Annotated in this window: 59 protein-coding genes and 1 tRNA gene (2 of these 60 cut by a window edge); 35 read left to right on the forward strand and 25 right to left on the reverse strand. The window is 63.1% G+C overall.

What is annotated here, in order from left to right; translation table 11 throughout:
- The 4 genes in view from AC1XDK_RS07605 to pabB are tightly spaced (at most 38 nt apart) and all read left to right on the forward strand, a layout consistent with a single transcriptional unit that may run on beyond the window.
- Positions 1-639 carry the 3' portion of a sodium:calcium antiporter gene (locus AC1XDK_RS07605; RefSeq protein ID WP_483349216.1) on the forward strand. 510 nt of this gene lie to the left of the window's left edge, so the window shows 639 of its 1149 coding nt (coding positions 511-1149); the start codon falls outside the window, past its left edge; the stop codon is at positions 637-639.
- 38 nt (positions 640-677) lie between these two features.
- Positions 678-1481, forward strand: a complete 804-nt coding sequence (locus AC1XDK_RS07610) for a shikimate dehydrogenase (RefSeq protein WP_483349217.1) — start codon at positions 678-680, stop codon at positions 1479-1481.
- Positions 1482-1507: 26 nt separating this feature from the next.
- Positions 1508-2224 carry a helix-hairpin-helix domain-containing protein gene (locus tag AC1XDK_RS07615; protein ID WP_483349218.1) on the forward strand — a complete coding sequence of 239 codons (717 nt, stop codon included), beginning with the start codon at positions 1508-1510 and terminating at the stop codon, positions 2222-2224.
- Complete coding sequence (pabB, locus tag AC1XDK_RS07620) at positions 2208-3668, forward strand: aminodeoxychorismate synthase, component I (RefSeq protein WP_483349219.1); 1461 nt, start codon at positions 2208-2210, stop codon at positions 3666-3668. Before AC1XDK_RS07615 ends, pabB begins: the two co-directional genes overlap by 17 nt.
- Positions 3669-3677: 9 nt before the next feature.
- Here the strand turns inward: pabB and msrA are convergent, their stop codons facing one another.
- Together msrA and AC1XDK_RS07630 are read right to left on the reverse strand one after the other, a co-directional pair.
- Positions 3678-4211 (reverse strand): peptide-methionine (S)-S-oxide reductase MsrA, encoded by a 534-nt coding sequence (gene msrA, locus AC1XDK_RS07625; RefSeq protein ID WP_483349221.1) that lies wholly within the window; start codon positions 4209-4211, stop codon positions 3678-3680.
- Positions 4212-4303: 92 nt separating this feature from the next.
- Positions 4304-5530: a polysaccharide deacetylase family protein gene (locus AC1XDK_RS07630; RefSeq protein ID WP_483349222.1), complete on the reverse strand. Its 1227-nt coding sequence runs from the start codon at positions 5528-5530 to the stop codon at positions 4304-4306.
- A 270-nt stretch (positions 5531-5800) separates the two neighbouring features.
- Between AC1XDK_RS07630 and AC1XDK_RS07635 the strand changes: the two genes are divergently transcribed.
- The gene (locus tag AC1XDK_RS07635) at positions 5801-6820 is read left to right on the forward strand and encodes a transcription initiation factor IIB (RefSeq protein WP_483349852.1); all 1020 of its coding nucleotides are present in this window, start codon (positions 5801-5803) and stop codon (positions 6818-6820) included.
- Positions 6821-6918: 98 nt separating this feature from the next.
- Positions 6919-7620, forward strand: coding sequence for a DUF4097 family beta strand repeat-containing protein (locus AC1XDK_RS07640; RefSeq protein WP_483349224.1), 702 nt, complete (start codon positions 6919-6921; stop codon positions 7618-7620).
- 12 nt (positions 7621-7632) lie between these two features.
- Here the strand turns inward: AC1XDK_RS07640 and AC1XDK_RS07645 are convergent, their stop codons facing one another.
- Together AC1XDK_RS07645 and AC1XDK_RS07650 are read right to left on the reverse strand one after the other, a co-directional pair.
- Positions 7633-9096 carry an Hvo_1808 family surface protein gene (locus AC1XDK_RS07645; protein ID WP_483349225.1) on the reverse strand — a complete coding sequence of 488 codons (1464 nt, stop codon included), beginning with the start codon at positions 9094-9096 and terminating at the stop codon, positions 7633-7635.
- A 114-nt stretch (positions 9097-9210) separates the two neighbouring features.
- Entirely contained in the window at positions 9211-10578 is a 1368-nt protein-coding gene (locus tag AC1XDK_RS07650; RefSeq protein WP_483349227.1) for a UDP-N-acetyl glucosamine 2-epimerase, read from the reverse strand.
- Between the two features lie 114 nt (positions 10579-10692).
- On the opposite strand from AC1XDK_RS07650, the gene AC1XDK_RS07655 reads away from it, so the two are divergent.
- The 4 genes from AC1XDK_RS07655 to AC1XDK_RS07670 are packed head-to-tail and all read left to right on the forward strand — an operon-like array spanning position 10693 to position 13983.
- Positions 10693-11631 (forward strand): DUF4129 domain-containing protein, encoded by a 939-nt coding sequence (locus tag AC1XDK_RS07655; RefSeq protein WP_483349228.1) that lies wholly within the window; start codon positions 10693-10695, stop codon positions 11629-11631.
- Positions 11628-12197 (forward strand): DUF7269 family protein, encoded by a 570-nt coding sequence (locus tag AC1XDK_RS07660; RefSeq protein WP_483349229.1) that lies wholly within the window; start codon positions 11628-11630, stop codon positions 12195-12197. Before AC1XDK_RS07655 ends, AC1XDK_RS07660 begins: the two co-directional genes overlap by 4 nt.
- Positions 12194-13468 (forward strand): DUF58 domain-containing protein, encoded by a 1275-nt coding sequence (locus AC1XDK_RS07665; RefSeq protein WP_483349230.1) that lies wholly within the window; start codon positions 12194-12196, stop codon positions 13466-13468. Before AC1XDK_RS07660 ends, AC1XDK_RS07665 begins: the two co-directional genes overlap by 4 nt.
- Positions 13465-13983, forward strand: coding sequence for a DUF7519 family protein (locus AC1XDK_RS07670; RefSeq protein WP_483349231.1), 519 nt, complete (start codon positions 13465-13467; stop codon positions 13981-13983). Before AC1XDK_RS07665 ends, AC1XDK_RS07670 begins: the two co-directional genes overlap by 4 nt.
- Positions 13984-14010: 27 nt before the next feature.
- Here AC1XDK_RS07670 and AC1XDK_RS07675 read toward each other — a convergent pair whose 3' ends face one another.
- Positions 14011-14961, reverse strand: coding sequence for an AAA family ATPase (locus AC1XDK_RS07675; RefSeq protein ID WP_483349232.1), 951 nt, complete (start codon positions 14959-14961; stop codon positions 14011-14013).
- A 102-nt stretch (positions 14962-15063) separates the two neighbouring features.
- On the opposite strand from AC1XDK_RS07675, the gene AC1XDK_RS07680 reads away from it, so the two are divergent.
- Positions 15064-15148, forward strand: a tRNA-Ser gene (locus tag AC1XDK_RS07680).
- Here AC1XDK_RS07680 and AC1XDK_RS07685 read toward each other — a convergent pair.
- Together AC1XDK_RS07685 and AC1XDK_RS07690 are read right to left on the reverse strand one after the other, a co-directional pair.
- Positions 15149-15340 carry a hypothetical protein gene (locus AC1XDK_RS07685; protein ID WP_483349233.1) on the reverse strand — a complete coding sequence of 64 codons (192 nt, stop codon included), beginning with the start codon at positions 15338-15340 and terminating at the stop codon, positions 15149-15151.
- A gap of 420 nt (positions 15341-15760) precedes the next feature.
- Positions 15761-16864, reverse strand: coding sequence for a glycosyltransferase family protein (locus AC1XDK_RS07690; RefSeq protein ID WP_483349234.1), 1104 nt, complete (start codon positions 16862-16864; stop codon positions 15761-15763).
- A 129-nt stretch (positions 16865-16993) separates the two neighbouring features.
- Here AC1XDK_RS07690 and AC1XDK_RS07695 point away from each other — a divergent pair, with 129 nt between their 5' ends.
- The gene (locus tag AC1XDK_RS07695; protein ID WP_483349235.1) at positions 16994-17320 is read left to right on the forward strand and encodes a DUF7522 family protein; all 327 of its coding nucleotides are present in this window, start codon (positions 16994-16996) and stop codon (positions 17318-17320) included.
- 6 nt (positions 17321-17326) lie between these two features.
- On the opposite strand, the gene AC1XDK_RS07700 is transcribed toward AC1XDK_RS07695, so the two are convergent.
- The gene (locus AC1XDK_RS07700; protein ID WP_483349853.1) at positions 17327-18469 is read right to left on the reverse strand and encodes an MFS transporter; all 1143 of its coding nucleotides are present in this window, start codon (positions 18467-18469) and stop codon (positions 17327-17329) included.
- 92 nt (positions 18470-18561) lie between these two features.
- Positions 18562-19914, reverse strand: a complete 1353-nt coding sequence (locus AC1XDK_RS07705; protein WP_483349236.1) for a polysaccharide deacetylase family protein — start codon at positions 19912-19914, stop codon at positions 18562-18564.
- Between the two features lie 162 nt (positions 19915-20076).
- On the opposite strand from AC1XDK_RS07705, the gene AC1XDK_RS07710 reads away from it, so the two are divergent.
- Positions 20077-20244 (forward strand): HVO_0758 family zinc finger protein, encoded by a 168-nt coding sequence (locus AC1XDK_RS07710; RefSeq protein ID WP_395291136.1) that lies wholly within the window; start codon positions 20077-20079, stop codon positions 20242-20244.
- Positions 20245-20260: 16 nt separating this feature from the next.
- On the opposite strand, the gene AC1XDK_RS07715 is transcribed toward AC1XDK_RS07710, so the two are convergent.
- Entirely contained in the window at positions 20261-21349 is a 1089-nt protein-coding gene (locus tag AC1XDK_RS07715; RefSeq protein WP_483349237.1) for an aldo/keto reductase, read from the reverse strand.
- Positions 21350-21449: 100 nt separating this feature from the next.
- Between AC1XDK_RS07715 and AC1XDK_RS07720 the strand changes: the two genes are divergently transcribed.
- Positions 21450-22436, forward strand: a complete 987-nt coding sequence (locus AC1XDK_RS07720) for an NAD-dependent epimerase/dehydratase family protein (protein WP_483349239.1) — start codon at positions 21450-21452, stop codon at positions 22434-22436.
- 8 nt (positions 22437-22444) lie between these two features.
- Here AC1XDK_RS07720 and sppA read toward each other — a convergent pair whose 3' ends face one another.
- Both sppA and AC1XDK_RS07730 read right to left on the reverse strand, forming a co-directional pair.
- Positions 22445-23470 (reverse strand): signal peptide peptidase SppA, encoded by a 1026-nt coding sequence (gene sppA, locus AC1XDK_RS07725; RefSeq protein WP_483349240.1) that lies wholly within the window; start codon positions 23468-23470, stop codon positions 22445-22447.
- A 55-nt stretch (positions 23471-23525) separates the two neighbouring features.
- The gene (locus AC1XDK_RS07730; RefSeq protein ID WP_231184096.1) at positions 23526-24389 is read right to left on the reverse strand and encodes a coiled-coil protein; all 864 of its coding nucleotides are present in this window, start codon (positions 24387-24389) and stop codon (positions 23526-23528) included.
- A 414-nt stretch (positions 24390-24803) separates the two neighbouring features.
- Between AC1XDK_RS07730 and AC1XDK_RS07735 the strand changes: the two genes are divergently transcribed.
- The 3 genes from AC1XDK_RS07735 to AC1XDK_RS07745 are packed head-to-tail and all read left to right on the forward strand — an operon-like array spanning position 24804 to position 26270.
- Complete coding sequence (locus AC1XDK_RS07735) at positions 24804-24956, forward strand: hypothetical protein (RefSeq protein ID WP_483349241.1); 153 nt, start codon at positions 24804-24806, stop codon at positions 24954-24956.
- 49 nt (positions 24957-25005) lie between these two features.
- The gene (locus AC1XDK_RS07740) at positions 25006-25419 is read left to right on the forward strand and encodes a DUF371 domain-containing protein (protein ID WP_483349242.1); all 414 of its coding nucleotides are present in this window, start codon (positions 25006-25008) and stop codon (positions 25417-25419) included.
- A 47-nt stretch (positions 25420-25466) separates the two neighbouring features.
- Positions 25467-26270 carry an endonuclease III domain-containing protein gene (locus AC1XDK_RS07745; protein WP_483349243.1) on the forward strand — a complete coding sequence of 268 codons (804 nt, stop codon included), beginning with the start codon at positions 25467-25469 and terminating at the stop codon, positions 26268-26270.
- Here the strand turns inward: AC1XDK_RS07745 and AC1XDK_RS07750 are convergent, their stop codons facing one another.
- On the reverse strand, positions 26271-27662 hold the full coding sequence (locus AC1XDK_RS07750) for an NAD-dependent succinate-semialdehyde dehydrogenase (protein ID WP_483349244.1): 1392 nt from the start codon (positions 27660-27662) through the stop codon (positions 26271-26273).
- Positions 27663-27898: 236 nt separating this feature from the next.
- Here AC1XDK_RS07750 and AC1XDK_RS07755 point away from each other — a divergent pair, with 236 nt between their 5' ends.
- Complete coding sequence (locus tag AC1XDK_RS07755) at positions 27899-29149, forward strand: cation:proton antiporter (protein WP_483349245.1); 1251 nt, start codon at positions 27899-27901, stop codon at positions 29147-29149.
- 43 nt (positions 29150-29192) lie between these two features.
- Here AC1XDK_RS07755 and AC1XDK_RS07760 read toward each other — a convergent pair whose 3' ends face one another.
- Positions 29193-29720: a DUF7097 family protein gene (locus AC1XDK_RS07760; RefSeq protein WP_483349246.1), complete on the reverse strand. Its 528-nt coding sequence runs from the start codon at positions 29718-29720 to the stop codon at positions 29193-29195.
- Between the two features lie 61 nt (positions 29721-29781).
- Here AC1XDK_RS07760 and AC1XDK_RS07765 point away from each other — a divergent pair, with 61 nt between their 5' ends.
- Positions 29782-30129: a DUF192 domain-containing protein gene (locus AC1XDK_RS07765; RefSeq protein ID WP_483349247.1), complete on the forward strand. Its 348-nt coding sequence runs from the start codon at positions 29782-29784 to the stop codon at positions 30127-30129.
- A 4-nt stretch (positions 30130-30133) separates the two neighbouring features.
- Here the strand turns inward: AC1XDK_RS07765 and AC1XDK_RS07770 are convergent, their stop codons facing one another.
- The gene (locus AC1XDK_RS07770) at positions 30134-30562 is read right to left on the reverse strand and encodes a CopG family ribbon-helix-helix protein (protein ID WP_483349248.1); all 429 of its coding nucleotides are present in this window, start codon (positions 30560-30562) and stop codon (positions 30134-30136) included.
- Between the two features lie 39 nt (positions 30563-30601).
- Positions 30602-31657 carry a S66 family peptidase gene (locus AC1XDK_RS07775; protein WP_483349250.1) on the reverse strand — a complete coding sequence of 352 codons (1056 nt, stop codon included), beginning with the start codon at positions 31655-31657 and terminating at the stop codon, positions 30602-30604.
- 150 nt (positions 31658-31807) lie between these two features.
- Here AC1XDK_RS07775 and AC1XDK_RS07780 point away from each other — a divergent pair, with 150 nt between their 5' ends.
- The 4 genes from AC1XDK_RS07780 to AC1XDK_RS07795 all read left to right on the forward strand — a co-directional run bounded on the left by AC1XDK_RS07780 (position 31808) and on the right by AC1XDK_RS07795 (position 34643).
- A complete protein-coding gene (locus AC1XDK_RS07780; protein WP_483349251.1) occupies positions 31808-32206 on the forward strand; it encodes a hypothetical protein in 399 nt (132 codons plus the stop codon).
- A gap of 88 nt (positions 32207-32294) precedes the next feature.
- On the forward strand, positions 32295-32759 hold the full coding sequence (locus AC1XDK_RS07785; protein ID WP_483349253.1) for a DUF7109 family protein: 465 nt from the start codon (positions 32295-32297) through the stop codon (positions 32757-32759).
- A gap of 24 nt (positions 32760-32783) precedes the next feature.
- Complete coding sequence (locus AC1XDK_RS07790) at positions 32784-33380, forward strand: NUDIX hydrolase (RefSeq protein WP_483349255.1); 597 nt, start codon at positions 32784-32786, stop codon at positions 33378-33380.
- Positions 33381-33512: 132 nt separating this feature from the next.
- The gene (locus tag AC1XDK_RS07795; RefSeq protein ID WP_483349256.1) at positions 33513-34643 is read left to right on the forward strand and encodes an NAD(P)/FAD-dependent oxidoreductase; all 1131 of its coding nucleotides are present in this window, start codon (positions 33513-33515) and stop codon (positions 34641-34643) included.
- 28 nt (positions 34644-34671) lie between these two features.
- Here AC1XDK_RS07795 and solA read toward each other — a convergent pair whose 3' ends face one another.
- Together solA and AC1XDK_RS07805 are read right to left on the reverse strand one after the other, a co-directional pair.
- On the reverse strand, positions 34672-35796 hold the full coding sequence (gene solA / locus AC1XDK_RS07800; protein WP_483349257.1) for an N-methyl-L-tryptophan oxidase: 1125 nt from the start codon (positions 35794-35796) through the stop codon (positions 34672-34674).
- Positions 35793-35951 carry a hypothetical protein gene (locus tag AC1XDK_RS07805; RefSeq protein ID WP_483349258.1) on the reverse strand — a complete coding sequence of 53 codons (159 nt, stop codon included), beginning with the start codon at positions 35949-35951 and terminating at the stop codon, positions 35793-35795. The genes solA and AC1XDK_RS07805 overlap by 4 nt, the downstream gene beginning before the upstream one ends.
- Before the next feature lie 16 nt (positions 35952-35967).
- On the opposite strand from AC1XDK_RS07805, the gene AC1XDK_RS07810 reads away from it, so the two are divergent.
- From AC1XDK_RS07810 to AC1XDK_RS07850, 9 genes are all read left to right on the forward strand, one after another.
- Positions 35968-36633, forward strand: a complete 666-nt coding sequence (locus AC1XDK_RS07810) for a hypothetical protein (protein ID WP_483349259.1) — start codon at positions 35968-35970, stop codon at positions 36631-36633.
- Between the two features lie 57 nt (positions 36634-36690).
- A complete protein-coding gene (locus tag AC1XDK_RS07815) occupies positions 36691-37062 on the forward strand; it encodes a DUF7344 domain-containing protein (protein ID WP_483349260.1) in 372 nt (123 codons plus the stop codon).
- A gap of 35 nt (positions 37063-37097) precedes the next feature.
- Positions 37098-37808: a DICT sensory domain-containing protein gene (locus tag AC1XDK_RS07820; protein ID WP_483349262.1), complete on the forward strand. Its 711-nt coding sequence runs from the start codon at positions 37098-37100 to the stop codon at positions 37806-37808.
- Positions 37809-37919: 111 nt separating this feature from the next.
- Positions 37920-38714, forward strand: coding sequence for a hypothetical protein (locus tag AC1XDK_RS07825; RefSeq protein WP_483349263.1), 795 nt, complete (start codon positions 37920-37922; stop codon positions 38712-38714).
- 331 nt (positions 38715-39045) lie between these two features.
- Positions 39046-40641 (forward strand): ABC transporter substrate-binding protein, encoded by a 1596-nt coding sequence (locus AC1XDK_RS07830; protein ID WP_483349264.1) that lies wholly within the window; start codon positions 39046-39048, stop codon positions 40639-40641.
- 39 nt (positions 40642-40680) lie between these two features.
- Positions 40681-41679 (forward strand): ABC transporter permease, encoded by a 999-nt coding sequence (locus AC1XDK_RS07835; protein ID WP_483349266.1) that lies wholly within the window; start codon positions 40681-40683, stop codon positions 41677-41679.
- A gap of 1 nt (position 41680) precedes the next feature.
- Positions 41681-42670 (forward strand): ABC transporter permease, encoded by a 990-nt coding sequence (locus tag AC1XDK_RS07840; RefSeq protein ID WP_483349268.1) that lies wholly within the window; start codon positions 41681-41683, stop codon positions 42668-42670.
- A 12-nt stretch (positions 42671-42682) separates the two neighbouring features.
- Positions 42683-43804, forward strand: a complete 1122-nt coding sequence (locus AC1XDK_RS07845; protein ID WP_483349269.1) for an ABC transporter ATP-binding protein — start codon at positions 42683-42685, stop codon at positions 43802-43804.
- Between the two features lie 14 nt (positions 43805-43818).
- Complete coding sequence (locus tag AC1XDK_RS07850) at positions 43819-45108, forward strand: ABC transporter ATP-binding protein (protein WP_483349854.1); 1290 nt, start codon at positions 43819-43821, stop codon at positions 45106-45108.
- A 1-nt stretch (position 45109) separates the two neighbouring features.
- Here AC1XDK_RS07850 and AC1XDK_RS07855 read toward each other — a convergent pair whose 3' ends face one another.
- Positions 45110-45583: a DUF7974 family protein gene (locus AC1XDK_RS07855; protein WP_483349270.1), complete on the reverse strand. Its 474-nt coding sequence runs from the start codon at positions 45581-45583 to the stop codon at positions 45110-45112.
- A 129-nt stretch (positions 45584-45712) separates the two neighbouring features.
- On the opposite strand from AC1XDK_RS07855, the gene AC1XDK_RS07860 reads away from it, so the two are divergent.
- Positions 45713-46345 carry a LysE family translocator gene (locus AC1XDK_RS07860; RefSeq protein ID WP_483349271.1) on the forward strand — a complete coding sequence of 211 codons (633 nt, stop codon included), beginning with the start codon at positions 45713-45715 and terminating at the stop codon, positions 46343-46345.
- A gap of 69 nt (positions 46346-46414) precedes the next feature.
- Positions 46415-47635, forward strand: a complete 1221-nt coding sequence (locus AC1XDK_RS07865) for an MFS transporter (RefSeq protein ID WP_483349272.1) — start codon at positions 46415-46417, stop codon at positions 47633-47635.
- Positions 47636-47785: 150 nt separating this feature from the next.
- Here the strand turns inward: AC1XDK_RS07865 and AC1XDK_RS07870 are convergent, their stop codons facing one another.
- Together AC1XDK_RS07870 and AC1XDK_RS07875 are read right to left on the reverse strand one after the other, a co-directional pair.
- Positions 47786-47983 (reverse strand): hypothetical protein, encoded by a 198-nt coding sequence (locus AC1XDK_RS07870; protein ID WP_483349273.1) that lies wholly within the window; start codon positions 47981-47983, stop codon positions 47786-47788.
- Positions 47940-49847, reverse strand: coding sequence for a hypothetical protein (locus tag AC1XDK_RS07875; protein WP_483349274.1), 1908 nt, complete (start codon positions 49845-49847; stop codon positions 47940-47942). Before AC1XDK_RS07875 ends, AC1XDK_RS07870 begins: the two co-directional genes overlap by 44 nt.
- Positions 49848-50239: 392 nt before the next feature.
- Here AC1XDK_RS07875 and AC1XDK_RS07880 point away from each other — a divergent pair, with 392 nt between their 5' ends.
- A complete protein-coding gene (locus AC1XDK_RS07880; RefSeq protein WP_483349275.1) occupies positions 50240-51283 on the forward strand; it encodes a nucleoside phosphorylase-I family protein in 1044 nt (347 codons plus the stop codon).
- A 15-nt stretch (positions 51284-51298) separates the two neighbouring features.
- Here the strand turns inward: AC1XDK_RS07880 and AC1XDK_RS07885 are convergent, their stop codons facing one another.
- The 4 genes from AC1XDK_RS07885 to AC1XDK_RS07900 all read right to left on the reverse strand — a co-directional run.
- Positions 51299-52528: an MgtC/SapB family protein gene (locus AC1XDK_RS07885; RefSeq protein ID WP_483349276.1), complete on the reverse strand. Its 1230-nt coding sequence runs from the start codon at positions 52526-52528 to the stop codon at positions 51299-51301.
- A 64-nt stretch (positions 52529-52592) separates the two neighbouring features.
- A complete protein-coding gene (locus tag AC1XDK_RS07890) occupies positions 52593-53024 on the reverse strand; it encodes a universal stress protein (RefSeq protein ID WP_483349277.1) in 432 nt (143 codons plus the stop codon).
- Between the two features lie 111 nt (positions 53025-53135).
- Complete coding sequence (locus AC1XDK_RS07895; protein ID WP_483349278.1) at positions 53136-54146, reverse strand: glycerophosphodiester phosphodiesterase; 1011 nt, start codon at positions 54144-54146, stop codon at positions 53136-53138.
- A 160-nt stretch (positions 54147-54306) separates the two neighbouring features.
- On the reverse strand, positions 54307-54699 hold the 3' end of the coding sequence (locus AC1XDK_RS07900; RefSeq protein ID WP_483349279.1) for an ABC transporter permease. 663 nt of this gene lie beyond the right edge of the window; 393 of the gene's 1056 nt are visible here — the last part of the coding sequence; its start codon lies off the right edge, out of view; it ends in the stop codon at positions 54307-54309.

Here is a 54699-nt window from a genome sequence, read left to right on the forward strand (position 1 = left end):
GTGGCCCTGTACGTCACGTATCTCTACCGGTCGCTCCGTGCGGGTGAACTGGCCGACAGCGACGACATGGACGACCTCCACATCGGAATCGCCGCCGAAGGGTTAGCCGAACGAATCGGCATCGACTCGAACGCGGACCACAGCTCCGACCCGCACCTCCTCCTCACGGCCCTTCAGACGTTCATCGCGCTCGGATTCATCGTGTACGGTGCCCACCTGTTCGTGGACCAAGTGGAGTGGGTTTCGAGGGACGTCGGCATCCCGTACGCCATCGTCGCGCTCGTCATCGCCCCCGTGGCGACCGAACTTCCCGAGGCGTTCAACAGCGTCATCTGGTTGGCGCGCGACAAGGACACCCTCGCGCTCAACAACATCACGGGCGCGATGGCGTTCCAAGGCACCCTTCCCGTCACCCTCGGAATCCTGTTCACGCCGTGGGACCTCAGCCTCGCGTGGGGAACCGCCGGCTTCCTGAACGCCATCTCCGTCCTCTTCGCCATCGTCGCCGGGTGCATCGTCCTCTTCCGCGCACGTCGCGTCGGCGAGGACGACTTCGACCCGACGCCGTTCCTCGGAAGCGGCCTGTTCTACGTTCTCTTCATCGGCCTCGCCGTCTACTTCGTCATGCTCGGTATCTGAGGCCCGTCGATTAAGTCCCCCCGCTCCCTTCTTCGGATATGGACGTATTCGGACTCCTCGGAAACCCGGTGGGTCACTCGCTCTCCCCGCCGATGCACGAGGCCGCCTACGAGGAACTGGACATGGACGCCCGCTACGTCACCTTCGAACCCGAAGCCATCGCCCCGGCAATCGAGGGAGCGAACGCGCTCGGCGTGAGCGGGTTGAACGTCACGATTCCGTTCAAGGAGGACTGTCTCTCGCACGTCGACTCCGACCCGCTCGCGGAACGCATCGGCGCGGTGAACACGGTCGATTTCTCCCACCCCGGCGATTCCGTCCCGACCGGCCACAACACGGACGCCGAGGGCGCACGTCGAGCGCTCGAACGACACGACGTTTCCCGCGACGGGACCAACGCCGTCGTCGTCGGCGCGGGCGGTGCGGCACGGGCAATCGCCTTCATGCTGGCCGACGACGGCGCGACGGTCGGGATAGCCAATCGAACCGTTTCGCGTGCAGAGTCCCTCGCAGCGGACGTGAGCGGTGCGACGGCACACGGCTTGGACGAACTCCCCGAACTCGTGTCGGCGGCCGACGTGCTAATCAACGCGACGAGCGTCGGAATGGAATCCGACGAATCGCCCGTTCCGGTCGACGCGCTCCACGGAGACCTCGCGGTGATGGACGCGGTGTATCGTCCGATCGAAACGCGACTGCTCCGCGAGGCGGCCGCGTGCGGGGCGACGACCATCGACGGCGCGTGGATGCTCCTGTTTCAAGGGGTCGCTGCATTTGAACTATGGACCGAAACGGATGCACCGGTCGAGCGGATGGACGCCGCCTTGCGAAGACGCCTTTAAGTGAAGGGACTTTGTACTATCCCCCAATGGGGCTTATCACACGGCTGAAATCGTTGCTCGGTCTTGGCGATGAGCGGTCGAAAACGCGAAATCGTGACAACGGAGTGACGATAGAGCGGGAACCGACCGAGACGAGAGCACAGCCCACGGTGGAATCGGATAAAGCAGTGAAAATGACCGAGGAGTCCTCGGAAACGGAAACCGAAATCGAAACCGAAACGGAGACGAGTATTTCGACGGAAGAACTCGTCGACGAGGGGGAGCCGACGGACCACATCGAGGAAGCGGAACCCGACACGGCGACGGAACCCGCCGAGGCGACGGGGCCGAGTGCCGAGGCGGGACAACCCGCACAGACGGAAGCGACCGAACCGGAAGCGGAACCCGACATGGGGTCGGAGGAAGTGGAGGAACCGGAAACTGACGTGGAAGCCGAAGAGCCGGAAGCGGAACCGGAGGACGAAGCCGAAGAGCCGGAACCGGAGGAAGAGACGTCGGAATCGGAGGAAGCAAATGAATCCGAGGCCGGAGCCGAAGCCGAAGCGTCGGAGGCCGCCGATACCGACGCCCGACCGCTCGAAGACGTGAAGGGAATCGGCCCGGCCTACGCCGAGCGCCTCCGGAACGCAGGCGTCGAAAACACGGTCGAGTTGGCCGAGGCCAACGCGGCGGAGATCGCCCGCGAGACCGACCTCTCGACGACGCGAATCGAAGGCTGGATGGACCGTGCGAAATCGATGTAACGAACCGGAAGTAGTCACCTCGCGGGCTTCGTTCCGCGAGACGGCACAGGACGCACCCCGAGGGTCGAGAATCCCCGTCGAAGTCCGCGTGCAGGTCGCGGACCCGTTTCTGGCGTATCGACGCGCGCGCGGCAGCCCCGACGGTTTCTATCTCGCGACGACTGGGGGTCAGTCGGGGTGGGGCTATTTTGGCGTCGAGCCGACGAGTTGGCTCCAGACGGATTCGACCACCGAATCGAGCCTCGACGTCCTTTCGGCGGCACTCGCCGACGAGAAACTCGTTCGCGGCGACTGCGACGTTCCGTACCCGTGTGGGTTGTTCGGATGGCTATCCTACGACCTCGTCCGCGAATTGGAAGCGCTTCCGGGGTCGGCGACCGACGACCGACACCTGCCGCGCCTCCAGTTCGGCCTGTACGACTGCGTCGCCGCGTGGGAGACGGGGTCGGAGGAAACGCTCCGTGTGACGGCCTGTCCACGATTGGACGGCCCCGACGAGACGTACGACGAGGCCCGTGAGATGGCGCTCTCGCTCGCCACGGCGGCTATCGAGGGTGACGAATCCATCGGCGACCCCCCGACCGACGAACGGGGTCCGTTCGTGAGCAGTTGCGGCAGGGACGCCTTCGCGGAGCGCGTCCGACGCGTCAAGGAGTACATCCGAGACGGCGATACGTTTCAGGCGAACATCTCACAGCGACTCGAAGCGCCTGCGAGCGTGCACCCGGTGGCGGCCTTCGACGCCCTGCGCCGGGTCAACCCCGCGCCCTACTCGGCGCTGTTGGAGTTCCCCGGCGTCGATTTGGTGAGCGCGAGCCCGGAACTGCTGCTCGACCTGAACGGGCACCGACTCAGAACGGAACCCATCGCCGGGACGCGGCCGCGCGGTTCGACGCCCGAGGAGGACGAAGCGCTCGCGGCCCAACTGCGGGACGACGACAAGGAGCGCGCGGAACACGCCATGCTGGTCGATTTGGAGCGAAACGACCTCGGCTATTTTGCCGAGTACGGAAGCGTCGAAGTGACGGATTACCGCCGAATCGACCGCTACTCCGAGGTGATGCACCTCGTCTCGGAGGTCACGGGACGGCGACGGTCCGACGTCTCCCCCACGGACGCTATCGCGGCAGTGTTCCCCGGCGGAACCATCACCGGCGCGCCGAAGCCCCGGACGATGGAAATCATCGACGAACTGGAATCGACGCGCCGCGGGCCGTACACCGGGAGTATCGGCGTTTTGGGCTTCGACGAACGTGGGACGTTGAACATCGTCATCCGAACGTTGGTCCGACACGGCGAGGAGTATCACTTGCGCGTCGGTGCCGGAATCGTCCACGATTCGGTCCCCGAGGCCGAGTACGAGGAGACGTTGGCGAAGGGGAAGGCGCTCGTCAACGCCATCGACGAGGCGCTCGAACGGGGCGACGGGTTCTCGGTGGAATAGTCTCGAAACTTACTGCTTCGCTTTCTCGGCGAACTTCTCGCGCACCTTGCGAATCTTCGGCTGGGCGTTCATCGTGCAGTAGGCGTCGTTGGGGTTCTTCTCGTAGTAGTCCTGATGGTACCCCTCGGCCTCGTAGAACTCCGAGAGCGGTTCGACTTCGGTGACGATTGGGTCCTCGAACGCGCCTTCCGACTCCAGACCGTCGATGTACGCCTCAGCGACGTCCCTCTGTTCGTCGTCGTGGTAGAAGACGGCGGAGCGGTACTGACTGCCCACGTCGGGACCCTGTCGGTTGAGCGTCGTCGGGTCGTGGATGGTGAAAAACACCTGCAGGAGTTCGTCGTAGCCGACCGTCTCGGGGTCGTACTCCAACTGGACGACTTCGGCGTGGCCTGTCTCGCCCGAACAGACGGCCTCGTAGGTCGGGTTCTCGACCGAGCCACCGGCGTAGCCCGACGTGACGGACTCCACGCCGTCGAGTTCCTCGTATGCCGCTTCTAAACACCAGAAACAACCGCCCGCGAGCGTCGCTTTCTCTGTCATGGCAGAGGGTTAGTCCGCGACGCGTTAAGACTCTGCGGTGGCGGACGGTTTTTCAGGGATTCCCGTCGCGGTGAACGAAACGAACGGTGCTCTCACCCGTCGAGGAGTTGGGAAGCGGTGATGACCGCTATGTCCTTCTTTTCGACGTACTGCAGCAGCGACTCGAAGTCGGACTCGCTGATTTCGCCGCCCGACCCCACCTCGTGAAAGAGCGGAACCGTGAGCTGGCCGTATTCGGCGGCGAAGTCGATGTATCGTTTCGTCATGTCGAGGTTCTTTCCGTTCACCCGAGCGACGATGGAGTCCTCAGTTTCGAACGGCATGGCGTTCGGCGACGCGCCGAAACTGAAAATCGTGTCGTAATACTCTCGCGCGAGGTCGAAGGTGTTCGGCCCGACCGCGTTTTTCGGGACGAGGAGGTGACGTGCGCCGTCCCCGAAGCCGTGGCTTTGGAGATACTCCTGTGTGCGTTTCAGCAGGTCCGCTTGCTCCTCTTCGGAGTAATCGGGGAAATAGTGGGCTTGCACGTCGGGGTGGGCGGAGATATCCCACCCGCCGTCGGCCATCTCCGATAGCTGGTCGGTCGTCAACCGGTCGTCGTGTCCGACGCTCTCGGGGATGACGGCCTCGACGCCCGCGAAGTCGTACTTTCGCATGAGTTCGAACGCGCGGTAGTGGGTCGCGTGGCTATCGTCGAAGGTGAACATCACCGCCCCCCTTTTCGGAGGGGAGACGGTCTGAAGGTCGTCGACGAGGAACTCGATGGGAGACGTCGCGTTGGTGTCGACGGGACGCCCGACGACACGGAGTTCCGAGACGGAAGCGAGGTCCGGGGAACCCGTGCTGGCCGTGACACCGAGGTTGAGCCGAACCCATCGGTCCTTCGGTCCGATGAGCGTCCGTTTCAGGTGAAGGACGTTCTTCCCGTCGGGGGCAACGAGTTGGATGGCGATTTTGGCGAAATCGTGACTCGTGACCTTGACGGCGAGGGAGAAGTTTGTTTCGCGGAGGTCGGCACCCGAAAGCGAGCGGGTGATGTGGCCCTCTTTCGTCTCGTCGCTACCGACTACCCTCGCACACTGTGAGCCTCGATACGCGTCGTCGGTCGATTCCGAGAGCGTTCCCTGTCTCGAAACGGCCTGCCACTCGTCGAGCGCCTCGAAATCGTCGGCCACCGGAACGCTGGCCGGCCCGCTCTTTCGCGTCCCGCGCTCGCTTTCGTCCGCCGGAAGCGGCGTCTTATCCGCAATCGAAGAACAGCCCGCAAAACCGACCGCACCGGCGGTCGCAATAAACGTTCGTCGCGTCTGTCGCGTCATATCGCCCTCGAAGAAACCCGGTCACATTCTTATGGACAATTTAATCGAACCGATAGCTGTTGCCAGAGAATACTGAATTTAGTACGTGAAGTTACGTTTCCGTTCGAAGGCTTGCCATATCAACCGGTATTCTTATATAGTTTTGGAACTAACTTATGGTTAGCGGAGCGCCCTTGGCTCTGACTCTATCGAAGGGCAACTCCGATTCATTCCATCATGAGTACGAAAGTTCACAAAGACGACCAGAAGGCCGTAGCGCACTCAGAACGCATGCGAACGGGAAAACGGAGGAACGAGAACGAGAAAACGGAGGAGCGGACGAGCGAACGCGAAGGAGAGCGGGAAGCGGAGCGAACGGACCAGACCTGCCCCGAATGCGGAAGCTCCCTCGTCAACGACTCGGAACACGCCGAGACCGTCTGTAGTCAGTGTGGCCTCGTCGTCGAAGCCGACGGCATCGACCACGGTCCCGAGTGGCGCGCCTTCGACGCGAGCGAACGCGATTCGAAGTCCCGCGTCGGGATGCCGACGACGAAGATGATGCACGACAAGGGCCTGTCGAGCAACATCGGCTGGCAGGACAAGGACGCCTACGGGCGGTCGTTGAGTTCCCGCCAGCGCCAGAAGATGCAACGGCTTCGAACGTGGGACGAGCGCTTCCGCACCCGCGACAGCAAGGAACGAAATCTGAAGCAAGCGTTGGGCGAAATCGACCGGATGGCGAGCGCGCTCGGCCTGCCGGACAACGTCCGCGAGATGGCCAGCGTCATCTACCGCCGTGCACTGAACGAGGACCTCCTGCCGGGTCGCTCCATCGAGGGCGTCGCGACCGCCTCGCTGTACGCAGCGGCGCGACAGAGCGGCGTCCCGCGTACGATGGACGAACTGACCACCGTCAGCCGAATCGACGGCATGGAGTTCAAACGCACCTACCGCTACATCGTGCGCGAACTCGGTCTCGGCGTCAAACCCGCCGACCCCGAGCAGTACCTCGCGCGGTTCGAGAGCGAACTCGACCTCACCGCCGCGACCAAGCGCCGCGCCCACGACCTGCTCAAGACGGCGAAGGAGTCGGGCATCACGAGCGGCAAATCGCCCGTCGGCCTCGCCGCCGCGGCGCTGTACGCCGCCGCCCTCCTCGAGGAGGAGAAACTCACGCAGGACGAGGTGAGCGAGGTATCGGACGTGAGCACCGTCACGATTCGGAACCGCTACCACGACCTGCTGACTGCGGCGGACGAAGCGGACGCGCTTCCGCCGACCGTCTCCACCGACGAGGCGACCGCGTAATCGGATTTTTTCCTTCGAGACAGCGACGACGAGAGACGTCTCTGCTCGAAACTCGTGTCACCATAAAATACAGTGCATTCGACATTGTTGTCCTCCTTATGAAGCGGCGAACGCTCACGGCCGGACTCGCAAGCGGATTCGCTATCGCCCTTTCCGGGTGTGTCTCTCGACTACAAAGAGACCGAAACCAGACGACGAAGCACCGGACGTTTCGGGCGAACGATGGAACTCGACTGAGCATAGAGAACGAAAACGGCTCGGTGGACGTTCGACGCTACGATGGCGACGACGTGGACGTGACGATGAAAATCCGTGGCTCGAAGAGCGAATCGCTCGACGCCACCACCCTTTCGAACTCCCGGTCGGGGAACGAACTCCGATTGGACGTCGACCCCAGTGCGGACGACGTGAGCGTGGCGCTGACGGTTCGCTATCCGAACTCGGTCTCGGTCGGGAAGGTTCGAAGTGAAAACGGGAGCATCGACGCGGAGATGAGTACCTCGGGGGACAGCGCGGTCGTTCGGACAGAGAACGGCAGTATCGACGTGGAATTGCTCGAAGTCGCACGCGACACCGACGTTCGAACTGAAAGCGGCGGTATCGATGCGACACTCGACCCCGACCTCGATGCGACGGTTCCGGCGAGGACGAAAAACGGGTCGATCAACGCGAGCGGTCTCGACTTCTCCTCGGAACAACTCTCCAAGACGGGGTTTTCGGGCGTCCTCGGTGACGGGTCGAAGGACCTCTCGTTCGAGACGGAGAACGGGTCGATTTCCATCGACCCGGTTTCGAAGTAGCCGTTCAACGAATCAGCGAATCCGTGACGGCCGCAGTTCTCGTTTCGATCGGGTGGACTTCGTCGGCCGAATGTCGTTCAAATCGCCGACGGTCGGGCCGTTGACGATGGTCACGGTCCGCCCGTGACGGTCGATTCGGAAGGCGTCAGCGAACGGCCCGTTCTCGATGCGCCACGTGTTCGGCCCGACGCGGGTCGCGTTCTGTCCGCGAAGCAAGTCGCGGTACGCCCGCTGGAACTCCGTCGCGTCCCGTTTCGTCTCCCATTTGGTCTGCCAGACGTAGCCGCGCTTTTGCCCCTCGTGGTACGGCCAGAGTCGGTCGTTCGCCCATCCGTCGGACGGTGTGCTGGTGTAGTTGAACAGGTCATACTTCCCTTCGTCGGGGTCCGTGAACGATTGCCAGCGGATGATGGGGTTGCCCTCGGCCCGACCCTGATACCAGAACATGGTGTATATGCCCGTCTCGCCGACCGTCTGTGACCCGTTTTCGCCGCGCTTGCCGTACAATTTCCAGCCGTTTCGCGCCTGTTCCCCGAGACGGAGCGAGGCCGGTGGGCCGGTTCCCTTTTCGGGATGGATGACCGTGGCGGACGACTCCGGCGGGTTTCGATACTGCTTCGTCACCGCGTTCCAACCGCCGGAATCGAACAGCGAGGCGACGTACGCTGGACCGTCGGAGTACGGTTGAATCAGCGCGACTTGCATGGCGAGGTTGTAGTCCGGAAGCGCGCCGCCGCCGTACGGGGACCCTCTTGGTCCGACACCGGGCTTCGGGACGCACTGCCACGACTTCCCACACCGCTTCGTGTATCGCTTTTCCACGTACATCGCCTCGCCTTCTGTCAGGCCGTCGTGGGCGCGTCGGGCGTCCATCGTCTTCGATTCGAGTTCCGACGACGACAGGTCGACGTGCTGGTCCTGCATCGCGTGCGTGAGTTCGTGAATCAGCGTCGCGTTATCGATCCTGCGCTCCCCGCCAGAGATGACGTAGATTTGGTCCTCGCCCGGCAGATAGAATCCGGCGACGCGCCGTTGATATAGCTTGGTCTGCTGTCGAGCGGCGTCCGCTCGCTCGCCGGTGACGAACAATCCCTCCCAGACCTGATTTTCCCACGCGCGCTGTGGCGGCGTGTACTCGTTCGCAAACTGTCGCCGAATGAGGTCCCGATACTCGCTCCGTGACAGCGACTCGACGTCCACCGAGCGGGTGAACTCCTCGTTTCGGATGAACTCGACGCGTGCCATCGCCCGTCCCACGTACGCCTTCAACTCCGCGTCAGACAGGCCGTCGTGCTGGTTCACGTCGATGCTCTCGTTGTACCAGTAGCCGTTCTCCCATCCGATAACGTCGGAACTCGGGTCCGGCGGATGGGTTTCGGCCGTACTCGAATTCCCGTGGCTTCCTCCGGGGGCCACCATCGCAACCACCGGCGCGGCACAAACGAGGAACACCACGACCGCCCCCACGAATCGCATACCGATGTCACGAGCGCCCGCGGCATAACGGTTGACCGTTGTATCACGCCGCGCTCCCGGTCGAATTTGACCGGTTCTCCGTGAACACTGGTGGAGGTGGGTCCCCGACCTCGGTTAGAGATAGTCGAACGCTCGTCGCCCGGCGTCGAACCCGGCGCGTTCGTGTGCCCACTCGAACGGTTCTTCGTCGCGGCGGTCCGAGAGAAACGAGACGATTCCGTCGGCGACGTTCTCGCCGTAGAGCGACGGTCCCGAGCGCATTCGCTCGCGGACCGAGTCGGTTTCGTGGATGTGTTCGACCATCCCCTGCATGAACGCGCCGGAAATCGGCGGCACGAGGAGGTTGGTGTTCGCCTCGAACACCGTCTCGGGACGGTCGGTGTTGAATCGCGCGGTCAGACAGACCGCCTCATCGATGTGGTTGAGTTCCTCCTGCATGCTCCCCGAGTCGGTCAGTTCCGCGAAACACTGCCCGGATTCGAGGAACTCGTAGACGTGCGCGTGGCGCTTCCAGAGGCCGCTGAAGAGGAAGTTGTCGTGGTCGTCGGCGAGTCGAAGCAGTTTCTCGCGCAAACCGTAGTTTTCGAGCGCCGCCTTGGTGGCGTTCAGTTCCACGAAGTTGACGTTGTGTCCCGCCTCGACGAGGCCGATGACCGCGTTCACGATGGCGCGAAAGCGGTCGGGAAGGAGGTTCGCTCGACGATGGATGTCGACGCGAATCCAATCGTCGCGACGTTCGAGAATCGGGTACACGTCGAAGACGCTCTCGCCGTCGCCGCTCTTTTTCATCTCGATGGCGTCCACGACGGAGTTGCCAACGACCGGAATCCGCTCCCGACCGCGTACTTCCTCGGGGTATCCCTCGCGGACGAGGTGGTCGCGGTTCAACGCCGTCGGTGCGAAGTGGTAGGTCGACGCGGCGGACCCGATGAACGTGTCGTACTGCTCCGGAAACGGTTCGGTTCGGTTCAGTTCCCAGTCGGCGTTCCACTGTTCCTCGACGAACTCGACGGGAGTCCCGTAGTTCTCGAACGGTGGGACCATACCGCGGAGACCGGCCTCGTTGTGGGCGACGCCGCTGTTGGTCGCGAAGAGCCACGCCTGTGGGACGATTCCGGCGGCGAGCGTGTCGCCGTGGACGACGGGAAGGACGGTGGTGTCCGGGTACGAAGCGGCGAGCGTGTCGGCGACCGACTCGATTCGGGTCATCAACTCGGCCGTCTTCCGCGAGAGGCCGCCACGAACGTTCAGGTCGACCGCGATGTGTTCCGCGAGGTCGTACTCCTCGAGACCGTGGCCGAGTAGGTCGTCGTAGTGCTGACCGGTGTGGAGGACGAAACACGGGACGTCCCGGTCGCGCGCCGCCGCGACGACGGGTGCCTGTTTGTAGAAGTCGGGTTTCGTTGCGGTGACGACGGCCAGTACGAAATCCTCCCCTTCCATCTGTCGTTCGAGACGGTCCTCGTGTATCTCGACATCCATCGGGTGAATCCCCTACCCCCACCTGTATATTTTTTGTCATCGCTGTGAACAACAGTCCCAAGGTTCCCGGAAGGAGACAGAAAACCTAAGTTATCAATCCCGCTACTCGGTACCGTGGAACGAGATACCGCCCGCACCATCGTAATCGCCCTCCTCTGTATTCTCGCCATCGCGTTCGCCGCCGCGACGTTGAACTCCGCCGTGAGCGACGGCGGGTCCGGAACCGGCTTGGGTGGCGGTTCCGGCGGCGTCGGAAGCGGCCAAACGGACCCGTCGACGCCGCAACTCGCCAGCGATGGGGGGCCGTCGGTTCCGATATCGCTTCCGTGCTATCCCGTTCTGGATACGACCCCCGCCATCCTGCTCATCCTCGCGGCGTTTTTGCTCCTCGTGGGGTTCGCCTACCGGAAGGCGGGCGGTCTCGGCGCGTTCGCGATAATCGGACCGGTCGGCATTCCGGTGTTGCTCCTTCACGCGCTACTGACGGCCTGTACGGCCTCGCCGCTTCAGGGCGACGGCGGTCTGATGGGCAAGCTGAACCGGAGCAACGTTTCGCTCCCGCCGGGCGGTACCGGCGGCCTCGGCGACGGGGCGAGAACCGTCTCGTCGCCCTCGATTCTGATGTTTCTCGTCCTCGGCATCGCGCTCGTCGGGGCAGTGGTCCTCCTCGTGCGAAGTTCGAGCGGAAGCGAGGAAGAAACCCCCGAGGCGGACGCACTCGAAGAGAGCGGGGAGGACATCGCCGCGGTCGGACGGGCGGCGGGTGAGGCGGCCGACCGAATCGAGTCCGAATCGAGCGTCGAGAACGAGGTGTACCGGGCGTGGCGCGAGATGACCCAATATCTGCACGTCCCCTCGCCGGAGTCGAGTACGCCGGGCGAGTTCGCGGCCGCCGCCGTGGACGCCGGAATGGACTCCGAGGACGTGGGCGAACTGACGGGCGTATTCGAGGAGGTTCGATACGGCGGCCACGACGCGAGCGACGAACACGAAGGGCGGGCGATAGCCGCGCTCCGCCGCATCGAGCGGACGTACGCGGAGGACGACGAATGAACGCCCGCTCGGCCATCACGGCGGTCGGCATCCTCGCCGTCGGATCGGGATTGGCGCTCGTGTTCGCGCCGGACTTGGCGACGCTCTTCCCGCTCCGGGAACTGTTCGTGAAGTTCGTGGGCCTGCTGGCGTTCGTACAGGGGCTTCGGGTCGTACAGGCGCGGCGACACACGGACGTCGAAGGGGCCGAAACGGGCGACCCGGAGACGAACGTGACGCTGCCGATACCCGGGCAGGACTTCGACGACCGACTTCGAACCGTCCATACGGGTCCGCGAAAACGGCGGTTTCGGTCGCGCAAGGCGGTCAGGGAACGACTCGAAGCGGCGCTGGTCGAGGCCATCGTCCAGCGTGAGGGGTGTTCCGACGACGGCGCACGGACGCGCATCGAGACGGGCGAATGGACGGACGACCCCGAGGCCGCCGCGTTCGTGGCCGGACGACCCGCCCCACGCCGGTCGTGGCGACAGTGGCTCCGTCAGTCGTTCGGCAGCGAGACGGCGTTCCAATACCGTGCCCGGAAGACGGCTGACGCCGTCACGCACTACATCGAGGAGGGACGATGAACGTCGTCCGTGAGACCAACCGATGGCACGGCGTGAGCGCCATGGCGCTCCTCGCGGCGGGTGTCGGCGTGTTCACCGCCAGTCCAGTGACGCTCCTCGTCGGCGTAATCGGCGTCGCCTTCGCGGCCTACGCGCGAACCGCCACGCCGCCAGCGACCGACTTCGAGTTGACGCGCGTCGTGAGCGACCCGGTTCCCGAACCGGGGGACGAAACGACCGTGGAGGTGACGGTAGAGAACGTCGGCGAGACGACCGCCCCGGACCTCAGAATCGTCGATGGCGTCCCCGACGGACTACGGGTGACGGGCGGGTCGCCGAGGCTCGGGACGGCGCTTCGTCCCGGCAAACGCGACACCTTCAGCTACACCCTCGAAGCCGTTCGCGGCGGCCACACCTTCGGCCCGGCGCAGGCCATCGTCCGCAACTTCAGCGGCGCGCTCGAACTCGCGTTCGAACTCGAAGACGAGACGACCGTCACTTGCACTCCCCAACTCCAATCGACGGCCGACGACGTTCCGCTCCGCGAGCAGACGATTCGTCACGTCGGGCGCGTGGCGACCCGTGAAGGCGGAACGGGGGTCGAATTCTTCGCCACCCGCGACTACCGACCGGGCGACCCGCTTTCCCGCATCGACTGGAAGCGGAAGGCCCGAACGGGCGAACTGACGACCGTCGAGTTCCGCGAGGAGCGAACCGCGACCGTCGTCCTCCTCGTGGACGCTCGGGAGCAGGCGTACCTGACGATAGACACGGAGGAACCCGGCGCGGTCGAACACTCGATTCGCGCCGCCGGGGACGCGTTCAGCGCCCTGCTCGACAACGGCGACCGGGTCGGCATCGCGGCGCTCGGCCCGGAGGAAGTCTGGCTCGCGCCCGGTACCGGCGAAACCCACCGCGCGAGAGCACGTCAACTCCTCTCGCACGCGAACGCGTTCGCCCAAAAACCGCCCGAGGAGATGTTTTACTCCACCGTGAAACTGCGCTGGCTTCGGCGACGGATTCCGAACGACGCGCAGGTGGTGTACTTCTCGCCGCTCTGTGACCGCTTCGCGCCGGACGTGGCACGCCGACTCGACGCCATGGGGCACGCCGTGACCGTCATCAGTCCGAACCCGACGACGGACGAGACCACCGGGAAACGACTCGCACGGGCGGAACGGGAACAGCGAATCGGGTCGCTCCGCGCCAGCGGGATTCGTGTCGTGGACTGGAACCCCGACGAACCCCTCGGCGTGACGCTGGCCAAGATGAACAGGAGGTGGGCGCGATGAGCGAAACGGGGATTCGAAACGGAACCATCGACCGCTCGCCGGCGCGGGTGAGCCAACTGCTCTCCATCATCGCCGCATCGGTTGCGGTCGGAGCGAGCGCGCTGTTCGGCGGCGTCGGCGCGCTCGGCGGCATCCTCGGACTGCTGTTCGTCGCCGTCGGGGTTGTCCGCGGCAGTCGCCGCCTCGTCACGGTCGGCAGTTTCGTCCTCCTGCTCGGAATTCTGGCCGGAAGCCTCGTCGCCGCACCTCCGGAACTCCTGATTCCCAGCGCGATAGCCACCGTCCTCGCGTGGGACTTCGGCGAACAGGCCATCAACGTCGGCGAGCAGTTGGGTCGGGAGGCGGACACCCAGACCCTCGAAGTCATGCACGCCGCATCGAGTACTGTCATCGGCATCACGGCGGGCGGCGTCGGATACGGCATGTATCTGGCCGGAAGCGGCGGCCAACCCGTGACCGCGCTGGTGCTCCTGTTGATTGCGGCGCTCGCGCTCACCTCCGCGTTGCGGGCGTGAAACGGAAACAGAAGAGACCCCTTTTCGCTATTCGACCGTCGGCACGGGGACGCTGTCCAGCACCGACTCGACGATTTCGTCCTTGCGAGCGTTGTTCACCTTGGCGTCCGGCGTGAGGACGACGCGGTGGGCCAGCACGGGGTAGGCGACGCGCTTTACGTCGTCGGGGGTGACGAAATCGCGGCCCTTCATGGCGGCGCGGGCGCGGGTCGCCTCGAACAGGCGCTGGGTCCCGCGCGGCGAGACGCCGACTTCGACGCGGCGGTCCTCGCGCGTTCCGCGAGCGATGGCGGCCATGTATTCGAGCAGGTCCTCTTCGACCCGAACCGTCTCGGGAACCGACTGGAGGTCGGAGACGAGTTGATTGTCGAGGACGGTTTCGACGGACGGACTCTGGCTGTCGCGGCCCGCACGCCGCCGGAGGAGTTCGATTTCGCCGTCGAGTTCCGGGTAACCGAGGCTCGTCTTCACCGCAAAGCGGTCCACCTGCGCCTCGGGCAGCGGGAAGGTCCCCTCCTGTTCGACCGGGTTCTGCGTGGCGATAACGAAGAACGGTTTCGGCAGTTCGCGGGTGTCGCCGTCCACCGTCACCTGTCCCTCTTCCATCGCTTCGAGGAGCGCGGCCTGCGTCTTCGGCGGCGCGCGGTTTATCTCGTCGGCGAGGACGACGTTGGCGAAGATGGGACCCTCGTTGAACTCGAACTGGCGGTCCTGTTCGTTGAACACGTGCGTTCCCGTCACGTCGGCCGGGAGGAGGTCCGGTGTGAACTGCACGCGGCTAAACGAGAGACCGAGTGCGGAAGCAAAGCTCCGCGCGGTGAGCGTCTTTCCGGTTCCGGGTACGTCCTCCAGCAGCACATGGCCTTGTGCCATGACGCCGAGGAGGACCGTTTCGAGGAATTCGCGGTCGGCGATGACGGCAGTTCCGATAGCATCGAGGACGGAATTTGCCTCGGTGTTCGCGTCTGTAACGTCCATGAAATATCACGCAACGGCCATCGATTTTAATGTGGTGGTCGTCTGGGTTTCCGTGACGGAAATCGAAACCCATAAACCGCAAAACGCGGTACTGGGAGATGAGCCGAGATAGCCTAGCCCGGCCAAGGCGGCAGATTCGAAATCTGCTGTCCTCACGGACACGGGAGTTCAAATCTCCCTCTCGGCGTCATTCTCCGAACGTTACCAGCCGAGAGGCGTAGCTCTCGGCCGCGTGTGAGGAGATGACGGTTGAGGAGATTTGAGCAGGCGAGCCGCATGCCCGCGGAGCGAGCAGGAACGTCTCGACGAGTTCAAATCTCCCTCTCGGCGTTTCTCTCACGAGCGAAACGGCGAGCATCGCGTAGCGTGTGCTCGCCACGCCGCGAGTGGGAAAACGTGTCGTGGGAATTTGAAGTAGACCGGACGCACGCCCGCGAACGAACGCCAGTGAGCGGGACCGTTCGGGCGTGGTTCAAATCTCCCTCTCGCTTTGCGGTTTTCCAACCACAACGTGACCAGTCGAAACTTTACGAACGGAGGTGAGCAAACGTCGAGACACGTCTCCGTGGTCAGAAGAGCGGCTCGGGTGATTTGAGCAAGCAAGACACAGCCCGCGCAGCGAACGACAGTGAGTGAGCAGGACTGTCTTGCTCGGTTCAAATCTCCCTCTCGCTGTGCGGTTTCTCCGAAACCTCGTTGTCCTCGTCGCCGCATCAGCGCGCCGAAGCGATTGTTTCGCTTCATACGTCGCTATTTCCGTAGGTCTCCCGGACCCACAAAATACGACATTTCTCGACTGTCAGTGTCGTTCGGGAAGAATCGGGCGGGCGGCTTCCCGAATTTCGATGGGGTCGATGTCGACGTCGTCCCACGCTGGGAGGACGGCGTGGCGTTCGTGGCCGTCCGGGGACCGAATGGCCTCGGCGTACGTCTCGACCTGCGACCGTTCGGCCGCCGAATCGTAGGCCAGTCCGTTGAAGTCGGCGTCGGCGGCGTACTGCCGAACGAACCGCCGGGCGGTGTCGCGGTAGCGTTCGGGAAGCGTCTCGTAGTCGGGCGTGACGACGTGGTTCTCGCAGACGCGGAAGAGGGCGGCGCCGACGCCCTCGCTCATCGAGGAGAGGCCGCCCGGTCCGGCCACGCCGCGGTGGTCGTGTTCGTAGCGCCCGAGGTCCACCTGCGCGCTGCCATCGAACCCGGCGTGTTCGAACGCGCCGCCGAGTGTGCCGACCTCCAAGCCCCAGTCGCGTTCGACGCGCATGCCCGTGGCGAGGTCCGCGGTCATGCCGAATTCGCCAGCCAGCGCGTAGCGGAACGCGCCGAGGTAGTCGAGGATTCTACCGTTGTCGGCGCGACGCAGGGTTCGGACCAGCGGCGCGTAGAACAGGCGGAACAGGCGACCGTAGAGGCGGTTCTCCTCGACGCGGGCGTAGTATCCCTTCGTGAACGAAAAACCGTCGTCGAGCGGTGCGAGAAGCCGCGGAACGATGGACGAATCGTAGGTCTTGGTGTCCGCGTCGTGACAGACGACGAACTCGGAGTCGGCCGCGGCGACGCCGAGCGCCAGCCACACGTCCCGTCCCTTGCCCGCCGGTCCCGTCAGACCGTAGTCGTCCAGCAGCGTCTCGATTCGGGGGTTGGTACACCAGAGGAGGGTGAGGGGAAGGTCGAATCCCGAAAGCCAGTCGTGAACCGCGCCGACGGAATCGGACGGTGCGCGAAGCGGGACGACGACGCGGTTCGGCGAGACGGTTTCCAGCGCCGACAGGACGTGTTCCGCCGTCCGTGACCCGAACTCCGCGTCGGTCATGGGGACGACGACCGCGGTGCGGTCGGTCGGCGCGTCGGGAACCCGCCCGGTCAGGTCGTGGAGCGTCGTCACCTGCTCCTGCACGTACTCCATTGAGAGGGGCTTAGGAGAGGGGGAAGAAAAGTGGCGTGAAGTCGGCAGAAACGGATGATTTAATGTCAAATCGCCCTCAGTAGTTGGACGATTAAAGTCGAAACACTTACCGACGCCCTCCAGGACGCCGTGGGGGATGGATTGCGGACGGTCGCGACGGGCGACACCGACGAGGAATCGTTCGAGATATGTTACATGCGCGAGAATATCGGAGCGCTCTATTCGGAGGAGGAACGCGAGGAGATACTCCACGACCACGTACTGGAAAACCTCGTCGAGGTCAGACAGGGGGGACTGTTCGCACCGTTGGGGCACCTCCGATTCACGAGTCGGATGTTCGAATACGGCATCACCGTCGTCGGATGGAACGAGAACGCCGGCGTATTCATCGGCCTCGACCCCGACGAAACGTTGATTCCGACGACGATACGCGCCTGCCGGTCGGTCTTCGACTGACCGGACTTAACTCGTCACCGCGCCGGTCGGGAGGCGGTCGGTTCGGTGCAGTGTGAGCAACACCACCAGAATGGCGAACAGGCCGACCGCGAGCGTTCTGAAGATGGTGTCGAACGCGAACTGGGCGTCCAGCAACGTGCCGACGAGCGAACTTCCTCCTGCCTGTCCTATCATGGCGAGTCCGCTGTACATGGCGTAGGCGCTGGCCCTGTTTTCGTCCGGGAGGGAATCGAGGAGGTACGTATCGAGCGCCGGAAACAGGCTGTGGATGACGTACCCGAGGACGAGAGAGATACCCACGATGGCCGCGAGCCCTTGGGCGAGCGTCAGCGAGACGAGACAGACGATGAAGCCGCCGAGGATGGACAGCATGAGCGGGACGTGCGGAAGCCTGTCGGCGAGTCGTCCGGTCAACCAGAACGCCGGGACGCCCGCCGCGAACAGGACCGCCAGCAGGGTACGCCCGGTTTCCAACGAGAGACCCTTGGTCTGGCTGATGTAGCTCGGATACCAGTTGAACAGGCCGTTCCAGACGAGGCCTGTCGCGCCGATGATGGCGACGCCGCTCAGGATGATGGGCCACTGACGGCGGAACGCCGTGAGGAAATCGCGGTCCGCGACGCCCGCCTCCGGCAGGGTGGTCCTGCGGGCGACGACGAAGAACACGACGGTCACGACGGCGGCAACGACCGCGAGCAGTTCGAGGACGGCCCGCCATCCGACCACCGTCAGCATCACGCCGACGAAGACGGGGGCGATGGCGGCCGCGAGTTGGCTCGCCGTGCCGTGGATACCGAGCGCCCGCCCGACACGGTTGGGGTACAGTTCGCTCACGAGCGGGTTCGCGGCGATGAAGTACACCGCGCTGGAGACCCCCATCGAGAACGCGCCGACTGCGAGGAGTGAAACGTTCGGCGCAAACGCGGTGAGTCCGGACGCGACGGTCAGTACGACGCCAGCACCGAGGACGACGTAGTGGCGTTCGATGCGGGTGAGGAGATACCCCGTCGGGATGCGGGGAAGCGCGCTCCCGAGCCAGACGAGCGAGGCGACCAGACCGATGGTGGCGTCGCTGACGAGAAACTCGTGTTTGAGCGGTTCGAGCAACGGCGCGAACACCACACGAGCGAAGTTGACCAGAAAGACCATCGAGCTGAGTGATGCAAAGAGTCGGCCCCGGGACACACGGAGTGGTTTATCGAGAGGGGAGTCAAACCTTCCGAAACGGGCAAAGAGGCGGCCTACGGTGCGGTATTCGTTCGCATTTCCCAGAGGTCCGAGAAGGTGATGACCTCGACGCCGGAGGTCCCGTCGATGTACGCGAGGAGCTTCTTGTAGTCCGAAACGGACATCGTGTTGCTGTTCTTGAAGTCGTGGAAGTTCAGGATACCGCAGTTTCGGTATTTGGCGACGTTATCGACCACCGTCTTCGAAATCTCCAGATCTTCGCCGATGGTTCGGGGGAGGACGAGCGGGTCGAACCCGTGGACGCCGGTCGTGTTGGGGCTTCCCGACTGGTTCATGCCACCCATGTAATGATACTTCGAGACGACCCCGAGTGCCTCCCGGTCGAAGTTGTTTCCGGGGTAAACGATGAAGTTCGCACCACCGAAGTCGTGGTCGATGAGCCACTGTTTGTGTTTCTCGATGACCTCATCGAGTTTCGAGGCCGAAGTCTCGGAGAAGGGGTACTGGGCGCTTCCGTGTGCGACCACCTCGTCGCCCTTCGACTCACGCTCCTTCAGATTTTCGAGGGACATGAACGCTTTCCGCTTCAACCCGGAAAGGTGCGGTGGGTGGGTGAGGACGGCGGGGAAGTCGTACTTGTCGTGGACCGGCGCAGCGTCGTCGTAGTAGCTTCGTTTGCCGTCGTCCCAACTGAGGATGACGTACCCCGTGTCGGGTTTCCGATGGAGGCGGACGTCGTCGACCCACACGTTCACGTCGTCTTCAGTCGCGTTGGTGGCTTGCAGCATGATGCGGCCGATGTTGCTCAGGTCCGGTTCCTCCCCGTCAACCTTGTACACGCCGGGGCAGGTGCGGAACCATCCGACGTCGGGCGCTCGGTAGGAGATGTTCCGGAGTTCCAACACGGCTCTGTTGCCGCTCATGTCTTCGAGATAGATGTAAAAGCCGATTTTCGAGGGCGTCGTCGTCCGAATCATGGCCGAGATGTCGCGGTCGGTGAAATCCATGGGGTCGGCCAGTGGTCGTTCGATGACGGCGTGGTGGCCGCTTTTTCCCTCCAATCGAAGGCTCTGTGACCCGGAGTATTTGACCTTCGTGTCGGGAGTCATCGACCCGCCGCGTGCTTCCCAGTTGGACGGGTCTTCGAACGTTTCGAAACTCTTCCCCGGCGAGGCGAACTTCTTCCTGCTGTTGTACTTCGTGTGAAGGGTCTGGGCCGGTTCGGCCGTCGTGGTTTCCGTGGTCGTGGTGTCCGTCGCAGTGTCGGTCGTCGTGCGACCGGACGAGGACGTTTTCGTTCCCGTCGTCGTGTTTCCTTCGGATTTACTGTCAGAACAACCTGCGAGGACCGCGGTGAGACTTGCACCCGTAAGATGGAGAAGGCGGCGTCGATGAATACTATCCATTTGGCGGTGGAATATTTGAATAACCGAGCTAAATGTCTATTGGCCCGGTGGTTGTAGGTCTTAAAAGGAAAGGAGACCGAGCAAAAGTAATTCTCCACCGTATCAATTACTAAACCTGTTGTGTCGGTGCGTATATGGTACAGTATGATATCTGTTCACTCGATGCAATCAGTTCGAAGCGGTCTACGAAAGGGTGAGGTCGAGAAAGACACGTACGGTCGTCTCTCGTGTTCGAACTGCGGAGAGTCACTGAAGACGCGAAACGACCCGTCGGAAGTCTACTCGATTCGGTCGTGTCCGGACTGTGGTAGTTCGTGGAAAGACATCTGAGTCTGCGTTCGGACACTCACTCGAAAACCGCGTCGAATGCGTTCGCTCCCATGGGTTCGTAGCGACCCGCATCGAGGTTCTCCCGGACGTGACTCGCGGTACTCGCACCGACGAGCGAACTCGTCACGCCGGGCGCGCTCCGCGCGAAGTTGATGGCACGTTGGGCCGTCGTCTCCCCGGCGAGTTGCTCCGCCACCTCCTCCGGCATCCCCGCCGCGAGGTCGCCCTGCGCGATGCTCGCGCTCGTGACGACGTTCAACCCCGCCTCGTGTGCGAACCGGAGCGCGCTCTGTTTCCCGTCGAGACCGTCCTGTGACTCGACGGTGAACGCGTCGGCCATGACGACGTTGAACGGGAGTTGAACCACACGGAAGTGAGTCATCGTGTTCTCGGCGGCTTTCGCGGCGCTCCGAGCGCGGGAGACGACTTCCCTGAGCGAGAGGTAGTCGTCGTGACCCTCCGGGACGCGGAAGGCGTTCCACGTCGCCACGCCGTAGTATCGGATGTCGCCTGCGGCGGCGCGTTCTTCGAGTCGGGTAAACGTCGCTTCCAGTCGGTCGTACACCTCCTCGGGCGAGTTGGAGTACAGTTGCGTCTCTGGGTTGTGAACGTAGTAGCAGTCGACCGTATCGAGTCCGAGGTTGTCGAGCGACCGGTCCAACTGGTCGTCGATGTAGTCCGGCGAGATGCAGTGGCTTCCGCGAACGAGGTCGTCCGAACCGACGAGGCCGGTGTCGACGAACTCCCGTTTGACGTACTTTCCGGGGTCATCGGGTCGTTCCCCGTCGAAGGGGACGAACCCGCCCTTGGTCGAGACGAAGACGGCATCGCGGTCGACGTCGGCGTCGGCGAGCACGCTCCCCACGACCCGTTCGCTCCGCTGGCACCGATAGTTGATGGCCGTATCGACCACGTTGATTCCCCCCTCGAGCGCCGTCGAGATCGCGTCGGAGTACTCCTCGTCCACCTCGTCGGTCGGGTCGCCGAGGTAGGTTCCTACTCCGATGGAAGAGACCGCGAAGTCGCCGAGTTGCCGGAAGTACGTCCGTCCGAAGTCGCCGCCGTGTTCGGTTCGATAGCCGTGTGTTCCCGATTCGGTCGCCATGCCTCGTGCTAGTCGGGAGAGCGATAAAAGGTCGTGGCATTCGTCCCTTCGGTATCGCTGGTTCCTGTAGATTTATCGGCCGCTCGCCCGCATCGACCGCATGGCTCGCGCACTGCTCGTCGGCGGTACACGGTTCATGGGACGACACACGGTCGAAGAACTGCTGGCGCACGACTACGAGGTGACGACGTTCACCCGCGGCGAATCCGGCAATCCGTTCGCCGACCGCGACGGCGTGACGCACTTCGAAGGAAACCGAAACGACCGCGAAACGCTCGAAGCGGCCCGCGACGAGGTCGAACCGGACATCGTCATCGACTTCTGCGTCATGCACCCGCGACAGATAACGGCCGCCACCGAAATCTTCGCCGACGTGGACGCCTACGTCTACGTGTCCAGCGGCAGTGCGTACGCGGAACACCCGATTCCGATGCGCGAGGACACCCCGCTCCACGACTGTTCTCCCGCACAGGCCGACGACGAATCGATGGAGAGCTACGGCCCGCGAAAGGCCGAATGCGACCGCGTCTGCTTTGCAGCGGCCGAGGATGAAGACGTAAACGCGATGGTCTTCCGACCCATGCTCATCTACGGCCCCTACGACTACACCGAGCGATACGACTACTGGCTTCACCGCGTGGCCGAATACGACCGCGTGCTCGTCCCGGGCGACGGCGGGAGTCTCCTGCACCGAGCCTACGCGCTCGACGGTGCCCGTGCCCTCAGAATCGTGGCCGAACGCGGGTCGCCCGGCGAGGCCTACAACTTCGCCGACCGCGAAACCGTGTCCCTCGACGACTCCCTCGAACTCGCGGCCGACGCGCTCGACACCGAGGTCGAACTCGTCCACGCGAGCGAGCGCGAATTAGAACGACACGGCGTGTCCCCCGCCGAGTTCCCGCTCTACACGCCTGCCCCGTTCCTCGTTTCGACCGAGAAACTCGCCGCGCTCGGGTGGGAATCGACGCCGCTATCAAAGACCGTCGCCCGAACCGTCGAAGAACACCTCGAATCCGGCCGTACGGGGGACGAACTCGGACCTGACCGCGAAACGGAAGCGACGGTCATCGCGGAATTAACCGACTGAGTTCCCGACTACCGAGCCCGAAACTCGAAGCCTTCCACGTCGCCCTTCTCGTCGCCGACCACGCTCGCGATACCCGCACCGAACGAGTAGGCGATACCCCGCGCCGCGAGATTTAACCGTTGGCGCAGTGGTGGGCTTGGTTCGAACTCACCCACCGACACCTCGGGTACACCTAACCGCTCGGCGAGTCGGGACTCCACGTCCTCGTGCGTGCCGAGTTCGTCCACGAGTCCGAGTCGGTGCGCCTCGTCGCCGAGGTACACCCGCGCCTCTGTTTCGCGGACCGTTTCGGGGTCGAGGTCGCGGCCCGCCGTCACGCGTTCGACGAAGTCGTCGTACATGCCGTCGATGATGCCCTGTAGGTAGTCGCGTTCGTCGCCGTCCAACTCCTTCAGCGGGACGCCCGCGTCCTTGTACTTCCCCGCCGCGAGCCGTTCGTAGGAGAGGCCGACCCGGTCGGCCAGTTCGGCGGCGTTCACCCGCGACCCGATGACGCCGATGCTGCCGACGAGGCTGGCCTCGCGGGCGAACAGTTCGTCACACCCGCTCGCAATCCAGTACCCGCCGCTCGCACACACATCGGTCGCGTACGCGATGGTCGGTCCGTCGAACCGCTCGGCGGCGAGACGGATATCTTCACTCGGGACGACTTCGCCGCCCGGCGTGTTCAACCGCAACAGCAGTCCCTTCGCGTTGTCGTCGTCGTTCGCGCGATCGATCTGTTCCACGATGTGGTCCGCGGGCGTTCCGCTCGCCGAGGGAAGTCCGCCACCGCTGTCCCGCCGTATCGGCCCTTCGACGGCGACTTCCGCCACGTCGTACGACGGAAACCGCTGTGTTGCCACGCGGGCGGCGAACCGCGCCCCCATCACACCCGCGAGCAATACGAGGAGCACCCCGAGCAGTTCCACGAGCGACGCGGGGAAGGCGAGAAACAGCCACCACGCGACCGCCACCGTTAGCACTGTTCCGACGAGAACGATTGCGAGCCGTTGCCCGCGGCCACTACCGTCGGCCGAGCGTCCGCTTGCCATACCCGTTATAGGGAGGGCGACGGCGTTAAAAGTTCGCTAGTAAAGGGTTCGCAGATTAGAGCAGACCGGTCTTCTGGAGCTTCATGAGGTCCTCGGTGTCGAGGGTCTCTCCTTCCTTGAACTGCTGGTAGATCTCCTCGGCCTCGGCCTTGGCCTCTTCTCGCTCCTTTGCCTTCTCGGACTTGCGCTCTTTCTCCTCTTTCTTGTCGAGTTCGCGGAGGCGCTTCTGGACGCGGACGAAATCCTCGTGGTGCTGGTCGGCGGCTTCCTGTGCTTCCACGAAGTTCTCGTGCATCTCGTCGGCGTCGTCACGGATGTCGTCGGCTTCGCGGTAGGCCTCGATCATCTTGTTGTGATGCTGCTGGGCCTGGTCCGCGAGTTCCGTCACTTTCTCGTGGTGGGTGCTCGCTTCGGCGCGAACCTCCTCTGCCTCCTCGACGAGTTCCTCGAGGTCATCGCTCTGGTCGAGCTTTTCCTTCCGACTCGTATACTCGTCGCGCTTGGCCTCGATCTTCTCGATGAGTTCGCGCTCGTCCTCGGTGGAGAGAACTTCCGTCTGCTGTTTGAACTCGAGCTCTTCGATTTCCTTCTTGAGCTGCTCCAAATCCTTTCCCTCGTCCAGTTCGAGGTCGGATTTGCGCTCTTCGACGCGGTCGAACAGTTCGTTCGCCTCGGCGTTGAGTTCGTTACGTTTCTTTTTGTGTTCCTGAACCTGCTCGTTCAGGTTGTCACGCTGTTCTCGGTGCTCCTGCGCTTCGTCCACCTTCTCACGCGTCTTCGCGTTCAGCTCGTCGCGTTTGGACGCGCGCTTGCTCGCTTGCTGGTTCAGCTCGTTTCGTCGGTCTCGGAGCTGTCCCGCGAGTTTAATGAGTTCACCTTTCGACTTGTTCTGAAGATCCTCTTCTGTTACGCTTACCATTCTTAGTTAAACCTCGGTTCCTTCCGCTCCGGCGGATAAGAGCATCGCTACTCTGTTATTGGTACCAACCAGCCGATGACAATATTCCCATATCATTGGTTGACGCGCGGTGCTACCGTGACGCCGGAAGCGTTCAGGTATTACGAAGTATTCGACATAGCTATTTAAATGTTGTGCCCTCGGATTCTGTGGAAACGCTTAGCACACGCCCCCTAAGCCGTGGAAACGGTTGACACACGTCTGCCCAGTGGTTTATAAATGGAAGGTGGCACATGCAAGCGACCGTGACGAGAGAACGAGTCCGTGTTCCGTCAGTATCGGTCAAAGAATGTCCGAGGAAGCCGCTACGGCCGATTTTCACTTTCACTCCGCCCACGGGTCGATTTAACGTAGGACGCGAACGGAAACCGGAGTATGATCGAAGCACTCCGATGTACGTGCGAAGCCACCGGATGCGACCGCGAACTTGGCGAGTCACAGCTCATGCTGACGATGGAGATGGACGCCGGAACCCGCCACGCGTACGAGTGTGAATGTGGTGCGGTGACGGTTACGGTCACGCGATGACGACATCGGAATGGCGACGCTGAAGTGTCCCCCACGGAAACCCGATACCATGAAGGAGACGATTCACGCGCGCGGCCACGAGAACGTGTCCGGCCGCCACGCGAGCACGTTCGAAATCACGACGGACGATTTCCTCACGCCCGCGGGCGACTGTATCCTCGCCATCGAAGCCGACCGCGCGCCCACGGACTTCGACCCTGACTTCGTGGACGCCTGCCGCGACGAGGAGGCCACCATCACCGTGACCGTCGAGTCGGGCGACCACAGCGAAACCGTCACCGGCCACGGCCATCCCGACCTCGAATTCGACAGCGACCGAAGCATGGTCGGGCGCACGAGCGACTACGTGGACGAGCGAACCGTCGTCGTCGGCTGTGAGTTCGCCGCCGAGGGCTTCAATCGCGACCTCGTGAACGCGCTGGCGGACGGCATGGAGGCCGTCGTCACAATCGAAGTCGAGTAGTTTCGCCGCCCGATGGTTTTTATCCGATAGCGGCCCGAGACCACCACATGAGCGACGACCGGGAACCCGTCGAGAACATCAGCGGCGGGGCGGACGGCGGCGGCATGGCGGCCGAGTTCACCCCCGCCGACGCCGAAACGCGGGCCGAAGAGGTCGTGGACCGACTCGGCGAACTGTACTGGCAGAAGAGCTACGGCGGACAGGACGCCTTCACCTGCCTCGTCCGAACGATCCTCAGTCAGAACACGAGCGACGTGGCGAGCCAACCCGCACACGACGGCCTCGTGGCGCGCTACGGCGTCGACGACCTCGCCGAAAGCCTCGCAAAAGCCGACCACGGCGAACTGGCCGATACGATTCACTCCGCCGGACTCTACAACCAGAAATCGACGGTGATAATCGAGTCGGCCGAGCGCGTCCTCGCCGACTTCGGAAGCGCGGCGGCGTTCGACGAGTTCGTCAGGGAGGGCGAACCGAGCGAGGTTCGAAACGAACTGTTAGAGATGAACGGTGTCGGGCCGAAGACGGCCGATTGCGTTCTGCTCTTCTCCGGCGGCCAGTCCGGCGTCTTCCCCGTGGACACGCACGTCCACCGAATCTATCGGAGGGTGGGTATCGCGCCGCCGGACGCGGACCACGAAGACGTTCGGGAAGTACTGGAGCGGGAGGTTCCGGCGGAGAAGTGTGGATTCGGACACACAGCGTCGATTCAGTTCGGGCGCGAGTACTGTTCTGCGCGAAAGCCCGCCTGTCTAGACGAGCCGGAGGCGTGTCCGATGTTCGATTTGTGCGACCGAGTTGGGGTGAACGTGGAGGACGGCAGCGTGGTTGACCCGTCCGACGCCGATTGATTACTCCACGCCGTACTCACCGCTCGACACGTCCGCGACCCACATCGTCTTCTTGTTGACGAACTCGTGAATCCCGTGTTCCGAGAGTTCGCGGCCGTAGCCCGAATCCTTCACGCCGCCGAAGGGGAGACGGGGGTCCGACTTGACGAGTTCGTTGACGAACACCATGCCCGACTCGATTTCGCGGGCGACTTCCTTCGCCTGTCGCTTGTCCTGCGTCCAGACGCTCGCACCGAGACCGTAGTGGGTGTCGTTCGCGCGCCGAATCGCTTCTTCGGTGTCCGAAACGCGAAACACGGATGCGACGGGGCCGAACAGTTCTTCGTCCGCCGCAGGGCTTCCCTCCGGAATGTCCGTGAGTATCGACGGCGGGTAGTACGGCCCGTCCCTGTCGAGGGGTTCGCCGCCGAGTTCGAGGGTCGCACCGGCGTCCACGCTCTCCTCGACTTGTTCGTGAAGGTCGTTCATCAGGTCTTCGCGGGCCTGCGGGCCGATGTCGGTGTCCTCGTCCATCGGGTCGCCGATGGTCAGCGACTCCATCTCGTTCGTGAACGTGTCCATGAACTCGTCGTACACGTCGTCGTGGACGACGAATCGTTTGGCCGCGATACAGGACTGGCCGTTGTTGATACAGCGGGCCTGCGCGCCCGTTTTCGCCGCGTCCTCGACGTCGGCGTCGGGAAGGACGACGAACGGGTCGCTGCCGCCGAGTTCGAGGACGGTCTTCTTGAGGTTGTTCCCGGCCGTCTCGGCGACTGCACGGCCCGCGGGTTCGCTCCCCGTGAGCGTCACCGCAGCGAGACGGTCATCCCCGAGGATGTCCTCCACGGTGTCCGACCCGACGAGTAGGCTGGTGAACGCGCCGTCAGGGAAGCCCGCCTCCTCGAACACCTCCTGAATCGCCATCGCACACCCCGGAACGTTCGAGGCGTGTTTGAGCAGGCCGACGTTTCCGGCGGTGAGGTTCGGCGCGGCGAAGCGGAACACCTGCCAGAACGGGAAGTTCCACGGCATCACCGCGAGTACCGGCCCGAGCGGTTCGTAGGAGACGTACGACTCCACCTCGGACTCCGTGCCGATGTGTTCGTCCTGCAGGAACTCGGCGGCGTGTTCGGCGTAGTAGTCACACACCCACGCGCACTTTTCGACTTCCGACACCGCAGCGTCGAGGGGTTTTCCCATCTCCGTCGTCATCGTCTCGGCGTACTCTTCCTTGTTGTCGCGGAGTACGTCCGCCGCGTTCGAGATGAGCCGTTGGCGCTCCTCGATGGGTTGCCGGTGCCACTCCTCGTAGGTGTCACTGGCGCGCTGAAGCTTGTCTTCGACCGCGCTCTCGTCGTGTTCGTCGAACGTCTCGACCACGTCCCCCGTCGCGGGATTGAGACTCTCCATACCTGTTCGTGACAGTCCCCACGTGCATGTACGCTGTGGCAAATCACGTGAACTGGACACATGCACGTGAGTCGGCACCGACCAGAGGGTTCAGCGGAGGAGCGATAACGAGCCGTTTCCCCGCATACGCGCCGCATACTTATGCGGGTCGCTACCGACCGTTTCCGTGACATGAATCGCCAGAGGTGCGAGGGGAGAAGGACGGAAGCGAGCGGTATCGCGGAGCGTCGAGGATAATGGCGTCGCTCGAAATCTTCCTCGTCATCGGGGTGAGCCTGTTGCTCTCGCTCGTCCTGAGCGAAGCCATCGAACGACTCGGGGAACCGGGCTTTCTCGGGGAAATCCTCGCGGGCGTCGTCCTCGGCCCGTCCGTCGCCATGCTCATCGCCAGTACGGCCGAGAACAGCCCCTTCATCCTCATCTCCACCATCGGCGGACTGTTGCTTTTCTTCGACGTCGGCTACCAGCAGATAGATTTGAGCGACCTGCTCGCGGCGTTTCGCCCGGTGTTGATAATCGGCCTCTCCGGCGTCTTCCTTCCCTTCGCAGTCGGCTACGTCATCGGGAGCTACTTCGGACAGGGATTGGAGTCGAGCCTCTATCTCGGCCTCATCCTCTCGGTAACGTCGGTGTCCATCGTCGTCCGAACCCTGCTGTCGCTCGACAAACTCGACACGGAGTACGGCCGCTGGATTCTCGGCGCGTCGGTGGTGGACGACGTGGTCGGACTGCTCGGTATCTCCATCCTCCCCCTGTTCTTCGTCAGCGGCGGCCTGATGGGAACCGTCTCGGCGCTCGGGTTGGCCGCGCTCTTCTTCGTCGCCGCGGCGATTTTCTACCGGTTCCTCCTCGACCCGGTGTCCGACCTGCTGTCGAAATCCGAAGTCGGGATGTCCGACTTTATCGGCATCCTCGGACTGCTGTTCATCTTCGGCTACGCCTCCGACGCGGTGGACCTCTCGTACTTCATCGGCGCGCTGACTATCGGACTCGTCATCTCGACGAACAAGCGACTGGAGGGCAAGAAACTCCAATCGAACGTGTACGGCATCGCCTACGGCGTGTTCATCCCGCTCTACTTCGTCGCCATCGGGGCCAGAATGAACCTCGCCGACCTGACGGTCAACAACTTCATCCTCGTCTTCGCCGTCTTCGGCCTCCTCTCGAACTTCATAGCCGGGTACGTCGGCAACATCATCGCGGGCGGACCTCGGGAACACTCGCTCATTCTGGGATTCGCCCTCCTTCCCCGCTCCGAATCGGGAATCGCCATCGTCTCGCTCGGCGTCGCACAGAATATCGTCGGCAACCAGATATTCGTGGCCTATCTGGTCGTCTTCGTCATCTCGGTGTTGCTCACGCCTTCGTTGTTGAAACGGGCGGTCGAACGCGCCGAGAGGAAGAAGGCGAAAAAGGGGAAAGGGAAGGAGGAAGGAACGGACGCGGGGAGTTCGGGAAGCTCGAAATCGACGGACGCGAGCGGATAATCCCGCATTCGCTACCCGTCGTCGCGGTTGCACCGCTCCGCTATCAGTCGTCCCGGTCGTACCGCTCCGCCGCGGTTTCGAAGGCGGTTTCGGCCTGCTCCGTACTCCGCCGTCCTTCCGCTTCCGCCATCGCCTCCGGGTCGGGACGCACGTCGTCGTCGATTCGCGCCCACGAGTTGTGGACTTTCGCGTGACACCAGCGACAGAGGTACACCGTGATTTCGTGTGAGAGCGTCTCGCCGCCTCCGGCGTAGGAGAGGTGGTGTTCTTCGAGGAGGGGTCGCTCGTCCGAGTGGGCCATCCGCCGCTCTTCGAGGCCGCAGCGGACGCACTGACGGTCGTGATTTCGACAGCGGAAGTGCGGGCAGTCGCGCCACGACCAGTCGCCGTCCGGGTCCGCGACCGGACAAGCGAAGTCGTCCTCGCGGCGCTCGCGGGCGAACTCCGGGTCGTGTTCCGGGTACTCGAAGGCGTAGCGGCAGTTCCCCTCGTCGGTGAGATGGTCGCAGAGTCCGACGTGCTCGTACGGGTCGTCCACGCCGACGGCGGTGCCCGTCGGTGTCTTCTCCATGCTGAAATCGTAGCGGCGCGCTCGCACAAACGTTTTGTCTTCTCCCTGAGGAGTCCCCGACATGCGCGTCGTACACGAATCGGACGGACGGTCTGAGACGTTAGCGAGCGATGTCGAGACGGCGGATTCGTTCCTCTCACAGGCCAAGGGACTCATGTTTCGACGGTCGGTTCCCGACGACTACGCCCTCGCGTTCCGGTTCGACGCCGTCGCCGCTCGCGACGTTCACATGGTGTTCGTCCCGTTTTCGCTCGACGCGGTATGGGCGGCCGACGGCGAGGTACAGCAGGTAAAACGGCTGTCGGCGTGGACCGGGTTGGGAAAGGCGAACGCGGACACGCTGTTCGAACTGCCCGCGGGAAGCGCGTCGGACGTCTCGGTCGGCGATACGGTTTGGTTAGCCGAATAGGGCCTTACTCGGCGTCGTGGAGCGGGCTGAACCCGTCTACGGGCGTCACGGAATAGTCGACGGTGAGCGTGTCTTTCGTGGCGCGAATCCGTCCGACGAAGGCGGATATCTCCTCCAACGTCCCTTCGAGGACGAACAGTTCCATGCAGTGGTGGTCGCCGATGTGGTTGTGGAAGTTCGAGGCGACGAGACCCTCGTGTTCGTGACGGAGGTGCATCATCCGCTCCTCGACGCTGGTCGTCTCGTAATCGAAGAGGACGGTGACGATGCTCATCAGTTTGCGGTCTTCGAGGCGGCGATCCTCGAACTCGCCGAGGAGGTTCCTGCTCGCCTCGCGGACGACTTCGCTCCGACCGGTGTACCCGTGTTCGTCCGCGAACTGGTCGATTCTGGAGAGCAACTCGTCGGGCATGGAGACGCTGACGACGGTCATATATTAATCCAGAACAGGAACGCTATTAGAACCTTGTTATCAGTATTCGAACGTTATTCGTTCGGCTTCGGGGTCGACGGTCACTTCGCCACCGACCGGAATCGGCGCGACGGGAGCGGTGTGGCCGAAATCGAGGTCGAAAACGACCGGTGCGTCCGGATTGTACTCGGCGACGAGGTCCGTGATGGCGTCGCGTTGGCGTTCGCGGTACGCTGTCCGTTCGTCCGGCGGTCGCTCCTCCTCGCGTGACCGCGCCTTCGCCCGTCCGACGAGGACCGCGGAAAACCGCGAGAGGAGGCCGCGTTCGCCCATCCCCATGAGCGTCCATCGAACGTCGAACTCGGTGGGCAGTTCCTCGGAGGTTTCGAGGAGCAAGACGGCACCGTCCAACTCCTCCGGGTCGGGCAGATAACGACTTACCGACAGCTGCTGGTCCACGACTTCCAGACATCCGCCCCACGTTCGGCCGGTGACGCGTTCGTCCGCACCCCGCCACTGCCACCCCGGATTCGGTTCCATCTCGCGGCGTTCGTCGAGGTTGTCCGGGTCTTCCCAGTCCAAATCCTCATCCGTGAACCCCTCTGCGGCCCGGAGTTCGCCGAACGACTCCTCGAACAGCGCCCGTTCCAGATACTCTACCGTGTAGTCGTGCATCGACCCCTGCATGGCGAACTCGATGAAGAGACAACCGCCGTAAAACGAGACGACGCCCTCGTTCCAGAGGACCGTCTGAAGGTTCGTGTTGTCGCTCGTGCCGTAGAACCGTGTCGGGTTTTCTCGGAGCACGTCGGTGTCGAGGTGCGGCAAGATTCGAATTTGGTCCGCACCGCCGATGACCGCGACGACGCCCGCGATATCCGGGTCCGAAAAGGCGTCCATCACGTCTCGTGCGCGTGCTTCCGGATGGTCGTACAACCACTCGGGCGATTTCGTCGCGGTCGGGAACTCGACGGGGTTCAATCCGAACTCCGATTCGAGACGGCCGAGTCCCAACTCGTAGACGTGCGGGAACAGGGACGCGTGACTCGTTCCGGGTGCGACGACGGCGACGGAATCGCCGGTTTCGAGGGCCGGTGGGAGGACGAACTCGTGCATGGAAAACCCGTCGATAAAACGGCTGATAGAGGTTTCGTCTCCGTTTCCCCGCCGCTAATGGTCCGTTACCGAGGAATTTTCCCGACAACGTTCACCTAATTCGAACTTAACCGTGTCATAACAAAGCCCCGTTCGGCCGTGGAGGAGTGTATGTCGAACAGTTCCGTGGGTTGGTTCGAGACGCGGGGAGAGTGGCCGGCACTCGCCCCGAACCGCGTTCAGTTGCTGGCCGTACTCGTCGCGGGGAAGATACTCGATGCGGTGAGTACCATCACCGTCCTTCACTTCCGGAGCGACGTGTTCGAATCGGTGTGGCTCACGCGAACGCTCATGGAGCAGTTCGGAACGGTCGCCGGGTCCCTCATCACCCTCGTGTTTGCGGTTATCGGCGTCGTCTTCCTCGCCGAGAGCGGACTGGTCATCGAGCGACTTCTCCCGGAGTCGTGGGCACCCGACGGCTATCCCGCCGCCTTCAGAACGACGACGTACCTCGCCGCGGGTGCGTGGTACGGGTTCCTCGGCGTCCACAACTTCCTCTTTCTCCTCTGATAACATTTGACGACGCGATTTTCCCCGATACTCTCCGTCGATGCCCGGAACACCAACACTAATATCGAGCGCCCGATGCTTCCCGGTAATGAGCGAGACGAAAGACGAACTCGCGGGCGTGGTCGATCTGTTCGGAGCGTTGACACGCGATGAACTGGCCGAGGCGCTCGCCGAACTGGCCTTCAAGCAGGGGAAATCGGTGGACGAGTCCGCGTTCGAGGCTGTCATCGAGGAGGGCGTCCGTGACTTCTATTTAGTCGAAGCGAACGCCGACGGCGAAATCGTCCTCGTCCCCGGTCCGGTGGCGTTCCCCGCGCTTCCCGAGAACGCGGAGGACTTGCCGCACATCATGGACGTCCCCGAGCGAACCACCGACCGTGAACGATTGGCCGAACGGGTACACGAGCGATTGGCGGACGAGGCACGGACGGCCGACGAGGAGCGCGCCCGGTACCTCGTGGACGTGAGTTACGACCTCGAAGCGTGGGCACCGGTCGAGGCGAACGACGTGCGCGAGCGACTGGACGAGTCGCTCGGCGACCGGGCAAATTAAGGCCGGAGGGAGCAACGAAAACACATGAACCTCGGTCGGGTGGCCGACCACGAACCACGGTTGGTCACGGACGAGAAGCGCGAGGCCGCCGTCCTCGTTCCGATTATCGCCCGCGACGACGGTCCCGCTATCCTCTTTACGAAGCGGGCGGACCATCTCGGCGAACACCCCGGACAGATGAGTTTTGCCGGCGGTGGACAGGAACCCGGCGACGATGGCTTATGGGAGACGGCGGTCCGTGAAGCCCACGAAGAGATCGGCCTTCGACCGGACGAGGTCGAAAGCATCGGCAGACTGGACGACATCCGAACGATAACGCACTACTCGATAAGCCCCTTCGTCGTTCGGATACCGGACCGGCAGTACGACCCCGACGAACGCGAGGTGGCGGAAATCGCCGTGCTCCCCGTCTCGGAACTGACCGACTTCGACAACTACGAGAACGAGTACCGAGAGCACCCGCGCTACGGCGAGGTCGTCATTCATTACTTCCACGTGGACGGCTACACCGTCTGGGGTGCGACGGGTCGGATTCTGGTCCAACTGCTCGAACTGACGACCGACTGGCGCGCGCCGGAGAAGATAGACCGGTTCGTCGATACCGACCCGGATTTGGGGTAGATAGGACAACGGCGGGCGGGATTCGAAGCCACGACAGTTATTTTACGACAACATTCGCGAGAAACGGTCCGGAACCGTGCGTAGATTGTCGGTATCCATACCACCGAGGAGATGGGGAGAGAACGGGTTTCCATGTACGATGCAATCGTCGTCGGGGGCGGAATCGTCGGTGCCTCCGTCGCGTACCATCTCGCACGGGAGGGCGTGGCGACGCTCCTCATCGACCGCCACGACACCGGACGGGCCACCGATGCCGGGGCCGGAATCATCTCGCCAGCGACCAGCAGTCGAACCGCGTCGGACCGGTGGTTCGAGTTCGCGCTCGACGCCGCGGCCTACTACCCCGAATTAGTCGAGCGCCTGACCGCCGAACAGGACGGCGAGACGGGGTACTCGCGGTGTGACCTCCTCTCGGTCGCGGTGGACGTGGACGAAGTGGGCGACTACGACGCCGCGTCGGAGCGAATCGCCGAACGACGGGAACGCTACGGACGGCCCGAACCGGGAACCACGGCGGAACTCACGCCGGAAGCGGCACGGTCACGATTCCCCCCGCTCGCGGAAACTCGACGGTGTCGGGCCTACGACGGGGCGGCGCGGGTGGACGCTCGGACGTTCACCGAGGCACTCCTCCGTGCCGCGGAGAGTCACGGACTGACCGTCCGCGAGGGGGACGTAACCGCTATCCACCACGGGGACGGAACGGTCACGGGCGTCGAAACCGCGGACGGTGACCGGCACGACGCGGAGGCGGTGGTCGTCGCGGGCGGTGCGTGGTCCCCGCGCTTCGAGGAGTCGCTCGGCGTGTCGATTCCGGTCGAACCCCAGCGCGGACAGATCATCCACCTCGACTTGGGCGATACCGATACCGCCTCGTGGCCCATTCTCGGCGCGTTCCACGGCCACTACATGGTCCCGTGGCCTGACAACCGCGTGGCGGTCGGGGCGAGCCGAGAGGTCGGGTCCGGGTTCGAACCGCACACGACGGCCGAGGGCGTTCACGAGGTGCTCGGCGAAGCGCTCCGCGTCGCTCCGGGCCTCGCCGACGCGGAAATCGGCGAGGTGCGCGTCGGCCTCCGCCCGCGCTCGGCCGACCAACTGCCCGTCTTGGGCCCGGTTCCGACCGTCGACGGCGTCCATCTGGCGACCGGCCACGGTGCGACGGGCCTACAACTCGGACCGTACAGCGGCAAACTGGTCGCGGACGGCGTTCGGGGCGAAGCCGCCGATATCGAGACGTTCAGCGTGACGCGGTTCGAATAAGGGTCGTTTCACCGACCCGCCAGACGCCCTAAAATCGGTCCAGTGAGAACAGGTCGACGTCGTGGCGACTCGCTCCGTCGATGGCGAGGTCCGCCAGAATCTCGCCGACGACGCTCGACAGTTTGAAGCCGTGGCCCGAAAACCCGGCCCCGACGACGACCTGTGGGTGGTCGGGGAGGGTGTCGACGATGAAGTGTTCGTCCGGCGAGTTGGTGAACAGGCACGTCTCCAAGCGCATCGTCGGTCCCGCCGCGTCGGGGAAGTACCGTTCCGTGAAGTCCCGGAGGACGCGCTCGTCGGCGGGCGTCGGTTCTGCCACGTCGTCCGGGTCGACCTGTTCGTGGAAGTGGTTGTACTTCCCGACCTTGTACCCCGGAACGCCGTACTCGGGGAAGCCGTAGAAGTAGCCCTCCTCACATTCCAGGGTGAACACGGGGAACGAATCCGGCCGGAATCGCTCGGGGTGGTCGGGTTGAAACCAGCCCAACACCTGCCGCTCCGGGACCGTCTCCGTCTCCAGCATCGGGAGCAGGTTCGCGGCCCACGCGCCCGCCGCGACGACCATCGAGTCGGCGGTGTAGCTGTCTTTTTCGGTTTCGACGCGAACGCCGCCGTCGGCGGTCGGTTCCCAGTCGAGGACGCCCTCCCGAGCGTGAATCTTCGCGCCGTGTCGGTGGGCCGCGTTCACGTGGGCGACGACGCACTGTTCGACGTGGAGAAACCCGCCGTCCGGTTCGACGACGGCGTCGAACCCGTCCGGCAGGTCGTAGCCCGGATAGCGCTCGCCGAGTTCCGCTCCCGAACACAGTTCGTGTGCCAACCCGTGTTTCTCGGCCGATTCGCGCGCGCCGCGGACTTTCTCGCTTCCCTCGGGTCCGGCAACGACGCATTCGGTTTCGTGAAGCAGGTCCGTCGGATGGGTCTCGTCCAACTCCTCCCACAGCTCGTAGGCGCGTTCGAGGAGGGGGACGTAGTCCGGGTGTTCGTAGTAGGCCTTCCGAATGATACGGGTCAGGCCGTGTGAAGACCCCATCGAATGAGGTACATCGTAGCGTTCGAGTCCCAAAACGTCCCGTCCGCGCTCGGCGAGGTGGGCCGCCGCCGCGCTTCCCATGCCGCCGACCCCGACGACGATGGTGTCGTACTCCGTCATTCGTCCCAATCGTGACCCCCGGTGGCAATGAACGTGAGGGTCGAGGCGGAAGATGGGGTGGACGTTCCGCGTCCCACCGGTCCGCCGTCGTCCCAATCGAGTTCACGGAGTCGTTGTCCTAATCCCTCGATTCGTCCGAACAATGGTGCTTCCATGGACCGATACAGGTATATGCACGAGGTGAATATCCGGTGGAAACGACCGCTCGACGGTCGTGATATCGTGACGGAACAGACCGACTACTTCGACGACAGAATCGCGGACGCAATCCTGCACGGTTCGCCCTACGAGCGACTGCGCGTCCGACGGAACAGCCTCTTCGACCAACGCATCCCGACGAAATTAGCGTGGCAGAGCGCCATCCTGCTCCTCCTCTCGCTCGTCGCGCCCATTACTCTCGGCTATTCGGGAGCGGTCGCGGCGCTGTTTCCGGGTGTGACGCCGCTCGCGTCCTCGCCGGTCATTCTGATGCCGGGCGTGCTTGCACTCATCATCGAAACCGGGGCGGCGACGGGACACCTCGCCGTGGCCGCGACGCTCCTCTCGGGAGAGTCTGACCTCAGTACGCGACGGATGCGCCAACTGCTGAGCGTCGAGGAGATGGCGTCGTTCTACGGCCTCATCGGCGGTGCGTTGCTCCTGGCGATAACGGTGGCCTTCTTCCTCCTCGGCTACGCCGGGGTGGAGACGATTCAGCAATACACGACGGCGGGAACGCAAGGGCCGTTCGACGCCTCCGGAACGGGATTGAGCGTCCTCGCCGTCTCCGCCGTCTCGTTCGTCGGAAGCGTCATGCTCTTCGTGGGAAGTCGTCTGCTCGACATCCGAATGCGGTAGTCGCAGGGACAGAACGCTTACTGACGTTCGCAGCGTACCGGTAACGAGGGGGTCGAGATGGGGGAAGACTCCGCGGATAGGATGTACGAAATCCTGTTAGACACGTCGCTCGAAGACGACGTGTATCGAGCACTGGCTGACCGTTCCCGTCGATACACCGTCTACACGCTGTTGGAGTGGAACCGGGTTTCGATGGACGAATTAGCCGATGTCCTCACCGGATGGCTCCACGCGAGCGAGTATCGCATGGCGACCCCGGCGGACCGCCAGCAAGTGGTCACGGACCTGCGGCACGAACACGTCGAGATGCTACGAAAGGCGGGACTCGCCAGTTACGATGCGAAGACGAACCGCCTCCTACTTCCCGAACTGCCTCGACCGGTCGACCGACTGCTTCGCTGGGCGCGGGCGAACGAGTACTCCGACTGACGACCCAGACACGACGCTACCGGAGGAGTTCACGGATGGACCTTCGAGAAGCTATCGACGACGTACGACGCAAACGGAAGACGCTCATCGTCTACAGTGACGACGCGACCGACATCGCCGACGAGTTCGACAGCAAAAACGTCACCGTACAGTACAGGCGGCTTCGCGGCGTCGGGCCGGACGAGTTCCTCGTCATCCGGGACGAAGGCGGGTTCAAAGGCGCAATCGGACTCGCGTCGCTTCGGGAGTTTCTCACGCCGCCGGTCCTCGTCCCGTGGAGCGACGAGTTCGACCCGTCGTCGTTCCGCGACCTCGTGGCGCTCCTCGACCGGACGCTGTTCACGTCCTTCGACAAACGGCAGATGTTAGCGGCGAGTCGCGAGTTCGAGGACCGTGCGTGGCGGGTCGGCGACGGCACGCTCCACGTCGGGTTTCAGTCTCTGTCCGCGTTTCGGGACCAAACGGATGTCTACCGCCACCTCGCAAACGAAACGGACCTCGACATCCACATCTACGGGCGTGCGGACTGGGGTCCACCGCGGATTCCGAGCACGACGTTTCACGCAAAAGTGACGGGAGAAATCGGGACGGTGTGGTTCATCGTCTACGACGGCGGGGGTGACGAGCGACAGAAATGCGCGTTGGTTGCCGAGGAACGGGCGGACGGTCGATATTTCGGCTTCTGGACGTACAACACCTCGACGGTCGACGACCTCCGTGCACACCTCGAAGAGACGTACGGTTGACTGGACGGGACTCATTCCGCGGACGAAAAACAGATACCGTTCGGAAAGGCAACAAACGAAATCAGTGTGGCAGTCCACTTAACCATCCGGCCGTCCGTGTACCGGTAGCCAATGAGTTATCGAGACGCGGTCATGGGGGCGAAGTACGCCGGTGGGTCGAACGAGCAAGCGACTGCGCTCCATCAGCGACGACTCGAAGCCGTCGTCGAGGGTGCGGGGTACTTCGACTTCGATGCGCCGCGGGGAATCGTCGTCCACGTCGTTCCGACCGGTGTGTACGACGACGGGTACGCCATCGACCTCGGGGAACACAGCGTCCTGCCCGAGGCGGACCCGTCGCGGCCGAAACAACTCCCCGTCCTCGGCCGCGACGGCGCTCACGGGACGTGGACGGGCGACGGGTTCGGGGCCGCGGTCCGCGAGGACGGTCGCTGTACCGGTTACGCCCACCTGTTCTCGAACGGCGTCGTGGAAGGCGTCTCGGCGATTCCGTTCGAACGGGATGCGGAGAGCGCGACGGACGAACCGCCGACGCTCGACGGTCGAACCCTCGAACTCGGTCTGACGCGGTGTGTCCGCCGATACCTGCGTGTACTCGCCTACCACCAGCGTATGGCTCCGGTTCACGTGACGCTGAGCGTCTTCGGCACGGAGGGGGTCCTGCTCGAAGCGACCGGTGAGGAGGTTACGGGGTCGACCGCGACCGCGGACGGGGAGGGGGACGGCGTCATCAACGAGGACATACTCGCTCCGTTTCCGGTCACGCTTGACAACTTCGACGTCGATGTTCGGGCCGCGTTGGCAAACCCCATCGACGCGCTCTGGCGAAGTGCCGGGCGACCTAACTCGCCCTACTTCTTCGACGGCGAATGGTCGCTTCGGTCCGAGTTCTCCCGGACCAAGTGAGAAGAGGAAAAACGAGACGAGTGGGAATTCGAACCGATTCATCCTCAACTCCGTGCCCTGCAGAGCCTCGAAATCGGGCAATACTCACAACGAGACGAGTAAATCGTTTTGACGGTGCAGGCGGTTCTTTTTCCACGAGGACGTTCCGTATCCGAGACATTCATTCTCGATATGATTTTCGAAAGGAAAATCGTAGGCCCGGCTTACCGCTTTCGACCGCTCGTATCAGGCACCCAATAACAATGGTTGGCTCAGTAAAAAAGATTCGACAGTTGCTCATATCCGCGGCCTGCGGACGAGCGGCAAACACCATCAACGAATCACAAAATACATGACGAAAAAAAGTACCAACCTACACTCGATAAAACGACGACGGGTTCTTCAGGGCCTCGGTGCGACCGGCATCGCGGCGTTCGCCGGTTGCGCCGGTAGTCAACAGGGCGGTGATGGCGGTGGCGGCGGGAAGCTAAACATGGCGCAAGTCAAAAGCCCGCTCGAATTCGACCCCATCGTCCTCAACGACGTACCGTCCCAGCAGGTGTCGAGCCGCGTGTTCGACAGTTTGTACACGTACGACTCGGGCATCAAGGTCGTTCCGAAGATGGCGACGGGCATGCCGACGGTGAAGAACAACGGCAAGACGTATATCGTGGAGATGAAGGAGGGCCTCAAGTTCCAGAACGGGGACTCCGTTACGCCCGAGGACGTGAAATACTCGTTCGAGGCCCCCGTCAAGGAGGAAACGGAGAACGCCTCGACGTTCTCGATGATCGGCTCGATTTCCTCGATGGGGAAACGCAAGGTCAAGTTCGATTTGAAATACCCGTACGGACCCTTCATGAACGTCCTGACCGCGGCCATCGTCCCGAAGAGCGTCAGGGAGGAGGACAAAGAGAAGTTCAACAAGAAGCACCCGGTCGGCTCCGGACCGTTCAAATTTGATGACTGGCAGGAGGGGAATTTCGCCAGAATCTCGCGCTGGGACGACTACTGGGGCAAGCCGGAACCGAACCTCTCCGAGGTGAAGTTCGTCCCCGTCGAGGAACCGACGACCCGGTTGACGAGCTTGCAAACGAACGAAAACGACGTCATCGAGGAGATTCCGCCGAAACTCTGGAAGCAGGTCCAGAACATGAACGATGCGTCCATCGAGGAAGTCCTCGGAATGGGCTACTTCTACCTCGCGTTCAACTGCAAGAACGGGCCGACGACCGACCCGAAGGTACGCGAGGCCATCGATTACTGCTTCAATATGGACCAAGCCATATCGAACTTCGTCGAACCGACGGGCGTCCGCCAGTACAGTCCGTTCCCGAAGGAGATAGCCGACAACTGGGGATTCCCGACGAAGAAGTGGAAGAACATCGCCCACGACAAGAACATCGACAAGGCGAAATCCATGTTGGACAGTTCGGACGAGGTCCCCGACAACTGGAACGCCAACATCATCGTTCCGCCGGACGACAAGCGCCAGCAACTCGGCGTCACCGTGGCGAACGGCCTGAAGGAGGCCGGCTACAACGCCAACGTGCAGCGCCTCGACTGGGGTGCCTTCCTCGATAAGTTCGTTTCGGGGAAACCGAGCGACTACAACATGTACACGCTTGGCTGGTCCGGCACTCCCGACCCCGACGCGTTCACGTACTACTTCTTCACGAAGGAAGCACACGGAACGAACGACGGCACGTTCTACAACGGCATCAACGAGAAAATCGTGGAAGCACGGAAGTCCGCGGACCACGACAAGCGGAAGAAGTTGTACACCACGGCCATCACGAAGATGCTGAACGACCGGGCACACCTTCCCGCCTACAACCTGAAGAACAGTTTCGGGGTGAAGAACAAAGTGAAGGGGTTCAAAGCGCACCCGGTGTCGAGTTTCGTCCTCTCGACGGACTACACCAACGCCTCCATCGGGGCACAGTAGCGCGACACTCCCTTTCGCTACGACCGACTGACAATACACATGGGAATCCTCCGTTACACGATTCGACGCTTGTTACAGGCCATCCCCGTCCTCATCGGCATCGTCACGATAACGTTTCTGCTGACGAACGCGATTCCGGGCGACCCCGTTCAGATAATGCTCGGGCCGTCGCCGAGCGCACAGATGGTCGACCAGATACGCGCACAGTACGGCCTCAACCAACCGCTTCCGGTCCGATACGTGAACTACCTCGCGTCGGTAGCACAGGGGAACATGGGCCAGAGCATCTACTACGGCGTCCCCGTGACGACCAAAATCATGGAGCGCCTGCCGGTGACGCTCCTGCTCATGCTTTCGAGTTTCACGTTCGCGCTCGTCGCGGCCATTCCGCTCGGCGTCATCTCCGCCAAACGGCGCAACAAACCGACCGACCACGTGTCCCGCGTCGTCGCCCTCGCGGGCGTCAGCACGCCGTCGTTCTGGATCGGACTGATGCTCATCATCATCTTCGCGTACTACCTGAACTGGCTTCCGGCGACGGGGCTGGTTCTGCCGTGGGCGAGTCCGAGTTCGGTCGAAGGGGCGTCCTCGCGCACCGACGTCCTCTGGCAGACGTTCACGCATCTGTTGCTCCCGACGCTCTCGCTCGGAACGCTTCAGATGGCCGCGATTACGCGAATCGAACGGTCGTCGATGTTGGAGGTCCTCCAACAGGAGTACGTGAAGTTGGCGCGTGCCTACGGCGTCGCGGAGCGCACCATCGTCAGAAAACACGCGTTTCGGAACGCACAACTGCCCGTCATCACGGTCGTCGGACTGCAACTCACGTCCGCGCTGGGCGGAGCGGTGCTGACCGAAACCGTGTTCAACATCAACGGGATGGGACGGCTCATCATCACGGCGATCAACAATCAGGATTACCCGTTGGTGATGGGGACGACCATCTTCTTCGGCTTGACGTTCATTCTGGGCGTCGTCATTACCGATCTTTCGTATGCGTACATCGACCCGCGAGTGACCTACGACGAGGTGGACTAAGATGGGAACAGGAGAAGCGAGTTCGACGGACGTTCGTAACGCGAGCAGGAATGAACAGGCCGACGAGGGCGGGAAAGTCGAGGCCCGCGTGGGGTGGCGATACACCCTCAGCCAGATACGCAAGGACACGACGGCGAGAATCGGGTTCTACACCATCGCCTTCATCCTCTCCCTCGCCGTGTTCGCGTGGATAGACGCGAAGCTCTTCGATTACGCCATCGTCAGCAGTTTCTGGCACAACCCGGTGAACGACCCGACGAACGCCAAAATCCTGCGTCCCCCGGCGTGGACGAGCAACACGTTCGGGCCGGGGCTGTGGGAGTATCCGCTCGGAACCGACCACCGGGGTCGTGACATCCTCGTCCGGCTCGTCTACGGCTCCCGAATCGCCATGCAGGTCGGCATCGTCTCGACCGGATTCGGACTCATATGCGGGACGCTCGTCGGTGCCGTCGCGGGCTATCACGGCGGATGGATAGACGACGTGCTGATGCGCTTTGCCGAGACGCTGTATGCGATTCCGTTCCTCGTGTTGGTCATCGCGTTCATGGCCGCGTTCGGCCGCGACCTGACGTTCGCCATGATAGGCGTCGGCATCACGACGATTCCGGTGTTCGCCCGTCTGATTCGGTCGCGGGTGGTCAGCGTCCGGGAGGAGGAGTACATCGAGGCGGCCAAAGCGGCGGGCGTCCGTGACCGCAACATCATCCTCCGGCACGTGATTCCCAACAGTTTCGCGCCGGTCCTCGTGCAGGCGACGCTACAGGTCGGCATCAGCATCCTCATCGTCGCCGGCCTCTCGTTCCTCGGGTTCGGCGCACAGCCACCGACGCCGTCGTGGGGACAGATGCTGAACCAGTCGCGGGGGTACATGCTTCCCGACCCGTGGTTCAGCCTCTGGCCGGGGCTCGCCATCCTCGTCACCGTGATGGGATTCAACCTGCTCGGCGACGGCCTGCGCGACGCGCTCGACCCGCGAATCAAGAACTAACGAGACCACACCATGACTGATACACTGTTACACATCGACAACCTGAAAACCCAATTTTTCACCGAAGAGGGCGTCGTCCGCGCGGTGGACGGCATCTCCTTCGACGTGAAGGAAAGAGAAATCGTCGGCCTCGTGGGCGAATCCGGGGCCGGGAAGAGCGTCGCCGCACAGAGCATCCTGCGCCTCATCTACCCGCCCGGCGAAATCGTGGGCGGCGAGGTTCGGTTCCGTGACGAGGTGCTGTTCGGACTCGAAGAGGGACCGGACGGCGAACTCCGCGAACGCGACGAGATGCTGTCGAACGAGGAGATGCGCCGCCGGATTCGCGGCCGCGAAATCGCCATCATCTTCCAAGACCCGATGGAGAGCCTCAATCCCGTGTTCACGGTGGGAAATCAACTTCGCGAGTTCATCAAGCTCAACCGTAACCTCTCGAAATCGGACGCGAAGGAGGAGGCGATTTCGATGCTCCGCGAGGTCGGCATCCCGGAACCGGTGGAGCGCTACGACAACTATCCCCACCAGTTCTCCGGCGGGATGCGCCAGCGCGTCCTCATCGCCATGGCGCTCGCCTGCGAGCCGAGCCTCATCATCGCGGACGAACCCACGACGGCGCTCGACGTGACCGTCGAGGGGCAAATCCTCTCGCTCGTGGACGAACTACAGGACAAGTACGACACGAGTTTCATCTGGGTCACACACGACATGGGCGTCGTCGCCGAACTGTGCGACCGGGTGAACGTGATGTACCTCGGCGAAATCGTCGAGCAGGCGACCGCGGACGACCTGTTCTACGACACGAAACACCCCTACACCGAGGCGCTCTTGGACTCCATGCCGCGACCCGACCAGACCGTCGAGGAGTTAGACCCGATTCGGGGCGTCATGCCCGAAGCCATCGACCCGCCGCGTGGCTGTCGGTTCCACACGCGCTGTCCCGACGCCCGCGAAGTCTGTACGGAGGTCCACCCCGATTGCAGGGAGGTGGCGGACACGGACGAAGTCTCGCACAAAGCGGCGTGCGTGAAACACGATGCCTTCGACGTGGGGTACGAGCTCAGCGACCCCATCGAGATACGGGCCGAGACAGGTATCACGGGTGACGTCGTCACCGACCCACAGGAGGGTGACTGACCGTGAGTGATTCGATGGCGGCGGGGAAAGTGGCCGACGAGGATACCGAGATGGGCGAACCGCTCCTCGAAGTGAACGGCCTGACGAAGCACTTCAACGACAGCGGCGGCTTCCTGTCGGGGATGTTCGGGGAGAGCAAGCCGGTTCGTGCCGTCGAGGACGTCTCCTTCACCATTCGGAAGGGTGAGACGCTCGGCTTGGTCGGCGAGTCCGGGTGTGGCAAATCGACGCTCGCGCGGGCCATCCTCCGATTGGTCGAACCGACCGGCGGGACGGTGTACTTCAAGGGAGAGAACCTGACTGAGTTGGGTGGAGAGGAGTTACGTTCCCAACGCAAGGACGCACAGATGATATTTCAGGACCCGCAGTCCTCGCTCGACCCCCGAATGAAGATCGGCCCCATCGTCGAGGAGCCGATGCGAGCACACGGGATGTACGACGCGGACGGGCGGGAAGAGCGGGCGCGCGAACTGCTGGAAAAGGTCGGCCTCGACCCGCAACACTACAATCGCCACCCGCACGCCTTCTCCGGTGGCCAGCGTCAGCGGGTGAACCTCGCCCGCGCGCTGAGCGTGAACCCCGACTTCATCGTCTGTGATGAACCCGTCACCGCGCTCGACGTGTCGATTCAGGCGCAGGTGCTCAACACCATGCGGTCGCTGCAGGACGAGTTCGGCCTGACCTACCTGTTCATCGCGCACGACCTGAGCGTCATCCGTCACATCTCCGACCGCGTGGCGGTGATGTATCTCGGGCAATTGGTCGAACTCGCCGAGAAGGAAGAGCTGTACGAGAACCCGCAACATCCCTACACGCAGGCGTTGCTGGAGTCCATCCCGGTCCCCGACCCGCGACTGGAGGGGACCCGCGGCGTCCTCGAAGGCGACGTACCGAGTCCCATCGAACCGCCGAGCGGGTGTCGGTTCCGAACCCGGTGTCCGAAACTCATCGCGCCGAAGGAGTACGACTTCTCCCGCGAGGAGTGGGAAAACACGCGGGCGTTCCTTCGGGAGGTCCAGCGTCGGTCGTTCGAACCGACGACGGAGGCGGACATCGTGGACCGGTTCTTCGGCGGCGAGGAACCGCACGGGGAGACGGGGCGAATCGTGGACGACGCCGCCGAACGAATCGTGGACGGCGACTGGGACGGCGCGACCGAACTGCTGAACGAGTCGTTCGCCGAGAAGAGCATCTGTGCGAGACAGGTCCCCGACTACGAGGTTCCGACCGAACACGGAACCGCGCCGCACGACGCCGCCTGTCACCGTCACCGGGACGACGTACTCGACGGGATTCAGCAGTAGGTCAGCGAATCGAGACGGTCGTCTCGTCCCGCGGCCGTTCGTCCTCCGTGGCGAGATACGCGGCGACGGTGTACTCGCCGGGGTCGGCGGGATTCCGGGAACGTTCGTCGCTTCGCTCGAATCGTCCATCCCACCGGACGGTCGTTCGCTTTTTCTCCCTCGCCCGGAAGTAGAACGCGTTCGGCCGATTGCGGACGTAGTAGGATTCGTCGCTCGCTTCGAGTTCGCCGTCGACTTCCCATCCCCAGAGGCGCTGTCGTGGCGTTTCGACGACGACGGGGAACGGGCTTCGATTGGTGAACGTCACGGTGATGGGGATTTCGTCGCCGACGGCGTACCGTCCGCCGGGGACCGAGAGAGAAACCGCGATGCTCCGTCGGGCGACCGACTGGGGGACGAGCGCCCTGAGCGCGCGTCCGAGGTAGTTGGCGCTCTCGTCGAAGCCGAACTGGTCGTCCGAATCGGGTCGTGACATGGCCCTTGGTTATCACAACCCCTCCACCGTCGTGTCTTTTGTGGCTTGGTTTCAACAGTCGGGAGCACGAACGAAGCGGAAATTTGGCGGCAACCCAGCGTTTATCCGCTCCGTCCGCATTTTCGGGATATGATAGATACGGGCGTTTTAGCGGCGTTCGTCCCGGCCGCGCTCGCACTGAACGTCGCGCCGGGTCCCGACAGCATCTACACGCTGAAGCGGAGCATCAGCGACGGTCAAACCGCCGGGGTGATGGCCGCCGCCGGGACCTCGACGGGGTGTCTCGTTCACACCACCGCCGCCGTCCTCGGCCTCTCTGCCCTCCTCAAGGCGTCGGCGCTCGCGTTCACCGTCGTCAAGTTCGCCGGGGCGGCCTACCTCGTCTACCTCGGCGTGACGACGCTCGGGAACCGCGAGGAGTTCGAAATCGTGCCCGACGAGGAAAATCAGTCCCACACCGAATCGTTCCGCCGGGCGTTCACCATCAACGTCCTGAACCCGAAAGTCGCCGTGTTCTTCCTCGCGTTCCTGCCCCAGTTCGTGGATTCGAGCGGGAGTTTCGGCCTCCAGATTTTCACGCTCGGCGTCCTGTTCGGCTGTCTCGGCTTCTGCTATCAGGCGACGTTAGCCGTGTTCTCCAGTCGAGCGCGACGGGTGATAACCGAACGAAAAGTCGTTCGCGACTTCCTCCGCTACGCCAGCGCGAGCGTGTTGGTCGGGTTCGGGGTCAAACTCCTGCTCGAAAAGCGGGTCGCACACTGACGGACGGGCCATCCGTCACGATACGACGATGTAGATACCGTTTTCCGAGCGTATCACCAATTCGAACCGATGACGCAGGTGATGGACGGCGTCCGTAGCGTGCGCGGCGAGCGCGTCCGTCTCGCCGCCGTGATTTGGGCGGTGTTGCTCGCACAGGTGCTCCTCTATCCCGGCGTTCCGGACCTCGTCGTTCACCTCGGGGCGGGCGAGCAACTCGACGGCGGGAAGTGGTTTCTCGTCGCCGAGTTCGCCGCGTTCGTGGTGTGTGCCGGGATTTGGGGTCATCTGAGCGACCGTCTCGGAACCCGCGTTCCGCTCGTCGTTTTGGGTGCGGTCGGGGCGGGAGTCGGGTACGCGGCGCTCGCGTTGGCACCGACGCTCGGCGTTCCGTTCGGCGGCGTGTTGGCGCTCCGCGTCCTCCAAGGTGCGGCGACCATCGCGGCGTTCTCCCTCTCGATGACGATGTTGATGGACCTCCGAGGCGGCCACGGGCGGAACATGGGCGCGGCCGGTATCGCCATCGGCCTCGGAACCGCGATGGGCGCGCCGATAGGCGGGCAACTGGCCGAGGTTCACCCGACGACGCCGCTCGCCGTCGCGAGCGTTCTCATGGTCGGGACGGCGGTGTTCGCGCGGTCGATTCCCGACCGCGTACCGACCACGTCGCGGGAAACCGTCTCGACCGCCCTGAAGCGACTCCGCGCCCGCCCCGAACTGTCGATCCCGTACGCGTTCGGGTTCATCGACCGCCTCACCGCGGGATTTTTCGCGCTCGTCGGGACGCTCTACTTTCAGTCCGAGTTCGGCCTCGACCCGGGCGCGACGGGAATCATGCTAATGCTCTTTTTCGCCCCGTTCGCCCTGTTGCAGTACCCGATGGGGAAGCTCTCCGACCGCATCGGTCGGTTCGTCCCCATCGTCGTCGGGTCCGTCTGCTACGGCGCCACCATCGTCGCCGTGGGACTCGCACCGTCCGTTCCCCTCGCGGCCGTCGCGATGGTCGCCGTCGGCGTCGGCGGCGCGTTCGTCTCGCCCGCGACGATGGCGCTCGTGACCGACATCGCGGGCGACGGCGACCGAGGAGTCGCCATGGCCGGGTTCAACGCCGCCGGAAGCCTTGGGTTCCTGACCGGGTTCCTCGTCGGCGGCGGCCTCGCCGATCGACTCGGATTTACGACGGCGTTCGCGGTCACCGGACTGCTCGAAATCGCCATCGCGCTGGTCGCCTTCCGTGCCGTGTACCGCCTCGGCGACCGAATCGGGCGGGAATCGGCACGGACGGACGGATGAGTTCGAGGTACCCAAACGATTATTACCGTTGCCGTTTTTAGGCTACCCTAAAGAATTGCTTCGCCCGCGAGGCGAAGGGTTCGGTGAGAAAGCATGTTCCGAGGAAACAGGACGAAACGAGCGCACGTTTGGGTGGGTCTGTACGCCGGTCTAGTCGGGACCTCCGACGACCGAGCCGGAACCGAAGGCGACCGTCACGAGGAGGGAAGCGAACGCGCCGAGGACTGGCGCGACCGTCCCGGGGGCGAATGAGTGGACGGTAAACGCGTCGAAAAAGAGATGTGGTCGTTTTTCCGAACCGTCGTCAGTCCCAGCGATGGCGGCCGTGGTCGTCGCGTCCGTGACCATCGTGGTCGCCGTGATGGCCGTGACCCCACTCGTCGCCGAACGTCACTTCCGCGATGCGCGTGTGGTACGGGTCGCGCTCCTCGGCGGCGGGGTCGATGTCGATGTCCGGCGAATACTGGCTCACCGTCCAGAACGTTCCGGTGTGCGGGTCCACCGAGATTCCGTTGTAGTCGCCCCAGCGCATGACCTCCCCGCCTTCACCGTAGTCGTAGTGTGATTTCCCCTCCTCGACGACGATGGAATCCTCCAGTTCGTTCCGTTCGTAGCCTTCCGTTCGGCCCGCGACCGCCATGCTCGGGAAGGTGTCGGGACCGCTCACGTTGTGCGTGATGATGGTCGCGTCGTCGTCCGACTGGATGGTCGGAATGAAGTACGACGTGCCCGGTTCACCGTACACGCCGCTCTGAACGACTTGGCGCGTTCGCGTGTCCACTTCGTACCATTTGATTGCGGCGACCGTCTCACCGTCGCCGTTCCAGTCGTAGGCGATGGTGTGGGCCGTCCACAGCGACCCGTCGTTGTAATCGAGGTTCATCTGCCGCGTGCCGAGCGTGTCGATCCGCTTGTCCGAATCCGGTTGCTCGGCGGTCGGCGGATACGAGAACTCCTCGACGGGAACGGTGTGGCATTCCAGCGTGGGGTCGTCGAGCGGGTCGGTCAACTCCCACATCGTAAGCGCGCTCGCCGTCGGGTCCGGGAAGGTCGAATCGAGCAGGTAGAACGTGCCGCGTCTGCCGCCGGAGAACGGTTGGAGCGCTGGTTGCAAGGTGAAGTCGTCCTGTTCGACGTTCGGGTTGTCCAAGTCGGTGAAGTGATAGCCGGTAGTGGTCCGACCCCGGTAGATTGCTTCCTTGTCGAGCGCCACCATCGTCACCGACACCGCGTCGCCGAAGAAGTTCTGTGCGAGGTAGATGGCGTCCTTGTCCAACCCGAGCGTCGGGTAATCCACGAGGCCCTCGTTGTCGAGCGGCGGAATCCGGTAGACGTTCCACTTCCCGTTCGGATTCGACGTCTCGGAGACGGCGACGAGCCACCATCCTCGTGGCGGTCGTTCGAGCGCTTCAGCCTCGGACTCCGCGCCGTCCTCGCCCTCCTCACCGTCTTCGCCGTCCTCGCCCTCACCGGGTTCGCCGCCCGCGCGCTCTTCCATCTCCTCGCGGGTGACGAGTTCGCCGTCCTCGGTGATGCCGGGTTCGTACTGGACCGCGGCGACGACGTACCGGTTTTCCCGTCGGTCGTATCGCGCCCGCGGGTCGAAGACGAACGGTTCGCCGTACGCGTATCCGCCCTCGGGTTCATCGATGACCGGCGCGAAGATATCGTTCAACTGGACCGAGAGTTCCTCGTGCCCGGACCGCTTGTCGAACACCGCGACTTGCGTGTTGAGCGCGTGAATCACCTTGCCGTACCCCGCCGCGATTTGCGAGTCGGAGGGGACGCCGCCGCTCGTCTGTTCGGCGTTCACGCCGTCGTACTCGGTGAGAATCGACAGTTCATCGTCGTCGTCCCATCGGCCGCGTTTCTGGTCGTGTCGATGCCGTCCGTGCTGTCCGTGCGCCCGCGACGCTTCGATTTCCCGCTCGCTCGCCGGTTCCCCGGCCGCCGCCGATTTACCCTTCATTTCCGTTCGCCCCGAACGGGACGCGATTCGTCCGAAGTTCACGGTTCCGCCGGAGTACGTTCGCTCGAACGGCCCCTCCGCACATTCCTCCTCCTCCGTCGTCTCCGCGGCGGAGCCCACTCCCGACATCGCCATACTTCCGATGCCGAGGCCCGTCAGTTGAATCGCCCGCCGTCGATTCAGTCGAAAGCCGCTGTCCGTAGTGTTTACTTCCGATTCTCGACTGCTGTTTTTGCCATCCATCGCGCATAATAAATTCTGTGGGAGAATTTTATATTTATTTATGTATTTTATATAAAAGAAGTTCGATACGGTACTGTATCTTAAGGAATGAAAGCGGTAAAATGAACGAGTTGATTTCTGGGAATCGGAAATGAAAACGACGTACCGCTGGTGTTTTCGGAACGGTTTTAGTACGCTTCGTTTCGATACCGGTTTCGGTGATTCGTTCGCCGTGGGGTGGATATCCGTCCACGCGCTCGGACCGCCCGTGAGCCGTCGAGTCGCGTATTTGTTGTCCACCAAAGAAAAATCTATGCATGTCTGTGAATATAAAATCTCATTTTCATACAAGATTGCGCATAAACTTGAGGTTAATTCGGAGAGTTAATGGGGCTGAATTCGAGAGCTCAAGTATGACCCAAAAGCGGAACGAGATGATTCGGCGACGGTTTCTCAAAGCGACCGGGACCACGCTCGGTGCTGGTTTGATGGGAACGGCGACCGGAAATACGGATTCGACCCCGGAAACAGTGGACGACCCTGTCGACGTCAAGGTCTTCGTCATCGCGGCCTTCGAAGTGGCAGACCTGAAAAAGCGGGAGGGAATGGGCGACGCACCGGGCGAGTTCCAGTTGTGGTATCGGAACTACGACCTCACCGATGCCGTGGACGTTCCGGGAGCGTTCTCACCCGTGTATCACAACGACGAGGGCGTCGCCGGGACCGTCGTCGGAATCGGGAAGACGAACGCCGCCACCTCGTTGTCGTCGATACTCCGCTCGCCGAAGTTCGACTTCGAGAACACCTACTTCGTCACCGCGGGTATCGCCGGTTCGCCGCCGGATGTCGGAACGCTCGGGTCGGTGTTCGTGAGCGATGCGGTCGCCGATTGGGACTTGGTTCATCGGTGGTCGCGTGCCGACGGCGACGCCGACCCGTATGCCATGATGTTCCGTCCGAATCGGCCCGACCACGTCTACGAGTTGAACGGGAACCTCGTGAAAACTGCTCGGCGTCTCGGAGAACGGGCGAGTCTCACCGATACGGAACGCGCAAAGGAGTATCGGAAACTGTACCCACAGGAAACCGCACAGTCTAACCCGTTCGTCGGCGTCGGTACGACGATGTGCGGCGACACGTACTGGCACGGGTCCACGCTCTCCGACCAAGCCGGCTACATCGCGGAGGAGTACGGCGCGAGTACCTACGCGACCACGGAGATGGAGGATTTCGCCACCGCACGCGTTCTCGACCGTTTCGGTCACTTGGACCGATACGTCAGCCTTCGGAGCGTGTCGAACTTCGACCAACCCCACCCCTGTCAGTCGGTGCAGGAGAGCCTCGCCGCGGATTCCGGCGGTTTCCTTCCCAGCGTGACGAACGTGTATCGCGTCGGGTCGAGGCTGGTGGACGAAATCACCGAAAACTGGGACCGGTGGGAAACGCGACGATTCTGAATCCGGAACACGAACTTACGACAGCGCGACGAGGCCGATGCCGACGGCGACGACCACCCCGAGGGAGAGGAGGACGGTTCGACCCAACGCTCGCGTCCCGAACAACCAGACGATACCGATTTTTGCGGCGGTGTTGACGCTGGCGGCGAGGAGGATACCGCTCGCCGCGGTCGCAGTCGAAATGGCGCCGCTACGTGCGAGGTCGCTCAGCGAAATCGTGATGGCGTTGACGTCGACGATTCCGGCGATGAGGGCGGCGGAATACACGCCAGTCGTCCCGAATTCGGCGCTGAGCGCCGTGGTGGCGACGAGTACGAGCGCGAAGAAGAGTCCGAAGAGGAGCGCGGGCCGGAGTCGGAACCGGTTTTCGACGTCCGTTTCGAGGGGTTCCTCCTGCACGTCTCGGTAGACGAACCGCGAGACGAGTACGCCGACGAGGACCATACCGGCGACGGGGAGAAGGATGGGGGCGAACAGGGTCGGATTCACGACGAGGACTTCCACCAGAATCCGGGGAAACATCGTCAACGAGGCGATGACCGTGGCGACGCCGCACAGGCCTGTGAGCGACGGATTTCGCCGCGCGTTTTCGGCCATGGAAACCGCGGTTGCCGTGGACGAAACCATCCCGCCGAGGACGCCCGTCAGTTCGAGGCCCGCCCGGTTCCCGACGAGCGTCGCCAGCACGTATCCGACGAGACTGATTCCCGAGACGAAGACGACCATCAACCAGACGAATCGGAGATTCAGGTCCCTCAAGAAGGAGATACGTTCCGGCGGTAGGAGCGGAAAGACGACGAGCGCGACGATGAGAAATTTCAAACTCGCCCGCATCTCGGCCTCGTTGAGACGGGCGGCGAACTCGTGGATGAGGCGTTTTTCGGCGAGGAGCGCCATCGTCACCGCTCCGAGGGCGACGGCGAGTCTGAGTCCGGTATCCGAGTGAGTCGCCATCGCGCCGTAGACGAACGTCAGCATCGTCGCAACCGCCGTCGTCATCCCGATGTCGCCCGTCGTGACGACCTTCGCGACGTAGGCCACGACGACCAATCCTGCGACGAAAACGAGCGCGAGCGGAAGGAGGTTCGGGAAGAATGCCTGCACGAGCGCGCCGAATCCGGCGATGAGCGGGAGCGTCCTACTTCCGGCGAACAGGTTTTCGGGGTCGCTCCACTCCCGTTCGATGCCGATGAGGAGGCCGATTCCGAGGGCGATGAAGACGGCGACGACGAGCGGAATCGCCATGACGGATGAACTAGGCGGGGAAGGAACATCAATCGTCGCGTCGGTGGGAAAATTTCGGCGAAAATCACTCCTTCGGGGCGTGGACGGTCAACACCGGAACGTCGGACAACCGCACGACGCGCTCCGTGACGCTGCCGAGCAGGTAGCGGTCGAGGCCCCGCCGTCCGTGTGTTCCCATGACGAGGCAGTCGATGTCGTTCTCGTCCACGTAGTCCAGAATTACGCGGTGGGGATGCCCGCCCGTCACCACGTCGTCGGTGACGGAGACGCCCGCCTCCTCGGCCCGCTCTCGGACCCGTTCGACCGCTTTCTTCCCGCGCGTTTCGAGGTCGTTCAGGACGTTTCCCTCGTAGGCGTCGGGCCACATCGCGCCGATATCGATGACGTAGAGCGCGTGAATCGTCGCGTCGAACTGCGTCGCCAGTTCGATGGCGTTCCGCACCGCTTCCGTGGCCGATTCGCTGCCGTCCGTGGGAACGAGGATGTCGTCGTACATCGGAGAGAGTACGCGACGCGAATCAATAGCGATGTTTTTCCATTCGTGTGACATAGGAATAGATCGAAAATAAGCCGGGAGGATGGAGCGTTCGTGACGGAGTGACCCCGGTCAGTTCCCGTCGTGTCCGCGTTCCATCGGGAGCAGATTCGGGTAGTTGACGATGAGTCCGTCGACGCCCGCCTCCGCCAGTTGGTCGGCCTGATACCACGTATCGAGGGTGTAGACGTTGACCTCTCGGCCCTCGTCGTGAGCGACCTGCACGAGGTCGATGTCCGCGAACTGCGGGTCGTCGAGGTAGTACGGGTCGTTGAAGAACGGCGACCCCTGCACCATGTTGTACGGCGGGTTGACCGCTTCGCAGTCGTACTCGCGCACGATGTCGAGGCCGCGCTCGATGGAGTCCCAGAGGAGGTAGCCGACGGGCATCTCCGGGTCCAGTTCGCGGACGGTGGCGATTGCCGCTTCGTAGAAGGAGGAGACGAGGATGTCGTTTTCGTGTTCCGAAACGATGTCCAGCGCCGTCTCCGTGAACGACCGCCAGCGGTCCTTTCCGGCTTCCAACTCCGCACCGGAGAGGTCCGTCGAAGATTGTGCCTCCGCCGAACCGGGGTTCTTGAACTCGATGTTCACGCCGACGTGGTCCGGGATGGCTTCGAGCGCTTCCGACAGGAGCGGTATCGTTTCCCCGCTTCCGAGGACGTTCGCGTTCCGCACCGTCTCACAGGAGTTCTCCCAGACGTAGCCGTGCTGGTCAGTGAGGCCGCGGGTACCGCCGTCGCGTGCACCGAGTTTCTCGTCGTGAAAGACGACGATTTCGCCGCCAGCACACGGCATTATGTCGAGTTCTATCATGTCCGCCGTCCGGGAGGCCGCCTCGAACGCCCGAAGGGTGTTCTCCGGATACATTCCCTTGTACCCGCGATGTGCGACGTACGTGACCCCGTCCTCGTCGTCTCCCCCGTCGTGGCCGTGGTCGTCGTCCGCTCCGCGACCATCGTCCGTGTCGTCGTCGGAACACTGCTGTGCGGTTCCGACCCCCGCTAACGCGGTGCTCGCGACGGCCGCACCGGTTCCAACGAACGTTCGCCGATTCAACGTCTGGAGTCGTTCTGACACCATATTTCGACATACTTCAGCCAGTATTATAGTATTTATAATAGTATACTAGATTGATTCAAAGTTCTATATATGGAAAACATCGCCCCGATTCGACACTGAACGGCGTCTGATTTGTCGAAACGAGGAATCGAGTGGCACAATCGACCCGCCGAGACGCCGCTCACGTGGTCGTCAGTAGCCGACCACGTCCGACGACCCGCCGGACCAGTCCGTAGCCGAGGAGCGACGCCACCAGATAGAGTGCGACCATCACGTGCGTGAACGTCGCCGGGCTCCCGATGGCGAGTTTCGCGACGGTGTTCGCGGGCGCTTCCGGGAGCAGGTACGTCCCGCTGAAGACGACGAGCATCGCAATCGAGAACAGGAACTGGGCCTGCTTTCGGTCGCGGAAGCGCAGTGCCAGTATCGCCCCGACTGCGACGATAATCACCGAGAAGGCGGCGACGAGGACCACGATTTCGACCGGGTTGGCGACTGTCGTTCCGTTGAACGAGAGGAGGACCAACCACGCTGCGGCCTGCACCGGTGCGAGGATACCCATCGCCAGCAGCTT

The organism is Haladaptatus sp. HS23 (assembly GCF_056892285.1).

Bases quoted from the DNA above. Each gene is read 5' to 3' on its own strand.
- AC1XDK_RS07610 (WP_483349217.1), top strand. From the start codon at position 678: ATGGACGTATTCGGACTCCTCGGAAACCCGGTGGGTCACTCGCTCTCC.
- AC1XDK_RS07615 (WP_483349218.1), top strand. From the start codon at position 1,508: ATGGGGCTTATCACACGGCTGAAATCGTTGCTCGGTCTTGGCGATGAG.
- msrA (WP_483349221.1), bottom strand. From the start codon at position 4,211: ATGACAGAGAAAGCGACGCTCGCGGGCGGTTGTTTCTGGTGTTTAGAA.
- AC1XDK_RS07630 (WP_483349222.1), bottom strand. From the start codon at position 5,530: ATGACGCGACAGACGCGACGAACGTTTATTGCGACCGCCGGTGCGGTC.
- AC1XDK_RS07635 (WP_483349852.1), top strand. From the start codon at position 5,801: ATGCGAACGGGAAAACGGAGGAACGAGAACGAGAAAACGGAGGAGCGG.
- AC1XDK_RS07640 (WP_483349224.1), top strand. From the start codon at position 6,919: ATGAAGCGGCGAACGCTCACGGCCGGACTCGCAAGCGGATTCGCTATC.
- AC1XDK_RS07645 (WP_483349225.1), bottom strand. From the start codon at position 9,096: ATGCGATTCGTGGGGGCGGTCGTGGTGTTCCTCGTTTGTGCCGCGCCG.
- AC1XDK_RS07650 (WP_483349227.1), bottom strand. From the start codon at position 10,578: ATGGATGTCGAGATACACGAGGACCGTCTCGAACGACAGATGGAAGGG.
- AC1XDK_RS07660 (WP_483349229.1), top strand. From the start codon at position 11,628: ATGAACGCCCGCTCGGCCATCACGGCGGTCGGCATCCTCGCCGTCGGA.
- AC1XDK_RS07665 (WP_483349230.1), top strand. From the start codon at position 12,194: ATGAACGTCGTCCGTGAGACCAACCGATGGCACGGCGTGAGCGCCATG.
- AC1XDK_RS07670 (WP_483349231.1), top strand. From the start codon at position 13,465: ATGAGCGAAACGGGGATTCGAAACGGAACCATCGACCGCTCGCCGGCG.
- AC1XDK_RS07675 (WP_483349232.1), bottom strand. From the start codon at position 14,961: ATGGACGTTACAGACGCGAACACCGAGGCAAATTCCGTCCTCGATGCT.
- AC1XDK_RS07690 (WP_483349234.1), bottom strand. From the start codon at position 16,864: ATGGAGTACGTGCAGGAGCAGGTGACGACGCTCCACGACCTGACCGGG.
- AC1XDK_RS07700 (WP_483349853.1), bottom strand. From the start codon at position 18,469: ATGGTCTTTCTGGTCAACTTCGCTCGTGTGGTGTTCGCGCCGTTGCTC.
- AC1XDK_RS07705 (WP_483349236.1), bottom strand. From the start codon at position 19,914: ATGGATAGTATTCATCGACGCCGCCTTCTCCATCTTACGGGTGCAAGT.
- AC1XDK_RS07710 (WP_395291136.1), top strand. From the start codon at position 20,077: ATGCAATCAGTTCGAAGCGGTCTACGAAAGGGTGAGGTCGAGAAAGAC.
- AC1XDK_RS07715 (WP_483349237.1), bottom strand. From the start codon at position 21,349: ATGGCGACCGAATCGGGAACACACGGCTATCGAACCGAACACGGCGGC.
- AC1XDK_RS07720 (WP_483349239.1), top strand. From the start codon at position 21,450: ATGGCTCGCGCACTGCTCGTCGGCGGTACACGGTTCATGGGACGACAC.
- sppA (WP_483349240.1), bottom strand. From the start codon at position 23,470: ATGGCAAGCGGACGCTCGGCCGACGGTAGTGGCCGCGGGCAACGGCTC.
- AC1XDK_RS07730 (WP_231184096.1), bottom strand. From the start codon at position 24,389: ATGGTAAGCGTAACAGAAGAGGATCTTCAGAACAAGTCGAAAGGTGAA.
- AC1XDK_RS07735 (WP_483349241.1), top strand. From the start codon at position 24,804: ATGATCGAAGCACTCCGATGTACGTGCGAAGCCACCGGATGCGACCGC.
- AC1XDK_RS07740 (WP_483349242.1), top strand. From the start codon at position 25,006: ATGAAGGAGACGATTCACGCGCGCGGCCACGAGAACGTGTCCGGCCGC.
- AC1XDK_RS07745 (WP_483349243.1), top strand. From the start codon at position 25,467: ATGAGCGACGACCGGGAACCCGTCGAGAACATCAGCGGCGGGGCGGAC.
- AC1XDK_RS07750 (WP_483349244.1), bottom strand. From the start codon at position 27,662: ATGGAGAGTCTCAATCCCGCGACGGGGGACGTGGTCGAGACGTTCGAC.
- AC1XDK_RS07755 (WP_483349245.1), top strand. From the start codon at position 27,899: ATGGCGTCGCTCGAAATCTTCCTCGTCATCGGGGTGAGCCTGTTGCTC.
- AC1XDK_RS07760 (WP_483349246.1), bottom strand. From the start codon at position 29,720: ATGGAGAAGACACCGACGGGCACCGCCGTCGGCGTGGACGACCCGTAC.
- AC1XDK_RS07765 (WP_483349247.1), top strand. From the start codon at position 29,782: ATGCGCGTCGTACACGAATCGGACGGACGGTCTGAGACGTTAGCGAGC.
- AC1XDK_RS07770 (WP_483349248.1), bottom strand. From the start codon at position 30,562: ATGACCGTCGTCAGCGTCTCCATGCCCGACGAGTTGCTCTCCAGAATC.
- AC1XDK_RS07775 (WP_483349250.1), bottom strand. From the start codon at position 31,657: ATGCACGAGTTCGTCCTCCCACCGGCCCTCGAAACCGGCGATTCCGTC.
- AC1XDK_RS07780 (WP_483349251.1), top strand. From the start codon at position 31,808: ATGTCGAACAGTTCCGTGGGTTGGTTCGAGACGCGGGGAGAGTGGCCG.
- AC1XDK_RS07785 (WP_483349253.1), top strand. From the start codon at position 32,295: ATGAGCGAGACGAAAGACGAACTCGCGGGCGTGGTCGATCTGTTCGGA.
- AC1XDK_RS07790 (WP_483349255.1), top strand. From the start codon at position 32,784: ATGAACCTCGGTCGGGTGGCCGACCACGAACCACGGTTGGTCACGGAC.
- AC1XDK_RS07795 (WP_483349256.1), top strand. From the start codon at position 33,513: ATGTACGATGCAATCGTCGTCGGGGGCGGAATCGTCGGTGCCTCCGTC.
- solA (WP_483349257.1), bottom strand. From the start codon at position 35,796: ATGACGGAGTACGACACCATCGTCGTCGGGGTCGGCGGCATGGGAAGC.
- AC1XDK_RS07805 (WP_483349258.1), bottom strand. From the start codon at position 35,951: ATGGAAGCACCATTGTTCGGACGAATCGAGGGATTAGGACAACGACTC.
- AC1XDK_RS07810 (WP_483349259.1), top strand. From the start codon at position 35,968: ATGCACGAGGTGAATATCCGGTGGAAACGACCGCTCGACGGTCGTGAT.
- AC1XDK_RS07815 (WP_483349260.1), top strand. From the start codon at position 36,691: ATGGGGGAAGACTCCGCGGATAGGATGTACGAAATCCTGTTAGACACG.
- AC1XDK_RS07820 (WP_483349262.1), top strand. From the start codon at position 37,098: ATGGACCTTCGAGAAGCTATCGACGACGTACGACGCAAACGGAAGACG.
- AC1XDK_RS07825 (WP_483349263.1), top strand. From the start codon at position 37,920: ATGAGTTATCGAGACGCGGTCATGGGGGCGAAGTACGCCGGTGGGTCG.
- AC1XDK_RS07830 (WP_483349264.1), top strand. From the start codon at position 39,046: ATGACGAAAAAAAGTACCAACCTACACTCGATAAAACGACGACGGGTT.
- AC1XDK_RS07835 (WP_483349266.1), top strand. From the start codon at position 40,681: ATGGGAATCCTCCGTTACACGATTCGACGCTTGTTACAGGCCATCCCC.
- AC1XDK_RS07840 (WP_483349268.1), top strand. From the start codon at position 41,681: ATGGGAACAGGAGAAGCGAGTTCGACGGACGTTCGTAACGCGAGCAGG.
- AC1XDK_RS07845 (WP_483349269.1), top strand. From the start codon at position 42,683: ATGACTGATACACTGTTACACATCGACAACCTGAAAACCCAATTTTTC.
- AC1XDK_RS07850 (WP_483349854.1), top strand. From the start codon at position 43,819: ATGGCGGCGGGGAAAGTGGCCGACGAGGATACCGAGATGGGCGAACCG.
- AC1XDK_RS07855 (WP_483349270.1), bottom strand. From the start codon at position 45,583: ATGTCACGACCCGATTCGGACGACCAGTTCGGCTTCGACGAGAGCGCC.
- AC1XDK_RS07860 (WP_483349271.1), top strand. From the start codon at position 45,713: ATGATAGATACGGGCGTTTTAGCGGCGTTCGTCCCGGCCGCGCTCGCA.
- AC1XDK_RS07865 (WP_483349272.1), top strand. From the start codon at position 46,415: ATGACGCAGGTGATGGACGGCGTCCGTAGCGTGCGCGGCGAGCGCGTC.
- AC1XDK_RS07870 (WP_483349273.1), bottom strand. From the start codon at position 47,983: ATGGTCACGGACGCGACGACCACGGCCGCCATCGCTGGGACTGACGAC.
- AC1XDK_RS07875 (WP_483349274.1), bottom strand. From the start codon at position 49,847: ATGGATGGCAAAAACAGCAGTCGAGAATCGGAAGTAAACACTACGGAC.
- AC1XDK_RS07880 (WP_483349275.1), top strand. From the start codon at position 50,240: ATGACCCAAAAGCGGAACGAGATGATTCGGCGACGGTTTCTCAAAGCG.
- AC1XDK_RS07885 (WP_483349276.1), bottom strand. From the start codon at position 52,528: ATGGCGATTCCGCTCGTCGTCGCCGTCTTCATCGCCCTCGGAATCGGC.
- AC1XDK_RS07890 (WP_483349277.1), bottom strand. From the start codon at position 53,024: ATGTACGACGACATCCTCGTTCCCACGGACGGCAGCGAATCGGCCACG.
- AC1XDK_RS07895 (WP_483349278.1), bottom strand. From the start codon at position 54,146: ATGGTGTCAGAACGACTCCAGACGTTGAATCGGCGAACGTTCGTTGGA.